We start from the raw sequence: 48,876 nt of genomic DNA on the forward strand, positions 1-48,876 counted from the left end.
ACCTTTCCTGCCAGCGGCAAGCGGTACTTCGCGAGTTGGCCGAGTCCGATGTTCCGGTATTCGGGCCTTGGTTTTTTCAATGCTTCAGCCACGTTAGACCCCTTCCCAATCTGATTGACGATTCGCGCGTCGTCGATACACGACACGGGCGGCACTCGTCCAGCCTGATCCGCCTCGAAAGCGCCCGGCGATGTAATTGGGGAAAAGTTTTTAGCCCGCGCACTGCGCGATAGCGGTATTTTGTCGCGCGATTGATATACTGTCCAATATCTATCTCGTCTTTCTGAAATATCTTTGACAGATATCGCATGGAACTGCGCCATATCCGTTACTTTCTGGCCGTAGCCGAGGAGCGCAACGTGACGCGCGCGGCGGAACGGCTCGGCATCGGCCAGCCACCGCTCAGCCAGCAGATTCATGCGCTGGAGGACGAACTCGGCGTGCGGCTCTTCCGGCGCACCGGCCACGGCGTCGTGCTGACCGAAGCCGGCGAGGCGTTCGCCATCGATGCCAAGCGCCTGATGAACGACGCACGCCTCGCCGTCGAAAAGGCGCAGAGTGCGGGGCGCGGCGAGATCGGCCAGCTCAATATCGGGTTCACGGGGTCGGCCGCGTTCAATCCGGTCGTGTCGAAGCTGATCCGCTCTTATCGGCAGGCTTATCCGAACGTCACACTCACGCTTACGGAAGGTAATACGGCGCAACTGCTCGCTCATCTCGACGCGGGCCGTGTCGATGTCGCCTTCGTTCGTCTCGGCAGCCAGTCGCCCGCGGGCGTGCAGATCAATCACATCGCGATCGAGCCGATGAAAATCGTGCTGCCCGCCACGCATAAGCTCGCGAAGAAACGCAAGGTGCCGCTCGCGGCGCTGGCGGATGATCCCTTCGTGATGCTGCCGCGCGAGGCGAGCCCGACCTTGCACGACGTCATCATCGGCGCTTGCCGTGAAGCGGGGTTCGAGCCGGTCCCCGGGCAGCAGGCGCCGCAGCTTTCGTCAGTCGTGAATCTGGTCGCGGCCGAATTCGGTGTCTCGCTGGTGCCGGCATCCGTCTGTCAGATTCAGGTCGACGGCGTCGCCTACACCGATGCGCTCGGCAGCGCGATCACGATCCGCCTCGCACTGGCCTCGCGCATCGACGCGACAGCCGCCAAGACCGCCAACTTTCTCGACATCGCGCGGCAGGTCGTTACGTCATCGACGTGACATTGTCATCAGAACAAGCGCGCATTGCATTCGACGCATTTTCGTCCAACACTTCAGTTCGCAAGAGAAGCGTCAAGAAGGCCCAATCCTTTGACATCGAGGAGCAAGGTCATGCGCGAAGAGGTAAAGCATCCGCTGCAATGCACGCCCGCGTGCCGCCGGGGTTTCCTCAGATCAGTTGCATCCGCAACTATCGCCGGGCTTGCCGGCCCGTCGCTTCTCATGACCTCGGCTCACGCCGATGCATTGACGCACGCGCAGCGCGACAGCATGACGCCCGAGCAGATCATCGCATTGATGAAGCAAGGCAACGAGCGGTTTCGGAGAGGCGAGCGCAAGGACCGGAATTATCTGCGCGAGCAAAAGGCCAGCGCGAAAGGACAGTATCCCGCGGCCGTGCTGCTCAGTTGCATCGACTCGCGCGCGCCCGCGGAAGTCATCATGGACCTGGGCATCGGGGATATCTTCAATTGCCGCATCGCCGGCAATATCGAAAACGACGATATCCTCGGCAGCATGGAGTTCGCGTGCAAGCTGATGGGCGCGAAAGTAGTGCTCGTCATGGGGCACACGTCGTGCGGGGCGATCAAAGGCGCGATCGCCAATGCCGAGCTGGGCCATCTCACGGGTCTGCTTGCGCGCATCAAGCCCGCTGTCGATGCAACGCAGTACGACGGCGAGCGCACGGCGACCAACTACGCGTTCGTCGATAAAGTGGCGCGCAAGAATGTCGAACTGACCATTGCACAGATTCGCCGCGATAGCGCCGTGCTCAGCGAGATGGAAAGCCAGCATGGAATCAAGATTGCCGGGGCGATGTATAACTTGAGCACGGGGGCGGTGGAGTTTTTCGGCTCTTAAACTTCGACACGCTCTCGAACGCCTTCCTTTTGCTTCACGACATCGCGCCGCGCCGTCCAATACTCCGTCCGCACGCCGATATCCTCGGAAACAAACGCCCCGCCGCGCGTCGACCGATAGTTCGCAAGCGCCTTATATACGAGGCGTTGCCCGATCAGCAAAATCGGCACATTGAGCAGCACCATCACGATGTTCATCAGATCGGACAGCGCCCAGAGGTTCGGCAACTCGAGGCCGGCAAGCACTGTGAGCGCACCGAACGGCACGAACACGAGCGAGCCCACGACGCGGATACCAGTGATGAAGCCGCGACTACGCGAGATGAAGTTCGCCGATATCTCCGCGAACGAGATCATGCCGAGCAACGTCGTAAACGCGAAAAGCCCGTAACACACGCACATCACGATCTTGACGACGTGAGCGACGGAAACCGGCACGAGCGTTTCGACCGATGCGAGATAGACCGTGATCTTCGATGCCCTCACCGATTCCCACGCTTGCCCATCGACGGTGCCGGTCCAGACGTGCGCCATCACCACGATGAACCCCGTCATCGTGCAGATGACCATCGTGTCGAAGAACACGCCGAGACTCTGCACGAAGCCCTGTTCACAGGGGTGATCGTTGTCGGCGATCGCGGCGGCCATCGTGATGGTGCCCTGGCCCGCTTCGTTCGACATCAACCCGCGCTTGACGCCCTGCGCGAGCGCGGTGCCGATCGCTCCGCCGAAGAGCGCATGCGGTGCGAATGCGCCGACGAACACCTCGTGAAAGAAGTACGGAATCAGCGGCAGATTGATCAGGATGATGACGAACGACATCAGGCAGAACAGCGTCGCCTTGATCGGGACGAGGAGATCGGTATAGGCGGTCACGCGGCGAATGCCGCCCATGATGATGAACGAGCACGCAGCGATCAGCACGACCGCGATGACGTAATACACCGTCGACTGACGTGCGAGATGCGTACCGGTGACAGTATCGGCGATGGTGCCGATCGCAGTGAACACGTTGAACGTTTGCGGCGGCACGTTGAAAAGCGCATAGACGATGAATACGAGCGAAAGAAACGTGCCGACGATGCGCCTGTCGCCGAGAATGCGCCGCCCATAGAACGGCAGGCCGCCGACGAACTCATCGTGCTTCTTCTCCTTGAAAAGCTGCGCGAGCGTCGATTCCATGAATGCAGTAGCCATGCCGAAGAATGCGGCCACCCACATCCAGAACAATGCACCCGGCCCGCCGACCGAAATCGCACCCGTGATGCCGACGATATTGCCCGGCCCCGCGCGCATCGCGAGTCCGAGCATGAACGACGCAAGCGCACTGACGCCGGTCTTCGACGACTGTCTGCGCAACATGATGCGCACGATCTTGCCGACGTTCATCGTCTGGATGAAGCGCGTGCGGATCGTGAAATGGATGCCCACGCCGACGAGCAAAAGAATCGCGAACGAGAACTGCCCGAGCACGGGAATTCGCGAATATGCCTTGAAATTGGTGGGGAAATCCCACAAGAAATCCGACACGGGTGCAATGAAGGCAAACAATGCATTCACGGATTGGAAGAGACTTTCCACGCGAGGCGTTCCTTTCGTGCTTCGACCTGCTTCAAACAGGGGTTCGGAATGTTGATAAACCAGCGATGTTCGAAGCTGGCGGACGTGCCGGCGCGGGCACGCAATCTTTTGAGGCAGCGATTATACGGTTCGGGGACCCACCTTCCTCTTGATGGCCGATGGCGAAGCCGGGAAACGGATCGCGCCGATAGGACAGTTAGTTGCGACGTTGCGTCGTGCTTATCTCATTCTTCTGTTGCAGAGCGTCTCAGAGAACACGAGGACCGGACGACTGCGAAGCCCTGCTCGCCTCGCTTGTCAGCTTCGGCAAACTGACGGACCATGGCAGCAACCACCTGGCAGGTCTGCTCCATGACGACCGGCGGCGAATGGTTCGGGATGTGGCGGTCGTAGCAATGGAACGGCCGGGAGAGCGCGTTTCGACTGCTTTACATTCAATTCAACGTCACCGCAGCCGCCGCCCCCACCGGCGAGCCTTCGATCGCCACCGACCTCTGCCCGTCGGGCCCGACCGGCACATCGCCGACGAGCGTCGTGCGATACAACTGGCGATCGAAGTCGAGATCGAAGATATCCGTGGGCGCGAGATGCGCGGTCGTGCGGTTGTCCCAGAACGCGATGCTGCCCGGCTCCCACTTGAAGCGCACCGTGAATTCCGGCCGCGTCACATGCTCCCAGAGCAATTCGAGCAACACCTGGCTTTCACGCGGCGCCAGTCCCGCGATGTGCTTGAGAAAGCCCGGGCTCACATACAGCGCGCGCTCGCCGGTCTCCGGATGCACGCGCACGAGCGGATGCTCGCTCACGAGCGTGTGGTCCGTCACGGCCTTCGTGAAAGCATCGGTGCCGCTCGCGCCTTGCGGCGGCGCAAAGCGATGCACGCCGCGCAAGCCATCGACGAAAGTACGCAGCGGCGCCGAGAGCTTCTCATATGCGATCACGAGATTGGTCCATTGCGTGTCGCCGCCATAGGGCGGAATCGTCACGCCACGCAGAATCGATGCAAACGGCGGATTCACCGCGGCCGTGACATCGGTGTGCCAGCCGGTCCAAGGGCGCAAGAGCGAAGGCCCTTCGAAGCGCGTCGCCTTGCGGAACTTCGAGATCGAATAGATCTCGGGGTGTCCATCGACATGCCCGAACACCGGATGCCCTACCGTAAGCTCGCCAAACTGCGCCGAGAATGCGATGTGCTGCTCATGACTCAAGAATTGCTCGCGAAAGAAAATCACGCGCCATTTGAGCAGCGCGGCGCGGATTCCATCGACCTGTGCGGAAGACAGCGGACGCGTGAGATCGACGCCGCCGATCTCCGCGCCGATGTGCGCCGAGAGCGGACTGACGGTCAATTCTGCTTCTTTCTCGATGGCAGCGGCATTCATTTCGAATTCCTTTGTACGTGGGATTCATTGACGAGGCACTCAACTGCCTTGCGCGTTCGCATCGTCGGCGAAAAAGTAATCGCGCCACGACTTCGGCTCATGACGAATCACGCCGACCTTGTGCAGGAACGCGCCCAGTTGCAGCGTGTTTTGCGGTGTCGTGGCGAAGCTCGCTTCCTTGTCGCTCAAAATGCCTTCGACGAACGCGGGCGATAGCTTCGACCCGTCCTGACGAATGTAAATGGCCGCCGCCTGCGCCTTGTCCCTGTCGACGAGTTTCGCCGCATCGTCGAGCGCCGCGCGCACGGCCGCATACGTCTTCGGATTGTCCTTGCGCCACGCGCCGGAGGTGACGACGACACTGCCCGTAGAAGGACCGCCGAGAATGTCGGTGGAACTCGTCACCTTGTGAATCTTCGGATCTTCGAGCTCCTGATATTGATACGGCGCATTGGAGAAATGCAGATTGACGACCGAGTTGCCCGATAACATTGCGGTCGTCGCATCGGCGTGCGGCATGTTGACCTCGAAGCGATCCAGACGCGCATAGTCGGCATCGCCGAAAGCCTTGGCCGATGCCATCTGAAGAAGCCGCCCCTGCTGCGACACGGCGGCGGACACCACCGCGATGCGATCCTTCTCGCCGATATCCCGAATGCTGCGAATGCGCGGATCGTTCGTCACGAGATATACCGGCACCGCGCTTTGCGCAGCCATGGCGCGAAAGTCCTGCCGCCCGCGCGTGCGGTCCCAGATCGTCATCAAAGGCCCGATGCCGATGGTCGCAATATCCGCCGCGCCCGACAGCAACGCCTCGTTCACGGCCGCGCCGCCCGAGAGCGTGCTCCATTGCACGTCGATAGCGAGTCCCGCGCGCGCGCCTGCTTTCTCGATGAGCTTCTGATCCTTCGCTACTTTCAGCAGCAACGAGCCGATGCCATATTGATCGACGATCTTCACGTTCCCTTCGGCGTGCGCGCGATGAATCGGCAAGGCGAGCATTGCCATCGACGCGAACACGGCGAAGAGACGCTGCAATGAAAATGTCGTCATGCGGGATATCGTGGAAGAGCGGCGAGCGATCAATGTACTCGCCGCTTAATCGCACGCGAACGAAGAAATCCCGATACGGATAGCTTCGTTCGCGATAAGCGCCAGGGCGGCGCTTAACGACAATTCGATGCAGCGCGCCCTCCGGAAGGCGCGGTGCGGTGAAGCGTGCTTACCAGTGATAGTTCATGCCGGCGAACACCTGACGCCCGTAGCCGAACGCGCACCAGCTGCCGTAGTAGCACGATGCGACATATTCCTTGTTGAAGAGGTTCTGCGCGTTCACGTAAAGCTCCGCACCCTTCAACTGCGATGCGGCGCGTCCGAGGTCGTAGCGCAGCGTGGCATCGACGAGGAAGAAGCTCGACACCTTGAAGCTGTTGTCGCTGCTGTACGTCGTGCCGGTATAGCGTCCGCCCGCGCCCATCGAGAGACCGGCGAGCGGTCCGCGATTGATCGTGTAATAGCCCCACAAAGAGGCCTGATTCTGCGGAATAGCAGGAAGGAACTTCCCTTCGAGTCCGCTGTTGTCCTTCGTGTACTTCGTGTTGAGATATGTGTAGCTCGCGGTGACGTTCAATGAATCAGTGAGGCTCGCCTTCGCTTCGAGTTCGACGCCGAGCGATCTCGCCTCACCGACCGCCGACTGGAAGGCCGGGTTGTCCGCGTTGACGGTCAACAGGTTCTTGCGCGTCAGATCGAACAGCGCAGCCGAAAAGAACGCGTTATAGCCCTTCGGCTGGAACTTCACGCCGAGCTCGTATTGACGCCCGCGCTCGGGCGAAAACTGATTGCCGCTGATGTCCACGCCCGCTTGCGGCGTGAACGATTCGGTATAGCTGAAGTACGGCGCGATCCCGCTGTCGAACACGTACGTCAGACCGCCGCGGAACGTGAACGCGCGATCGAACTGATGCGACACGATGCCGTAAGTCGTGTTGTTCGAATCGCTGCTGGCCCAGTCCTCGCGTCCGCCGAGCGTGAGGATCACGTTGCCCCAGCGCGCCTGATCCTGCGCATAAACGCCATACTGCGTGCCGCTCAGCACCTGGTGATAGCGGTCAGGCGGCGTGATCGCCTGGTTGTAGTTCGGGGCGAACATGTCGAGCGTCGGTGCCGTGCCGAAGCCCGCGTCGAAGTTGCTCGCGTAGTGCTGATAGTCGAATCCGAACAGCACCGTATGATCGATCTGACCGGTCGAGAAATTGCCTTCGAGCTGATTGTCGAGCGAGACCGTATTCAGGTTGTCCTTCGAAGCCGCCGTGCCGCGATCGAGCGTGCGCAGGTCGTCTTCGAGCATGCTCGCATAGACGCTCTTGTAGTCCTGCGCGAGATGCAGCAAGCGGCCGTTCGAACGGAACGTCCACGCGTTGTTGAGCTTGCGGTCGAACCTGTAGCCGATCGCTTCTTCCACGCGATTGAAGCTCTCGAAATTGTGATCGCCGTCGTAGAAGTCGCTCGGCAGCTTGCCGTTCGGGTTGTAGAGGACCGTGCCTTGCGGCGGCACGCTGCCGTACGACGTGCTGCGCGGATCATGCTGGTACAGACCGTACAGCGTGAGCGAAGTCTTGTTGTCCGGGCGCCATGTGAACGACGGCGCAATCGCGATGCGCTTGTTGTAGGTCGACTGCACCTGCCCGTCTTCCGAGCGCGCGATGCCGGTGATGCGATACAGATAGCGGTCATCGCCCGCGATCGGGCCGGAGAAATCGAACTTGGCCTGCTTGTGCGCGTAGTTGCCGAATTCGATGCCCACTTCGTGCAGCGGCACGACCGTCGGCATCTTGCTTTCCTGATCGAGCAGGCCGCCCGCCGCCGCCTGGCCGTAGAGCACGGACACGGGACCCTTGAGCACTTCGATGCGTTCCATCATGTACGGGTCGATCTGCGGCACCGCGTACCACGCGTTATCGAGCAGCTTGAGGCCGTTCCAGTACTTGTCCGCATCGAAGCCGCGCACCTTCAGCATGTCATAGCGCGTCGCGATGCCGCCGCGCGTTTCAGGCGTTACGCCCGAGACATAGCGCACGGCCGCGTTGAGCGTCTGCGCGTTCTGCTGATCCATCTGCTCGCGCGTGACGACGGAGACGGACTGCGGCGTTTCGAGCAGAGACGGCGTGCCCTTCATCGCCGCCGACTCCTTCGCGACATAGCCTTTCGTCGGACCATACGGCTGGTCGACTGTTTGCGCGGTGACCTTTACCGCCGGCAGCGTGCTTTCTTCAGGCGCGGACGAAGCCGGCTCCGTCGACTGTGCATAGGCGAGCGGCGCCGCCGCGAACAGCAGCAGCGCCGCCACTTTCAGGGGCCGCATCGCGACCGGGCTCGTCTTACCAGATTTCATGCTCATTTTTCGTCGATACCGTTGCGTGTGTGAATGCGAATCGTTATTATTTGCGGCCGCATTGTCACCGAACGTTTTGTATTTGTAAAGAACTCATTCGAGCGTTTTTGTCGGGAGACAACGCGATCGGCGGAACGTATTCTGAAATTTTTGGGGTGCGAGTGGCTTTCAGCGCACAGCCGCTACCATGAATGCGCGGCCGTTGCCGCGATCACGCACATGCGAGGTCACGCCCATGAACCTTTCCCTCTCTTGCGCCGGCACCTACGTGCTCGGCCATTCGGATCCGGAAGTGCAGCGCCTCGAAAATCAGGCGCGTTTCGTCGCCGATCTGACTGAAGATGTCCTGCGCCGCGCGGGCCTCGCGTCCGGCATGCGCGTGCTCGACCTGGGCTGCGGCGCGGGCGATGTCTCGTTTCTGGCGGCATCGCTCGTGGGGCCGAACGGGTCGGTGCTCGGCATCGATCAGGCGCCCGGCGTGATCGGAAAAGCGCGCGAACGGGCGCGGCACGCGGACCTCGATAACGTGCGCTTCGACGTCGCGAGCGTGGCGGATTTCGATCTTGCGGAGCCCGTCGACGCCATCGTCGGCCGTCTCATCCTGCTGCATCTGCCCGATCCCGCCGCGACCTTGCGCCGCCTCGCCGAGCGTGCAGGCGCGGGCACGCTCTTCGTCTTCCACGAGATGGACATGAGCACCGCGCGCTCGATGCCCGAATCGCCGCTATGCGCGCAAGGCTTGCACTGGATCGTGGAGACGTTTCGACGGGCGGGCGTCGAGACCGACATGGGATCGAAGCTCTATTCGACGTTTCGTCGCGCCGGCCTCCCCGGGCCGCAGATGCTGCTTTCGGCGCGCGTCGAAGGCGGTCCCGACTCGTTCGCGTATGAGTATCTGGCCGAGGTTATGCGCACGCTGTTGCCGCTTGCCGAGCGCTTCGGCATTGCAAGCGCGGATGCGGTCGGTATCGACACGCTGGCCGCGCGTCTGCGCGATGAAATCGTCGCGCTCGATGGCGTCATGCAGCCGCCGGCTTTCATCGGCGCGTGGACGCGCGTGGCTTAGCCCGCGGCTTTCTTCGTCGATTTCGATTGATTGAATTCGATCGCCGCGCGCACGAGATTTTTCAACGCACGCGCGTTGATCTTGTCGCCCTCGAAGAAATCGATCGCACGCCGCGCATTGCCTTCGAGACCCGCGTTGAAGAGCTTGTCGGGATCGGGAAGGCTCGCGCCGTTGGCGAACGTGAGCTTCACTTTGCCTTTATGTGCGTTAGCCACCGCGATCATGCCGTCGCGATACCACACCGGGCTGCCCATGTACTTCCACTCCTCGACGATCCCGCCATCCACCGCGAGAATGATCTTGCGCACATTGGCGAATGTCTCGCCGCGCCAGTCGGTGATGCCGGCAATCAGCGCGTCGATTCGTTCCGATGGATTCATGCGTGTCTCCGTGATTCTGCGTTCAAGTTATGGTTCTATCTCGGCGCCGATCATTCCAAGGTAGCGCCGTCAGCGTATGAGGCCCGGACTGCCGATCGTAATCTGCAACCGTTGAGCCTGATCGAGATGAAAGATGAACGACGGACGCGAGCGGATCAGGAGCGTGCGCACCTCCGCGCTGCGCGCCATGCGGATATAGCCATCTACGGTATTGACGAGCTTTTGCAGAAACGCCACTTCGCGATCGAGATACGCTTCATCGAAATCGTAAGTGCTCGTCTGGTCGAGATCCGCGATGTCGTCGATGCTTTGCTTCGTCAAAGCGTCGCTCGTCGCGCTGCGTTGCGGCTGCGTGCCGTATCGTTGCATCAGCGTGGCGATCTCCTGATTGACCTGCGCATGCTCGGACACGATCCGCTTCGCGAAGACCTGCAGGCTATTGGAACGCGTCCTGCGCAAGGCCAGACTGGCCGCAGCGATCTCCGCCTGATTCGCGACGAAAATGACGCCGAGCATTTGCTCATCGGAAAGCGGCTGCTCCTGCGCTTTTACGCAGACGGTCCACGTCAGCAGCAGCATCAACAGCGCCGCGATGCGTTTGCCGTTCATCGGAGCCTCCGGGTTATATCGACACCGATGACTCTACCTTGAAAAGCGCGCGTGTCCGTCCGTCGCTTGAAAGCCTTGCCGCAGCGCGAGACGGCATGAGCCTGCTTCACACCGTCAGCATATTGCGGCCCGCGAGTTTCGCACGATACAGCGCGACGTCCGCGCGTTGCAGCGCTTCCTGAAAGCCCGCATCGTTCGCACCGATCTGCGATACGCCGATGCTCGTCGTCCATTCCGGCATGCCTTCGGTGTATTTGCGACACGCAGCGTGGATCTGGTTCGCGCAGGCCTGCGCACCCGATGCGCGCGATGCCGGCACGATCGCGACGAACTCGTCGCCGCCGAGCCGCCCGAACTCGCCGCCCAGCGACGCGACTTCCGCGCCCGCCAGCCGTGCCAGTTCGATCAGCACGTTGTCGCCCGCAAGGTGACCATGCCGGTCGTTGATCTGCTTGAAATGATCGAGGTCGATGGCGAGCACCGTCGCACCGGGCGCGGCAAGGCGCTTCGCGTGGGCATCGAATCCGGCGCGGTTCCAGACGCCCGTCAGCGGATCGCGCAACGCGGCGTCGCGCAGGCGTTGCTGCGCGCGTTCGGCGGGAATCGCCAGCAGGCCGAGATTGAGCACGCCGAGGAGCAACTGGTCCGAGAGCATCGGAATCAGCGCGAGGTAATTGATGCCCGGTCCCGACCACGCATAAGCGGCGAGCGTCACTGCATAACCTGGCAGGTAGCCAAGCATCGCGAGACCGGCAATGCGGCGCGCGCGGCTCTCCTCGCGCCGCCCGCTCGACCAGAGGATGAGGCCGGTAGTCGCCGCCGAAATCGCGACGCTGATCGTGTCGGCCGCATGCGTCAGCATCGACGCTGCCGGACCATGACCGCCGATCCATCCCGGCAGGACATGCGCCGCGAAGCAGCCGAGGATCGGTGCGAGCATCCACGCGCGAAACGGCGGCTTGCCGTCGAAAGCGCGCAAGCCTGAAATGATCAGCATGTTGGTCGCCGCGAGTGCGCCCAGCAGCAGGCCGATCACAGCCGCATTGCCGCGGGCGGGCTCGAAACCGGTCAGCACGGCCGCGTAGAGGAACGAGCTCGCCGACCAGTGCACGAACTGCGGTTCGACTTTGCGGCCGAAGCGCACCAGCGCGAAGACAAGTCCGAACGCCGTGCTCGCAAGCACGCTGCAAAGGCGCAGTGTTTCTGTATCAGGTGTGTGGAACATGGAATAGCCCGCCACGTGCGATTGGCCGGGACATCGGGCGTCATGGACGGCAGACCGCGCATCGCGACAAAACGGCCGAATCATAGCTTTCGCCTTCGACCGCTGCGAACACGGCACTGTCGAATCAACGGCACGCGCTCAGCAAACTTTAGTGCCGCGCGGCGCTTGCGGCATAAGCCTTGCTCGCCGGATAACGTTTCCGCATCGCCATCACAGCAAGGAGACGCACATATGAAACTGTATTACGCACCCGGCGCATGTAGTCTCGCCGATCACATTGCGATGCATGAAGCAGGCCTGAATTTCGACCGCGTGAAGGTCGACCTCAAGGCGAAGGTCACCGAGGACGGCACGCCGTTCGCCGAAATCAATCCGAAGGGTTACGTGCCCGTTGTCGAGTTCGACGACGGCAAGCGACTCACCGAGAACGTCGCGATTCTATGGTGGATCGCGCAGGAAGCCCCATCGCTCGCGCCTTCCGGCGACGACGGCGCACTGCGCCTCGTGGAAACGCTCGCGTTCATTTCGACGGAGATCCACAAGCAATTCGCCCGCGTGTTCCGGCCGTCGTCCGATGCGGAAGCCACTGCCGCACGCGAGAAAATCGCGCAACGCTTCGCCCTCGTCGCGAAGACGATGCGTGGCGAGTATCTCTTCGGCGACAAGGTGAGCGTCGCAGATGCCTATCTTTTCACGATGCTTACGTGGGCGCAGAAGATGAGCGTGGAACTGCCTCCCGAACTCCAGGCGTTCTACAAGCGCATGCGCGAGCGCCCGGCCGTGAAGCTCGCGTTCGAGCACGAAGGGCTCGAATGATCTATCGCGCATGATGCATTGCGAAAACGCGCGCGTCATGCGGGCGGGTCCGGCCTTTGCTAAACGAAGTGAGGGCGCGCATCGCGCGCCATCTCAATCTCGGAGGCCATCATGGAGCCAGGCAAGCCTGTGCCGCACGCCACCGCCGACGACATGGACGAACCCGTAGGCCGCGACGATTCGCCGCCGACGTCCTCGCAAGATACGAAGCAGCGTCAACTCGACGAACGCGAAAAGCGCACGCATGAAGCATCGGAAAACGAGTTGCCGTCGACGCAGGAGAAGAACCCGGTCCCGCCCGACTCCCACAAGCCGTGATTCCATGGCAAGCCGTCGTAATGGCAGCGCTGATGGGCGTGATCGTCTGCTACACGCACTATGAGATTCCAAGCTTCACACGCGCTCAGGCGAAGCGCCGTACGGCGCATCTCGTGCTGATCGTGGTGTCGCTTGCGTTTGGCGCGATGGGTGCTTACACGCTTGAGTTGCCGATGCCGTCATGGCTCGTGTTCGCGCTCGGCTTCGGCACGGTGCACGTGCCCGCGGCCGCAATCCTCGCACTCAAGCGTGCGCGCGGCGCGGGGATGTCCTGAACGCCGGTTACTCAACGAGAGGTCACATCATGTCTACCGAGACTTACGTTCGCAACGGGCATCGCGTCGAGATCACCATCGACCACGATCCGACTGGGCAGTTCACCTGGTCCTATACCATCGATGCAGACGGCTACACGGAAATGCGCGATCGTCCGCTGGAGAGTCCCGATGCGGCGATGGAAGCGGCCAAAAATCACGCAAATGCGAAGGCCGACATGCTGCCGGCCGGCGACGACGCGCAATGACGCTCATGCAATGACGCTCATGCGTCACAGTACGACCTGAACGCCGCTTTCGACGACATTCTCACTTCGAGGTCCATAGTATTGCGCGCTGGCATCCGTGGAGCCGGCGGCAATCGGCATTCCGCTCAAGAGATTCGAAGGCTATCGCGCGCTTCCTTTCAATAACATTCGCGATCCGATTTACAGTCGCGCGTAATTGACGGTAAGCGTTGCTTACACATGCTCACGTCATTTTTCCACTTCGTTGCGTACAGTCCGGGCATCGAGAAACGTCCCTTCGCAACCTTCAAGAGGAAAAACATGAAGAAGAATCGAATCGTCGCCGCGCTGCTTTGCGCGACCATCGGACTGACGACGGGTGCGGTATTCGCGCAGCCCGCGCCGGGCGGCCCGGACGGCCATCACGAAATGAATCGCGGTCCCGTTGGCCCGGGCGCGCCCGGCCACGGCCCCGACATGAACGGCCGCAATGGATACGAGCACGACGCCCCGCGTGCGCCCGAGCATGCGAACAACGAGCCGCGCCATTCGGAGTGGCGCAAGGGCGAGCGCCTCTCGTCGGATTACCGCAATCACCAGTATGTCGTAGACGACTGGCACGGCCACGGCCTGCGCCAGCCTCCGCGCGGCTATCAATGGGTCGGCGTCGGTGCGGATTATTTGCTGGTCGCGGTTGCGTCGGGCGTCATCGCGCAGATCGTGATGTCGCAATAAGCTGCGCGCTCAAACCCTCGTTTTCCGAGGCATGAAACGCAAATTGCCCGCCTGTTCAGGCGGGCAATTTGCGTTCAACGACATGCAATCGAAGCGCACGTCCAAGGACTGCGTCACGGTTGAGAATCCGGCAATCAAGCCTTGCCGCGAATAGTATCAGTCGCGTCGCGCTGCTCATTCGGCCTCTCCGGCCTGTCCGGCGCCGTGACCGCCTGATCGAAAATGAAGCCCATCGCGATATGCTCGGTGTTCGAGGAGCCGCATGCGGGGCACCTGTCGTCTTCGAGAGCATCGTCGGAGTAAATGAGCTTGTTGCATGCCACACAGCGGATCAGCATCTTTACTCCCGAGTCGAGTGAAAGGTATCTCATTTATATGCCAAAACATGCGCACCGCCAATTGCTCTTTACACGTACCTGCCGAGCGTCGTATCCACTACATTCATCGATGCCGTAGCAAGCGTCGAGCCTACACCTGACCAATTGCGCGGCATGCGCCTTGCGCGCAACCGCACGCGTATGACGCCGCATTGCGTGGCAAGTGACGCAAACGCGTTCACTCCTTTCGATTCTGCTAATCGGAGACGTTCATCATGTCTACGACCGTGGGCGATTTCCTGGTCGACCGCCTGCATGCCTGGGGCGTGCGCCGCATTTACGGCTATCCCGGCGACGGCATCAATGGTGTATTCGGCGCACTCAATCGCGCGAACGGCAAAATCGAGTTCATTCAGGCACGGCACGAAGAAATGGCGGCCTTCATGGCCTGCGCGCACGCAAAGTTCACCGGCGAGTTAGGCGTGTGTATCGCGACATCCGGGCCGGGCGCATCGCATCTCGTCACGGGTCTCTACGATGCGCGCCTCGACCACATGCCAGTCCTCGCGATCGCGGGCCAGCAAGCGCGCGCGGCGCTGGGCGGCCACTATCAGCAGGAAGTCGATCTCTCCGCCCTGTTCAAGGACGTGGCAGGCGCCTTCGTGCAGCAGGCGAGCGTGCCGTCGCAGATTCGCCACCTCGTCGATCGCGCGGTGCGTATCGCGATATCGGAGCGCAAGGTGACGGCGCTCATTTTGCCCAACGATTTGCAGGACCTCGAATACGAGTCGCCGGGCCGCAAGCACGGCACGCTGCATTCGGGCGTCGGCTATAGCGCGCCGAAGGTCGTGCCTTACAGCGACGATCTGCAACGCGCCGCCGACGTTCTCAACGCGGGCAAGAAGGTCGCGATTCTGGTCGGCGCGGGCGCATTGCAGGCGACCGACGAAGTCATCGCCATCGCGGAGAAGCTCGGCGCGGGCGTCGCCAAGGCGTTGCTCGGCAAAGCCGCATTGCCCGACGATCTGCCCTTCGTCACGGGCTCGATTGGCCTGCTCGGCACCGAGCCGAGCTACAAGATGATGACCGGATGCGACACGCTGCTCATGATCGGCTCGGGCTTTCCCTACGCCGAATTCCTGCCAAAGGAAGGCGCCGCGCGCGGCGTGCAGATCGACATCAAGGCGGACATGCTTTCCATCCGCTATCCGATGGAAGTGAATCTCGTTGGCGACAGCGCCGAGACCTTGCGCGCGCTCTTGCCCTTGCTGCAAGAAAAAACGGACCTCGCCTGGCGCAAGGATATCGAAGGCTGGATTAAAGACTGGTGGAAAACGCTCGAGAAACGCGCCATAGCACCCGCGAAAGGCGGCGTGAATCCCCAGCGCACCGTATGGGAGTTGTCGCCGCGCGTGCCTGCGAACGCGATCGTCACGAGCGATTCGGGCTCGGTCGCGAACTGGTATGCGCGCGATCTGAAGGTGAAGCGCGGCATGATGTGCTCGCTTTCGGGCGGCCTTGCTTCGATGGGCGCAGCCGTGCCCTACGCGATCGCAGCGAAGTTTGCATATCCCGAGCGGCCCGTAATTGCACTAGTGGGCGATGGCGCGATGCAGATGAGCAACATGGCCGAACTCATTACGGTCGCGAAATACTGGAAGCAGTGGGCGAACCCGCGCTGGATCTGCATGGTCCTCAATAACGAGGACCTGAATCAGGTGACGTGGGAGCAGCGCGTGATGGAAGGCGATCCGAAGTTCGAGGCGTCGCAGAGCATTCCGTCGGTGCCTTATCACAAGTTCGCGGAAATGATCGGCCTGAAGGGCTTTTATGTCGACGATGCCGAGCGCATGGCCGCCGTATGGGACGAAGCGCTGGCAGCGGATCGTCCTGTCGTGATCGAGGTCAAGGCCGATCCGAACGTGCCGCCGTTGCCGCCGCATATCACGTTGCAGCAGGCGAAGGCTTTCGCGACCACGCTCATGAAGGGCGATCCGAGCCAGAGTCACGTGATCGTCGATACGGCGAAGCAGGTGCTCGGCGCGGTTCTGCCGGGTCACAAGGACAAGTAACACGCAAACGGCATGGCCCGCAGCGATGCGGCTGCGGGCCTCTCCTATCTTATCGACGAATAGCGTTATCGCGGATTCGTCGCGATGAAGTTTTTCACTGCCGCATAAGTGGGTTTTTTCGTCACGCCGTCGTTCAGCATGATGCCGTACGGTCCTTGTCCTGTAGGCGGATCGTCGTAAAGTTCATAAACCTGAAGCGACTGAATGTTGTATTGCGGCGCAATGGCGAGCAGCGCGCCCATCATGCTGTTCGCCATGAATGTCCCCGCCTGATCGGGCGTGCCGGGGAAGTCGGGCCGCATGCCCACTTCATTGATCCAGATCGGCTTGCCGAACGATTGCAGCGTCCCGATCACGTTGTAGCACAGCGTTCCGCACGCGTGGGTTATATCGCCCTGCTCCGAATACCAGTGCCACGCGGTGATGTCCCACGTGACGACCGGATGCCCGCTCGTGCCATCTGGCTGCGTGCCGTTCGCGAGCATCACGTCCAGGCCCGGATGCATCCACGTATTGCCCCCGATGATGATCTTGCCAACAGGATCGACCGACTTGATGCCCGCGATCAAGCCGCGTATGACACCGCGCGCGATCTGAAAGCAGTCGTTCTTGTAGTCGGTGCTCGTGGCGCCGTCGACCCAGCCGACGAGACACGTCGGCGCGAGTTCGTTGGTGACTTCGTAATAGGCGTAGTGCTGCACATTGACGATCTGCTGAGCGAGCGTGTAGCTCGCCTGATAAGCCGCATTCTCGTCGGGAAAATTGAGCTGCTGCAAGATCACCGGATAAACCGTCACGCCGGACTTCGCCATCATCTGGGCGATGCTCGAAAGTTTTTGCGCGCCTTCCACATTGGACACGTCGTTGCGATACAACGTGACATTGAGATCCTTGAGTTGCGCGAGCTGCTGCTCGGGCGTGGACTTCGTGTACGGACCGGCTAAATTGACATGACCGTTCATGCCATAAAACACTCTGCCCGAAGGCGCGATTGCAGGCAGCGCGGTGCTGCTTGCGCCGCTCTCCGAGGCAGTCGAAGGACTCGATGCGCCTGAAACGCCCGCCTGCGATCCGCCCGCCGTGGCCGCGCTGCCGCCGCTATCGCCGCCGCCGCCCCCGCATGCCGCCAGCGTGAAGACGACTGCGAAACTCAGCAACATTGAAAGTCGTCCTGGAGAAGCGGATCGGTGCGATCTGAAGATGCGCGCAATGGAGAGCGTGGAAAAGTTTCCTGTCATGGCAGCCTCGGAATTTTGGAAAAGATATCGAGCGCCCGGTTCATTGCCGGCTCTGAAACACCCACGTCGCGCGCATCGCGAACAGGTGCAAGCCGCGTTCGAATAATCACGAACGCGGCTTCGCTTCGATACAAGAGATAAGGGAGCACCCCGTTGGCCGATGCGCAAACAACGCGATGGCCCGGCATGGCGCTCACCGGATGCCACAAGAGATCCTCGCGCTGCTTGAACGTGAGCGCGAAGGATGATCGGAGTTTCGTCGACGACGTGAGCATGCAATCGGCATGCATGTCACGAACACGCTAGCACATCGTATCGACAGGGCCGGCATATTCAAGCGCCGTTCCGTCTTCCCCTATTCGACTGATGAAAATGGAAAGGCTCGAAGTAAGGCGATCGTTAGGCTCGCGGATTGCTTGAGCCGCGTGACATGGCGCATAAGACGCGCCGCATTTGATCGAGTTCAGTCCAATCCTTCCCGGAGATGCATGCGCTTTCGATTTCGGCACCTTCTGGATGAAGGGCCAGCACATGGCGAAGGGTCAGGCGAACGTGGAGGCCTACAACCGCAAACTGCGCGACCTGATCGCCGCCGGCAAGGCGAAACCTTCGCAGATCATCTCGCACGAACTGTCGCTTGCGCAGGCGCCCGAAGGCTACAAGAACTTCGACGAACGCAAGGAAGGCTGGACCAAGGTCGCCCTCAAGGCCGCGGCCTAACAAGGAGAACACCATGACCGATACTGCTCAACCCGACTATCCCCGCGCGCCGATGCCGTCGCAGCAACAGGACAGGCGTCCCGGCCTCACCGCGCCGATGAACCCGCAGCCCGATCACGGCGAATCGACATATAAGGGCAGCGGCAAGCTCAAGGACAAGATCGCGCTCATTACAGGCGCGGACAGCGGCATCGGCCGCGCGGTCGCGATCGCCTATGCGCGCGAAGGCGCGGATGTCGCCATCGCCTATCTCGACGAGCATGACGACGCAAAGGAAACCGCGCGCTGGGTCGAGCAGGCGGGACGGCGCGCGCTACTGCTGCCCGGCGACATCACCGACCGCGCGCATTGCAGGCAGATCGTCGAGAATACCGCGCAGACGTTCGGGCGCATCGACGTGCTCGTGAACAACGCCGCCTATCAGGCGACTTACGACAAGCTCGAGGACATCAGCGACGACGAATGGGACAAGACCTATTCGACCAACATCGGCGCGATGTTCCGCATCACGAAGGCGGCGCTCGCGCACATGAAGCCCGGCAGCGCGATCATCAATACGACTTCCGTCAATGCCGACGCGCCGAATCCCGGCCTGATCGCGTATGCAAGCACCAAGGGCGCGATTCAGAACTTCACGGGCGGGCTCGCGCAGCTTCTGGCGGAGCGCGGCATACGCGCGAACTGCGTCGCGCCGGGGCCGATCTGGACGCCGCTCATTCCATCGACGATGCCGCCGTCGAGCGTCGAGAACTTCGGGAACCAGACGCCGATGAAGCGCCCCGGCCAGCCTGCGGAACTCGCCGCCGCCTATGTGATGCTCGCATCGGACGAGGCGAGCTATACGTCGGGCGCGACCATCGCCGTGACAGGTGGCAAGCCGATTATCTAATTGGCGGATGTTCAGGCGGCCGCCGACGCTTGAAACAGGCGTCGGTCGATGTCGTCCTTTCCGGCATTCAGCGCGTACGCGCGAGCGTCGTCGGCAGAAGCAAAATGTCCGAGCACGCCGCTCGCACGCTGAATGCCGTCGCCATCGCAGACGATCGTCATCGCCGCGTAGAGACCACCGTCGAACGCGGCCATCGGCGTAATGACGAAGCCGCGATAGGTGACCGTAGGTTGAAGCATGGCACCCTCTCTCTCATCTGATAGCTTTCTTCGCCCTTTTCGGCAGCATTCGCTGCCGCAGGGCTGCATGTCAGATTTTCCATTCGCGCAATGAGCCGACGATTGGGGAAAACCAGAAAAAAGGAGGGCGTGCCGTTTTTGAAAACGAATACATGAGGTCGGAAGACATTGCGCCAGGGTTGCGGCCTATTGCCCGAGCTTGCGCCCGCTCACGACTCTACGCTGAGTTCCCGTGCGTCGCGCCGATGAACCGCTCACCGCCGCGCTTCCGTCGCCATCCGCACCGCGAGACCGGCGAGCACCGTGCCCATCAGCCAGCGCTGAATCAGAAGCCATGCGGGCCTGCGCGCCAGAAAGACCGCGATCGATCCGGCGGTCATCGCGACGATCGAATTCACCGTGATGCTCAGCATGATCTGCACGACGCCGAGCGCGAGCGACTGGCCGAGCACGCCGCCGTGCGCGGGGTCGATGAACTGCGGCAGCAGCGACAGATAAAGCACGGCGATCTTCGGATTCAGCAGGTTCGTGACGAAGCCCATCGTGAAGAGCTTGCGCGGGCTATCGACAGGCAAATCGCGCACCTGAAACGGCGAGCGCCCGCCCGGCTTGACCGCTTGCCACGCGAGATACAGCAGATAGAGCGCGCCGCCGAAGCGCAGCGCGTCATAGGCGAACGGGATCGCGATCAGAAGTGCGGTGATGCCGAACGCCGCGCACAGCATGTAGAACACGAAACCGAGCGCCACGCCGCCGAGCGAGATCAGCCCCGCCGTGCGACCCTGGCAGATCGAGCGGGAGATCAGATAGACCATGTTCGGCCCTGGCGTGAGCGCCATCCCGAGCGCGACGAGAGCGAATGCGAGCAGTTGCGGCGTGTGAGGCATCGGACGGCTCCGGCTGAAGAGATCGATGCATCTTCTCGTGCGATACGCCGGGTCGCCAGATACAAATTTCAAGGCGCCCGTCGATACACTTGAGCGAAGCCGAAATACATCTGCAAGGCACCGTCCTGCATGAACCTCAACGCGTCACGATCTGCCTCAACGCATGCCGCCGCTCGCGATAAGGCTTTCGCCGGTCATCCAGCGCGCATCGTCGGATGCGAGGAATACCGCGATCGATGCGATGTCGTCCGGCTGGCCGAGGCGTCCGAGCGGCGTTTGCGCGAGCGCTGCCGCATCCAAATCGGAGCCGATGATGCCCGCGCTATGCGTGCCTTCGGTCACCACGACGCCCGGATTGATCGAGTTCACACGGATCTTTCTCGCGCCGAGTTCGCGCGCGAGGACGCCGGTGATCGCATCGACGGCGCCTTTCGTGCCGCTGTACACCGCGCTCGTCGGCGGCGTGATGCGGGTCACGACCGAACTGACGTTGATGATGCTCGAGCCTTCGCCGAGATGCTTCGCTGCGGCCTGGGTCGTCAGAAGCGTGCCGAGAACGTTGATATTGAACTGCTTATGGAAGTGCTCTTCGGTGATCTCTTCGAGCGCTGCGAACTCGTAGACGCCCGAGTTGTTCACGAGGATATCGAGGCGTCCATAGGTTTCGATCGCTGCATTCACGATGCCCTGCGCATCGGCCGCCTTCGACACATCGCCGCCGACGGCGATCGCCTTTCCGTTCGATGCAGTAATGTCCGCGACGACCGCATCCGCGCCCGCCTTGCTGCTCGCATAGTTGACGACGACCGATGCGCCTTCCGCCGCGAGCGCCTTTGCAATCGCCGCACCGATACCTTTGGACGCGCCCGTGACGACCGCCACCTTGCCTGCGAGTTTGCTCATGATCGAATTCCTTGAAAAGATTATTTAATGCCCGGAGTGGCTGGTTGTGCCGGTGGCAAAACCGCCGTGACAGCTCTCAATGTAGACATCTCTTCGAACACGATAAAGCAGCGTAGAGTGAAAAGACTTGCGGGCTCATGCGAATAATCGAACATGGGCGCGTCATAGTCATGAACACGTCACGACACGACACGCATTTCGCCGGCCATATTCCCGAGCTTTACGATCGCTATCTCGTGCCGATGCTCTTTGCGCCCTGCGCAGGCGATATCGCGCGCCGCGCCGCGGCGCTCGAACCATCGCGCGTACTGGAAACGGCCGCAGGCACCGGCGCGGTCACGCGCGCGCTGGCGCACGCGCTGCCCGCGCATGTCGATATCGTCGCGACCGATCTGAATCAGGCAATGCTCGATCGCGCCGCGATGACGCATATCGGCAGAACGGTGACGTGGCAGCAGGCCAATGCGTTGCAATTGCCTTTCGACGATGCGAGCTTCGATATCGTCGTCTGCCAGTTCGGCGCAATGTTCTTTCCCGACAAGACGGCCGCGTTCGCGCAGGCACATCGTGTGCTGCGGCCCGGCGGCGCACTTCTCTTCAACGTGTGGGACCGCATCGAAGAGAACGAGTTTGCCGACACGATTACCGCCGCGCTAGGCCGCCTCTTTCCCGCCGATCCGCCGCTTTTCATGAAGCGCACGCCACACGGCTATTTCGATCGGGACGCGATTTCGCACGACCTCGCAGCCGCGGGGTTCGATGCGAAGCCGCGCTTCGATACGATCACGCAACGCAGCCGCGCATCATCGGCGGACGTGGTCGCCATCGCTTATTGCCAGGGCACGCCCTTGCGCAACGAGATCGAAGCGCGCACCGGCGCGAGTCTGGAAGAGGCGACATCGGCATGTGCCGAAGCCATCGCGGCGCGCTTCGGATCGGGTCCCGTCGCTGGAAAGATTCAGGCGCATGTGATCGTCGTGCAGCGCTAAGGCGTGACGCCGCGGCCCAGCACGCGATCGAGCCATGCGATCAGCGCATCCGGTGCGCATCGCGCGCTTCGAAAGCCGATATGCCCATCCGGCCTCACGGCCCACACCATGCCGTGCTTCGCACCGAATGCATCGGCGAACTCGCCTGCGTTATCGCTCAGCGTTCGATAGTCTTCCCGCGCAGGCTCGAACGACGCCGCGTTCGCCACCTTCGGCGACACGATCGACACCGCGCTCGCCGCCGGGCCGAGCGCTGCGCGCCACGCATCGACGGCCGCATCGAACGCGGCGATGCGGGCTGCATCGGCATCGTCGTCCAAATAGCCGATGAGCGTGTGACGTCCGCGCCCGAGATGATCGTGCAAGCGCTGCGCATGTCCGATGAACGCCTCCACGAGACCGCCGGCCTGCGGCGCGCGATCGCCGGGCGCGGGCAATGCCGCGTCCATGTCGGGACATTCATCCATGACGATCGGACTGCTGCCGCGATAACCCACGAGCAGTTGCGTCTCGCGCATCGCGGGCTTGATTTCGCCGTGCGCGAGGACCGTGTTCAACGCGCGGCTCGTCGATTCGACGACATCGAGCCCGACCGGCCGCCGCTCCGCTTCGTAGCTGTCGAGCAGCGCTTCATGCGCGACGCCGCGCGCCGCCAGCGTGAGCTTCCATGCGAGATTGTGCGCGTCCTGCAAGCCGGTGTTCATGCCCTGCCCGCCGACGGGCGGATGGATATGCGCGGCATCGCCGGCAAGAAACACCCGCCCGCGCGCATAGTGCTGCGCGATCCGATGACTCACGCGATACACCGACGACCAGCGCATCGACGAAAGCCGCGTGCCCTTCGGCAGGATCGGCAGCATGATGCGTTCGATCTCGTTGAAATCGGGCGTGGAATTCAGGCCGTGCCGGGCGGCATCGTCGGGGAGCAGAACCATCGAGAGGCGATAGCGGCGCGCGGAGCCGCGCACCGGCAGCGCGGCGAGCGTGGTCGCCGCCGCGCCGCCCTCGCCCGACACGTTGAAGCGGTACATGCGGCCGCGCGGCAAATCCCAGTCGACATCGACATCGGCGAGCATGAAGGTCTGCGGATACTGATCGCCTTCATAGGCGACGTTCAACTGCCGGCGCACCGTGCTGCGCGCGCCGTCGCAACCGACGAGCCAGCGGCATCGAACGGTACGGCTCTCGCCGCATGCGTCCTGTATGCGCGCGTCGATCACGTCGCCGGATTCGGTGAAATCGACGAGCGTCGCGCCGTATTCGACGTGCCCGCCATTGCGCGCAAGCGCCGCTTCCAGAATGCGCTCGGTCTCGAACTGTGCGAGCGACAGCGCGCCATACGGCAGTCCGGCGCGCAGCACCTCCGCGCTGAACGCGAGCGCGCCGTCCTGAAACGTATCAGCACCCGTGATCCACACACCCGCATCGATCGCGTCGCGCGCGATACCCAGATCCTCGAAAATCTCCAGCGTGCGCGCCGTCACGCCGAGCGCCTTGACGAAGAAGACGCGCTCGTCATGCGCGTCGATCACACGCGCCTTCACGCCATCGCGGCGCAGTTCGGCGGCGAGCATCAAGCCGACGGGGCCCGCGCCGGCAATCAGCACATCGGTCTTATCGAACATGGTGCGATTTCTCCTGAGGAAACCGGCGAATGCCAATGCGCGCAACGTATCTTTTGTCGGCTGTCGTCAGGGAGAATAACCGTTAAGCGCTTGGCTGTGGCACGCGCGTCAGCCGCCAAGCGGCCCCAGGCGCAGGCCGATCGCGCAGCCCGCCGCGATGACGGCGAGCACCGTCGCCGCGATCGTCACGTAGACATAGTTTCGTTGCCGCGCGAACACGGCGAGCATCACGACGACGCGCAGCACCGGCAGCAGAATGAACAGCGCGACGCCCGCCGTCAGCGCCTTGGTGCCGATGACCAATCCCGCGCCGGTCAAGACGCACGCGGCCCATGTGCCGCACTGAAAAAAGCGCGCGAGCACCCGATCCATCGAAGCGGGCGTGAAGTCTTTCATCGACCCGCACGCTCCAGAAGATCGATGCCGAATCCTTGCAGGAACATCTGGCACGCGACGAGCAGCAGCATCGACAGAAACAGCAGACGCAGGCGTTCGCTGCGGACTTTCATCAGCACGCGCGCGCCCGCGATTGCACCGACCACCGAGCCGAGCGCAACCGGCCCCGCGATGGCGCTCACGATCTCGCCGCGCAGAAAATAGGCGCTGGCGCTCGCGGCTGCGGTCACACCGATCATGAAGTTCGACGTCGCGGTCGATACCTTGATCGGCAGGCGCAATGCGTTGTCCATCGCCGGAATCTTGAGGATGCCGCTGCCGATGCCGAGCAGCGCGGAAACGACGCCGGCCGCGTACATCAGCGTGAGGCCGGCGGGCACGCGCCGCACTTCATAAGCGACATCCCGACGCAGCGTGCCGTCCGGATAGCTCGAGTGAAGATCGAGCGCGGCGGCGAGTCCTCGCGATGGAATCGGCCTCGACATGTCGGCGTGCTCTTCGCGGCGACTGAACATCTGCCACGCCGATACGACCAGCACGCCCGCGAAAAGAAAGTTCAGCGCGGCCACAGGGACGATGCCCGCGAGCAGCACGCCCGTCAGCGCGCCGAGCGTCGTGCCGGTTTCGAGCACGAGGGCGAGCCGCACGTTGGTCAGGCCGGCGCGCAGGAAGGCCGCAGCGCCGCCGCACGAACATGCGATCACGGACACGATGCTCGTGCCGATGGCCGCATGCATGTCGATATGAAAGAACATCGTGAGGATGGGCACGATGAACAGCCCGCTCGCCATGCCAAGCATGCCGCCCGCCGCGCTCGCACCCATGCCCGCGCAGAAGAGCCAGAGGGTTGCTTCGAAGCTCATCGAATCGGCCTCGGTGAAGTATCGCACGTCATCAATATAACATGTCATAACAAGTAGAGAAAGCAGCGGACGGATGAAGGCCGATCGTCTCGCGCTATGATTCGCCCATCGCACGACAAAAACGACAGCCGAACATGGCCCGACGAAGCAAACAGGAAGACATCCAGGCGGAGACCCCTGATACCACGGAAGATGACACGTCGCCCGGCGGCGGCTCCAGCTATCTCGTGCCGGGCCTCGAACGCGGCTTGCGGATCCTTGCCGAGTTCTCCGCGCGTGAGCCGGTGCTGGGAGCGCCCGAGTTGTCGCGACGCATAGGCATTCCGCGCACGACCACGTTCCGTTTGCTGCAAACGCTCGAAGCGCTCGGCTTTCTCGAACGAGTGAACGGCGACCGCAACTTCCGGCTGGGCGTCGCCGTGCTGCGGCTTGGTTTCGAATACGTGAACTCGCTCGAACTGACCGATCTGGGCACGCCGATTCTGGAGCGTTTGCGCGATGCCACCGGTCTATCGACGCATCTCCTGATCCGCGATCAGCGCGATGTCGTGTTCGTCGCGAAAGCGCAAAGTCATGAGCCGCTGTTCAGCTCGGTGAAGGTGCATGTCGGCACGCGGCTGCCCGCTCATGCGACCGTGCATGGACATGTGCTGATGGGCGATCTTTCGCTCGCCGCCCTAAAGGCGCTCTATCCCGAAGCGCAACTGGAAAAGTACACGGAGCGCACGCCCGCGACCGTCGACGAACTTTTCGAACGCGTGCAGGAGTGCGCGGCGCTCGGCTATGGATTGAGCGAGGCATCGTTCGAGCGCGGGATATCGGTCGTCACCGCACCCGTGCGCGATCATTCCGGCGCGATCGTCGCGGCCGTGACCGCGACCGTGCCGCGCTCGGACATCGGTGCGGAGGATGAGAAGTCGCGACTCGTCGAAATGATCTGCGCTGCTGCGATGGAGCTTTCCACGCGGCTCAACTATCGACCGGCGCCGGATGATCCCACCGCTGCGCTTGCTTGAATTTGGCTTTTTCTTGCCGGATCCCGGTTTCTTTTCGGTTTATTAGCGATTAGCGCCGCCCTCCCCAGGGCAACGCTGATTCCACGAAAAAAGTGCTGTCAGAACGAGTGATGAATACCCGCTAGCACGATGACCTGATTCGCCGTGCTCGACACGCCCGCCGTGAAGAACGCGGCCTTCGCACCGCCGGTCGCGTGCTCGTACAGCGCGTTCACATAGAGTTGCGTCGATTTCGACAACATGTAGATATCGCCGATTTCAAACTGCGTCCAGCGGCCACCCGCGAAGGTCGTCGTGGCCGCGCCGCCGGCAATCCAGTTCCACGCGACCGGCTTGAAAGTCAGCCCCGCATCGTATGACTGGAACGTGTCCGACTGACCGTTCGATTGCAACTTCACGCGCGTATAAAGACCGTGCACCACGAACTTGCCGATCTCATACGACGCGCCCGCGCCCATCACTTCCTGCTTGTCCGCCATGTATGTCGCGGCGGGCTGGCCCTGGAAAGTCGTAAGACCGGTCGTCGCGATTGCCGGCGTGCGATTGTGCTCGTTCGAATACGTGGCCGCCGCCTTGAACGGACCGTTCGCATACGTGATGCCGAAGCCGTAGTTGCGGCCCGTCGAGAAGTTCGTCGTGTTGCCGAGGCCCATCATTGCGCCGGCGGAAAAGCCGTAGAAATTCGCCGAGCGGAATTTCACCGAGTTGTCGTAGGGCACGACGCCGGTGTCCGCGAGCTGGTCGATGTTGCCCGGATGGAACGCATACCAGCTCGCCGCGAGATACGCGGTGGAGAGCGGCCCGAGCATGTCGAAGCTGAACGGCGTCTGATGACCGAGCGTCAGCGTGCCGACGTTCTCCTGATCCAGCCCGAGATACGCCTGACGATTCCATAGCGTGCCGGCCTTCGCGAAATTGCCGCTGTTGGTATAGAAGCCGTTCTCCAGCTGCGCCACCGTCTTCAGGCCACCACCCAGATCTTCGACGATACGAAAGCCCCAGCGGTCTGGCTGCATGTTGCCCTGCTCCTCCATCCATTTCGGATGGCCGCCGACATTGTTGATATATGCGATGCCGGCATCGAGGCTGCCGTAAAGCGTGACCGTGCTCTGCGCGGCCGCCCCGGTCGCAACCCCGGCTCCGATGAGCCCCGCTGCAATGATGTGCTTCACCCTTCGCTCTCCTAACCGTGTGGTTCAAGGGCGGGCTGTGCCCGCTGTCCCGTTGCGGCTTGTCGCCGTTACTGCGCTTTATCCCGGTTCCCGATGGCCCTGCTTCGCACCGTCCGGGAGGCGTCTTGTTGATCGCCCGTTATGTTCCATATATGGATCAACGTACTGCCTATGGAAAGTATAGTGAGATTTGCAGCGCCAAAACAATAAATTTTCAGACGACCTCGGGTAGACCCTTAAGGCACGTCGGATGCGTCTCGTTCGTAGCAAAAAGAGCTTACGAATCAATGTCGAACGGACGTTTATACGTCAGATCAGACGTGAGACGAACGCCTGAACGACCAGCAATCTAGTGTTTTCACCTAGATATCCACTTTTTTATTTTCCCGGGCTCAGACCACTCCTATAATGCCCATACACGAACTGCTGTTCCTTTAGTGGAACACAGACGAACCAGAGGAAGGGTGAAAGATGTCTGAACAATGGCGCTGCGCCGGGCATGCCGGCGATCTGTCGGAAGACGCACCGATCGAATTCAAGCTCGACGACGGCGCGGAGATCGGTATCTACAAAGTGGGCGACGAGCTGTATGCGCTCGAGAACGTCTGCCCGCACGCATACGCGCTGCTGACGCAGGGTTTCGTCGATGGCGACACCGTCGAATGTCCGCTGCACGAAGCGGTGTTTCACATCCCCACGGGCAAATGCCTGAAAGAGCCCGGCGGCCGCGACCTGAAGACGTATTCGGTGCGCCTCGCCGGCGAGGAAATCCAGATCAAGGTGGCGTGACATGGAAAAAGTCGTGAACTTCAACCCGCATCTCAAGCCGTGGCTCGCGCCGCAGCCGAACAACGTCGCCGGCAAGGGCGTGATCGAGAAGCCGGGTCAGACCGAGAACTTCATCTGGCAAACGCGCAAGGCCGAGCCGACGCAATACGAAAACGACTTCGGCGACGCGCTCGAACGCGTCTTCGAAGCGGGCGCGCTGGAACTGGAGCAAGTGGTCGCGGGCTTGAACAAGGACGGCTTTCGCACGCCGGAAGGCACGACGTGGACCGCCGAGCGCCTCGCCACCGAGCTGCGCACGCTCGCCGATTAAAGAAGGAGCATTTCCATGACGTCCTCTCAGCAGACAACCGTCGCCGTCGATCCCGTTCAGGCTTATCTCGATCGCGGCTTGCGCAATTACTGGTATCCCGTCGCGCCTGGCTGGCAAGTGGCGAACGCGCCCATCGGCCTGACGCGCCTCGGCGATCAGATCGTCCTCTGGCGCGACAACGAAGGCAAAGTGCACGCGCTCGAAGACCGCTGCCCGCATCGCGGCGCGCGCCTGTCGCTCGGCTGGAATCTCGGCGGCAGCGTCGCGTGCTGGTATCACGGCATCGAAGTCGATGGCAGCGGCACCGTGCAGAAAGTGCCCGCCGTGTCGGCATGCCCGCTCGAAGGCCAGAAGTGCGTGAAGTCGTATCCGGTCGAAGAACGCGCGGGCGCGATCTTCCTCTGGTTCGGCGACGACGCCAACAAGGAACCCGCGCCGCTCGTGCTTCCCGAAGAACTCGTCGGCGATGAATACGCGAGCTTCCTTTGCATGTCCCACTGGAAGTGCAATTACCAGTACGCGATCGACAACGTGATGGACCCGATGCACGGCGCTTATCTGCACGCGACATCGCACTCGATGGCCGAAGGCGACAAGCAGGCCGACATGCGCGTGCGCAAGACCGAAACCGGCCTCATGTTCGAGAAGGTGAATCAGCGCGACGTGAACTTCGACTGGGTCGAACTGGGCGAAACCGGCTGCCTGTGGATGCGCCTCGCGATTCCGTACAAGAAGAAGTTCGGTCCGGGCGGCAACTTCGGGATCATCGGCTTCGCCACGCCCGTCGATGAAGACAACTGCCAGGTCTATTTCTGGCGCACGCGCAAGGTCTCGGGATGGCAACGCGATGCGTGGCGTTTCCTGTATCGCAATCGTCTCGAAGGCCTGCACTGGGCCGTGCTGGAACAAGACCGCTACGTGCTCGAAAGCCTCGCGCCGAACGCGCGCGATCACGAGTTCCTCTATCAGCACGATGTCGGCATGACGCGTGTGCGCCGCATGCTGAAGCAACGTGCGCAGCAGCATCTCGCCGCCCTCGACGCGCTTGCGAAGAACACGGAGCACGTTCATGCGTGATGCGCTCGACGGCCGCCGCGTGCTGGTCACAGGCGGCGCTCGCGGACTCGGCGCGGCGTTCGTCCGGGCGCTCGTTGAGCGCGGCGCGCACGTCGCATTCGGGGATGTGCTGCATGCGGAAGGCGAGGCGCTCGCGCGTGAACTGCCCGAAGCGCACTTCTTCCCGCTCGATCTGAATGAGCCGCAGAGCATCTCCGCATTCGTCGATGCAAGCGTGAAAGCGCTGGGCGGCCTCGACGGCCTCATCAACAACGCCGCGATCACGAATTCGGGCGGCAAGTCCGCCGATGAACTCACGCCGCAAACGTGGGACGCCGTGATGAACGTCAACGTGCGCGGGTCGTGGCTCATGAGCGTCGCGTGCCTGCCGCATCTGAAGGCATCGGGGCGCGGCGCGATCGTGAACATCGCATCGGATACGGCGTTGTGGGGCGCGCCGAAGCTGCTCGCCTACGTCGCGAGCAAGGGCGCCGTGATCGCGATGACGCGTTCGCTCGCCCGCGAGTTCGGCACGAGCAACGTGACCGTCAACGCGATCGCGCCCGGCCTCACCGAAGTGGAAGCCACCGCCTACGTGCCCGCCGAGCGCCACGAGTACTACCTCAAAGGCCGCGCACTGACGCGCGCGCAAACGTCCGACGACGTGAACGGCCCCGTGCTGTTCCTGCTCTCGGATGCGGCGCGCTTCGTGACGGGCCAGTTGCTGCCGGTCAACGGCGGCTTCGTGATGAATTGATTCGCTCTATACAGAACCTGGAGAAAGCAATGGCAGATGCCGACATCGAACGTAAATCGTGGGATCAGCCCGCCGACGCGAGCTTCGAGCAATGGATGAACTCGCGCGTCGCGCGGCTCGAGACGCGCCGCTACGACTGGGACGCGCTCAAGTTCCAGGCCGATTACGACCCGAAGTATCGCCGCGCGCAGATGCGCTATGTGGGCACGGGCGGCACGGGCGTCGCGAAGGACATGAACACCGTCCCCGCAGGCAGCTTCACGTTTTCGACGATGGTCATTCCCGCCGGCAACATCGGGCCGAGCCATATTCATATCGACGTCGAAGAGATTTTCTTCGTGCTGCGCGGAAAGATGAAGGTGATCTGCGAGAAGGACGGACAGACGTGGGAAGCCGTGCTCGGCGAGCGCGATCTCATCTCCGTGCCGCCTGGCGTGTATCGCACGGAAATCAACATCGGCGACGAAGACGCGCTGATGTGCGTGATGCTCGGCGCGTCGAAGCCCATCACGCCGACGTATCCGCCCGATTCGCCCTTGGCCAAGCTGAAGCGCTGAGACTGCGATGAACATCGAGACGCTCGCGCGCTTTCCGGACATGCACATCGATACCGCTCAGGGCATCACGGGTTATCGCGAGGCAGGTGCGTCGCATCTGCGCACCCTGCCCGTCGTGCTGCTGCACGGGATCGGCTCCGGTGCGGCGTCGTGGGTTCGGCAACTCGACGCGCTCGGCGCGACGCGTCGCGTGCTCGCGTGGGATGCGCCGGGTTATGGCGTGTCCACTCGCGTCGCGAATGAATCGCCGGTTGCGGCCGATTATGCGCACGCGTTGTCCGCGTGGCTCGATGCGCTCGGCGTGAATCGCTGCGTGCTCGTCGGCCATTCGCTCGGCGCGATCATCGCGGGTTCGTTCGCTGCACATGCGCCGGAGCGTGTGGCGGGCTTGCTGCTGATTTCGCCCGCTGCAGGTTACGGCGCGGCCTCGAAGCAAGTGCGTGAATCGAAGCGCGATGCACGATTGAAGATGCTCGACGAACTCGGCGCGCAAGGACTCGCACGCGAGCGCAGCGCGAACATGGTTTCGCAATATGCCGATGACACCGCGCGCGAATGGGTCCGCTGGAACATGGCGCGCATCGTCCCCGAAGGCTACGCGCAAGCGACGCATCTGCTCGCGAACGCGGACCTCGCAGCGGATATCGCGCGCTTTCATGGACGCATCGCGGTGGCGGTGGGCGCGGACGACGCGATCACGCCGCCCGCTGCGTGCGCGCCGATCGCGCAGGCCGCGCACGTCGGCCTGCAGGTCATTCCGCGTGCCGGCCACGCGGGTTATGTCGAATCTCCCGCCGTCCATACCGCGCTGATCGACTCGTTTTGCCAGGGCATCGAATGTCACATGAAAGACGGAGTACCGCAATGACATCCATTGCCACGGAAGAAGCCGATAAAGGCGAACCGACTTACATCGTGCCGGGGCTCGAACGCGGACTGAAGATCCTCACCGAGTTCTCGCCGCGCGAGCCCGTGCTCGGCGCGCCGGAACTGTCGCGGCGCCTCGGCATTCCGCGCACGACGGTGTTCCGGCTGCTTCAGACGCTCGAATCGCTCGGCTTTCTGGAGCGCGCGGACAAGGACCGCAACTACCGCCTGGGCGTGGCCGTATTGCGCCTCGGCTTCGAATACCTGAGCTCGCTCGAACTGACCGATCTCGGCCTGCCGATCATCGAGGCGCTGCGCGATGCGACCGGTCTCACGAGTCACATCCTGATTCGCGATGGCCGCGATGTCGTCTTCGTCGCCAAGGCGCAGAGTCACGCGCCGATCTTCAGTTCGGTGAAGGTGAACGTCGGCACGCGCCTGCCGGCGCATGCGACGACGCACGGTCACGTTCTGATGGGCGATCTGTCGCTCGATGAATTGCGCGCGCTGTATCCCGAACAGCATCTCGAGCGCTTCACGAAGTCGACGCCCGAAACCGTGGAAGAACTGTTCGAGCGCGTGAAGGAAGACGCCGAACGCGGCTACGCGACGAGCCAATCGTCGTTCGAGCGCGGCATTTCGGTCGTCACCGCGCCGGTTCGCAACGACACGGGACGCATCGTCGCCGTCATCACGACGACGATCCCGCGTCCGGAAATCGATGCCGCATTGCTCGAAAGCGGCCTCATCGACAAGGTACGCGAGGCCGCCGATGCGCTCTCGCTGCGTCTCAACTATCGCCCGGCCGCGCGCGCAAGTGCATCGAGCCGATACATGAAGTCTCTGGGGTTGCAATGATTCAGATCGATCTTTCAGGGCAGGTCGCCGTTGTCACCGGCGGTTCGTCGGGCATCGGCTTCGCGACGGCGCGCCTGTTTTTGCAGGCGGGCGCATCGGTCGCCATTTGCGGACGCGACGCCGAACGCCTCGAAGCCGCGCAAGCCGCGCTCGCGACAGAATTCCCGCAAGCGCAATTGCTCGCTGCACGTTGCAATGTGCTCGATGAGAACCACGTGAACGCCTTCGCCTCACGCATCGAGGCGCGTTTCGGCCGCGTCGACATGCTCGTGAACAACGCGGGACAAGGCCGCGTGTCCACCTTCGCCGATACGGCCGACGACGCCTGGCGCGACGAACTGGAGCTGAAGTACTTCAGCATCATCCGCCCGACGCGCGCCTTTCTGCCGATGCTCGAAGACGCGCCCGCGCCCGCGATCGTCTGCGTGAATTCGCTGCTCGCGTTGCAGCCGGAACCGCACATGGTCGCGACCTCGTCGGCGCGCGCAGGCGTGCTGAGCCTCGTGAAATCGCTCGCGACGGAACTCGCGCCGCAACGCATCCGCGTGAATTCGATTCTGATCGGCATCGTCGAATCGGGGCAGTGGAAGCGGCGTTACCAGGATTATCTCCAGCAAGCACAAGACCCGCGCCAGAGCTGGCAGGAATGGACCGGCGAGCTCGCGCGCAAGAAAAACATTCCGCTCGGCCGCTTCGGCCTGCCCGAAGAAGCGGCTCAGGCGCTCTTCTATCTCGCAACAACGCTGTCGTCCTACACGACCGGCAGCCATATCGATGTTTCCGGAGGCTTTGCTCGTCATGTCTGAAAAAACCACGGTCGGCGAACTGATCGCCGCGTTTCTCGAACAATGCGGCGTGCGCACGGCGTTCGGCGTGATCTCGATTCACAACATGCCGATTCTCGATGCGATCGGCCGCCGCGGCAATATCCGCTATGTGGGCGCACGCGGCGAAGCGGGCGCGTTGAACATGGCCGACGGCCTCGCGCGTGTCTCGGGCGAACTGGGCGTCGCATTCACGTCGACGGGCACCGCCGCCGGCAACGCGGCCGGCGCAATGGTCGAAGCCCTGACCGCGGGCACGGCGCTGCTGCACATCACGGGGCAGATCGAAACCGAATATCTCGATCGGGATCTCGCGTATATCCACGAAGCGCCCGATCAACTGACGATGCTGCAATCCATCTCGAAGGCCGCGTTCCGCGTGCGCACGGTCGAAACCGCACTGCCGACGATCCGCGAAGCCGTGCGCGTCGCGCTGACTGCGCCGGCCGGTCCGGTGAGCGTCGAGATTCCGATCGACATCCAGGCCGCCGCAATCGAATGGCCCGCCGATCTGGCCGCGCCGCACGTCGGCACGCTCACGCACGACAGCCTGCGCGTGAAGCAGCTCGCCGATGCGTTGACGAACGCCAGGCGCCCGCTGCTGTGGCTCGGCGGCGGCACGCGTCATGCGCGCAGCGCGGTCGAGCGGCTGGTCAAGCTCGGCTTCGGCGTGGTGACGAGCGTGCAGGGGCGCGGCGTGCTGCCCGAAGATCATCCGGCGACGCTCGGCGCGTTCAACGTGCATCCGTCGGTCGAAGCGTTCTACAAGACGTGCGATGCGCTCGTCGTCGTCGGCTCCCGTCTGCGGGGCAACGAAACGCTGAAGTACAAGCTCGCGCTGCCGCAACCGCTCTATCGCATCGACGCCGATGCGCTCGCCGACAGCCGCGGCTATCGCAACGAACTGTTCGTGCATGGCGATGCATCGCGCGTGCTGGACGAACTCGCGACGCTGCTCGAAGGCCGCATCCGTGTCGATCCGGCGTTCGCGGGCGATCTCGCCGCCGCGCGCGAAACGGCGGTCGCGGAAGTATCGAAGGGGCTGGGACCGTACAAGCGCCTCGTCGATTCCCTGCAACGCGCGGTCGGCCGCGATTACAACTGGGTGCGCGACGTCACGATCTCGAACAGCACGTGGGGCAATCGCCTGCTCAAGATCTTCAATCCGCGCGCGGGCGTGCATGCGCTCGGCGGCGGCATCGGCCAGGGCATGCAGATGGCGATCGGCGCGGCGCTTTCGGGCGCGGCGAAAAAGACCGTCGCGCTCGTCGGCGATGGCGGACTCATGGTCAATGTCGGCGAACTCGCCACGGCCGTGCAGGAAAAAGCCAACGTGATGATCGTGCTGATGAACGATCAATGCTATGGCGTCATCCGCAACATTCAGGACGCGCAGTACGGCGGACGCCGCATGTTCGTCGATCTGCATCAGCCGGATTTCGCGCAGTTCTGCGCGAGCCTCGGACTCACGCATCGCCGCATCACGTCGCTCAATCAGGCCGATGACATCGTGCGCGAAGGGCTCGCCATCGACGGTCCGGTGCTCATCGAAGTGGACATGCTGTCGGTCGGCTCGTTCGCGACCGCGTTCGCCGGCCCGCCGGTGAAGAGGGAAGAACCGAAGGAGCCGGAATATGCGTGATCCACGTCACGCGCCGCATGCGCTCGATATCGCGATGATCGGCTTCGGCGCGATCGGCTCGGCGGTGTTTCAGGCGCTCGAAAACGATCCGCTCGTGCGCATCTCGCATGTGATCGTGCCGCAGCGCGATCGCGCGCACGTGCGCTCGGTGCTCGGCGACCGGGTCGATGTCGTCTCGCACGTCGAGTCGCTCGCGAGCCATCCCGAGTTCGCGCTCGAATGCGCGGGACACGCGGCGCTCGTCGATCACGTCGTGCCGCTTTTGAAGTCGGGCACGGATTGCGCGGTCGCGTCGATCGGCGCGCTGTCCGAAGCCGGCCTGCTCGATGCGCTCTCCCGCGCCGCCGATGAAGGCGCGGCCACGATCACGCTGTTGTCGGGCGCGATCGGCGGCGTCGATGCGCTCGCCGCGGCGAAGGAAGGCGGCCTCGACGACGTGCAGTACACCGGCCGCAAACCGCCGCTCGGCTGGCTCGGCACGCCCGCCGAAAGCGTGTGCGATCTGAAGTCGCTGACCGCGGAACAGGTCATTTTCGAAGGGACCGCGCGCGACGCCGCACGGCTCTATCCGAAGAATGCGAACGTCGCGGCGACCATCGCGCTAGCCGGCCTCGGCCTCGACGGCACGCGCGTGAGACTGATCGCCGATCCGGCTGTCGAGCGCAACGTGCATCGCATCGTCGCGCGCGGCGCGTTCGGCGAGATGTCGCTCGAAATGTGCGGCAAGCCGCTGCCGTCGAATCCCAAGACATCCGCGCTCACCGCGTTCAGCGCGATCCGTGCGTTGCGCAATCGCGCCGCGCGCTGCGTCATCTGAAGGAGTTTTGAACGATGAATCATCCCGACACTTCGCTCGTGAGCTCCGGCGATATCTTTCTCGGCGGCGAATGGCGCAAAGGACGCGGCAATCCGTACGCGAGCATCTATCCCGCCGATCAGACCGTCAACACGGAAATCAGCACGGCGAATGCCGACGATGCGCGCGAAGCCGTCGAGATCGCGGATCGCGCCTGGAGGAAGGCGGACTGGGCCGGCCTGAAGCCGCATCAGCGGGCGGCCGTTCTGCATCGCATCGCCGGCCTGATCGAAGCGCGTCACGAAGCGCTCGCGCACTTGCAGCGGCGCGACAACGGCAAGCCGGTCAGCGAAACGCGCGCCCTCGTCACGAGCGCGGCGAACACGTTCCGCTACTTCGCGTCGTGCCTCGAAACGCTCGAAGAAGAACTCACGCCCTCGCGCGGCGACTATCTGACGATGAGCGTGCACGAGCCGCTCGGCGTCGTCGCGGCGATCACGCCGTGGAATTCGCCGATCGCTTCCGACGCGCAGAAGCTCGCGCCCGCGCTCGCCGCCGGCAACGCCGTCGTGCTGAAGCCCGCCGAAGTGACGCCGCTCGCGTCGCTGGCGCTTGCGCGCATCTGCGAGGAAGCGGGGGTGCCCAAGGGCGTCGTCAGTGTGTTGCCGGGCAAGGGCTCCGTGATCGGCGATGCACTCGTGCGCCATCCGCTCGTGAAGAAAGTCGCGTTCACGGGCGGCACGGAAGTCGGTCGCGGCATCGCGCGGCTCGCCGCGGAAAAGCTGATGCCCGTATCGCTCGAACTCGGCGGCAAGTCGCCGACCATCGTCTGCGCCGATGCCGATCTCGATCACGCGGTCAATGGCGTGCTGTACGGCATCTTCAGTTCGTCGGGTGAATCGTGCATCGCGGGTTCGCGGCTTTTCGTCGAACGCAAGGTGTATGGCGAATTCATGGCGCGGCTCGTCGATGGCGCGCGCAAGCTGCGCGTCGGCGACCCGGCGCGCGAGAACACGCAGATGGGCCCGCTCATCACGGGGCAGCATCGCGACAGCATCGAGCGCTTCGTCGCGCTCGGTCTCGAAGAAGGCGGCACGCTCCTGTGCGGCGGCGAACGCCCGACGGGCGATGGCCGCGAAAAAGGCTTCTTCTACCTGCCGACGATCATCGAAGGTCTCACGAACGACGCGCGCATGTGTCAGGAGGAGATCTTCGGACCAGTGCTCGCCGCCCTGCCCTTCGACGACGAAGCCGCGCTTCTCGAACAGGCGAACGACAGCGTGTTCGGCCTCGCGGCAGGCATCTGGACGCGCGACTACAAGCGTGCATGGAACATGGCGCGTGCATTGAACGCCGGCACGGTCTGGATCAACACCTACAAGCAGTTTTCCATTTCGACGCCCTTCGGCGGCTGGAAAGACAGCGGCATGGGACGCGAGAAAGGCCGCCTGGGCCTGCGCGAATACATGCAGCAGAAGAGTCTCTACTGGGGCTTGAACGACGCCCCGCTGCCGTGGGCGAACTGAAGGAGTTGCCATGACGATTCTTGGCATTGAACGCATCACTTACGGCGTGACGGACCTCGACACCTGCCGGCGCTTCTTCGCCGACTGGGGCCTGAAGGAAGTCGCGCATGATGAAACCCGCGCGCGTTTCGAAACCCTGAACGGCTGCGAAGTGCTGCTCGCCCTTGCCGATGACCCCGCGCTTGCGCCCGCCTTCGAAGCGGGTCCGACGCTGCGCGAAGTCACGTGGGCCGTCGCGACGCGCGAAGAACTCGACGCACTGCGCCAACGCTTCGCGGGCCAGCCCGGCCACTTCGAAGCGGATGACGCAATTGGCTGCATCGACCCGAACGGCATGGCGATACGCGTCGAAGTCACGAAGAAACGCGACATCGACGTGAAGGGCTCGCCCTCGAACGTGTGGGGACAAACCTTGCGCGTCGATACGCCGAGTCCTGTCTACGAGCGCGCGGAGCCGGTGGAAGTGGGGCATGTCGTGTTCTTCACGAACTGCGTCGCGGAGCAGGAGAAGTTCTATCACGAACTGCTCGGCTTCGAGACCTCGGATCGTTATCCGGGCCGCGGCGCGTTCATGCGCTGCGCGCCGCACGGCGGTCATCACGATCTGTTTCTTCTGCAATTGCCCGATGGCAAGCGCGGCCTGAATCACGTCGCGTTCACCGTGCGCGATATCCACGAGGTCTTCGGCGGCGGCCTGCACATCAGCCGCTGCGGCTGGACGACGCAGCTCGGGCCGGGACGTCATCCGGTTTCGTCGGCGTATTTCTGGTACTTCAAGAATCCGGCGGGCGGTCTCATCGAGTATTACGCCGATGAAGACGTACTCACGCCCGAATGGCAACCGCGCGATTTCGAGCCTGGCCCGACCGTGTTCGCGGAGTGGGCCGTCGATGGCGGTCTCGACGGCAACACGCGCCGCCAGAAAGACGCGAAGGCGCCGGAAGGCAAGTTCATGACGGAGCGCAAAAATGGCTGATCTCCAAACGGTCGTGGTGATCGGCGGCGGCCAGGCGGCGGGATGGATTGTGAAGACGCTGCGCAAGGAAGGCTTCGATGGCCGCCTCGTGATGGTCGCCGACGAGATTCATCTTCCCTATGAGCGGCCGCCGCTGTCGAAGGCCGTGCTCGCAGGCGATGCCGATATCGACACCGTGCGGCTCGTCGATCACGACGCGTTCGCCGCACTGAACGTCGAAGCGTGGCAGCCGGAATGCGCGGAATCGATCGATCGCGACGCGCGCATCGTGCGCACCGCGAGCGGACGCGAAGTGCACTACGACCGCCTCGTCATCGCGACCGGCGGGGCGGCGCGGCGGCTGCCGGCCTCGCTCGTGCAGACCTCGCATCTCGCCTATCTGCGCACGCTCGACGATGCAATGCTCATCGGCAAGCGCCTGCGCGAAAGCCATAGCAAGCGCTTGCTCGTGATCGGCGGCGGATGGATCGGCCTGGAAGTCGCGGCGACTGCGAAGAAGCTCGGCGTCGATGTCACGGTCGTCGAAGGCGCGCCGCGTCTGTGCGGACGTTCCGTGCCTGAAAGCGTGTCTGATTTCCTGTTGAAGCTGCATCGCGATAACGGCGTCGATGTGCGGCTGAATGCATCGCTCGTGTCGCTCGACGACTATGGCGACGGCGTGCGCGCGCAACTCGCCGACGGCACGACCGTAGAGGCCGATTTCGCGGTCGCGGGCATCGGACTGACGCCGCATACGGGAATCGCGGAGCGCGCGGGCATCGACGTGAACGACGGCATCGTCGTCGATGAATTCGGTGCGACGAACGATGCGCACGTGTTCGCGTGCGGCGATGTCGCCAATCATCCGAACGCGTGGCTCAAGCGCCGCGTGCGCCTCGAATCATGGGCGAACGCGCAGAACCAGGCAATCGCGACGGCGCGCGCGGTGCTCGGCGTGCGCACGCCGTATGCCGAGATTCCGTGGTTCTGGTCGGATCAGTACGACGTGAACCTGCAGATTCTCGGCGACGTTCCGCCGGGCGCCGTGCCCATCGTGCGCGGCGATCTGGACGCGCGTCGCGCATCGCTGTTCTTCTTGGATGGCGATGCATTGCGCGGCGTGATCGCGATCAACGCGACGCGCGATCTGAAGGTCGCGAAGAAATGGATGAGCCAGGGGCGCGCGGTCGATATCGCGGCGCTCGCGGACACGGCGAAGGCACTCGCATAACACACGGACGGGAGCAGGCATGAGGAGCATGGGCAATACGGCGGTTCAACACGGCGGCACCGCCACGACAGTCGCCGACGCGGCCACTGCCGCTCACGCGGTCACGAAGGGATCGATCATCGCGCGCATCGAGCGGCTGCCCGCCAACGCGATGCAGGTGCGCGCACGTATTCTGATCGGCGCGGCAACTTTCTTCGATGGCTTCGATGTCATCGTCATCGCGGCGACGCTGCCGCTGCTCATCCAGAAGTGGGGGCTGACGCCGGGGCAGGTCGGCTTTCTGATCGCGTCGGGATCGATCGGGCAACTGATCGGCGCGTTCCTCTTCCCGTCGCTCGCGGAACGTTATGGACGCGTGCGTTCCATCGCGTGGAGCTCGGGCATCATCGGCCTGACGAGCATCGCGTGCGGCTTCGCGCCTTCGTTCGCGGTATTCGTCGCGTTACGGATCGTGCAGGGACTCGGGCTTGGCGGCGAATTGCCCGTCGCGGCGACTTACATCAACGAGATCACGCGTGCCCATGGGCGCGGCCGTTTCGTGCTGCTCTACGAGATCGTGTTCCCGATCGGCCTGCTCGCATCGAACGCGCTCGGCGCATGGGTCGTGCCGCGCTTCGGCTGGGAAGCGATGTACTTCATCGGAGGCGGGCCGCTCGTGCTCTTCTTCCTGCTGCGCGCGCTGGTGCCGGAATCGCCGCGCTGGCTCGGCGAACGCGGCCGCATGAGCGAAGCCGGCGACGCGCTCTGCGCATTCGAAGCCACCGTGAAGCAGCCGCTGCCGCCGCTCGGCAATCTCGCCGATTTCGAAGCGATGGCGAACCGTCATCCGAAGCGCCGCCGCCTGGATCTGATCGGACCGGCGTATCTCAAGCGCACGATCGCGGTCGCGCTCTTGTGGATGACGTGCGGCGTGCTCCAGTACGGCCTCTCGACGTGGCTGCCGACGATCTACAAGACCGTCTATCACGCGCCGTTGCAACTCGCGCTGAATCTGGCGGTGGCGGCTTCCGTGCTCGGCGTGATCGGCTCGCTGACGTGCGCGCTGATCGTAGACAAGGTCGGGCGCAAGCCGGTCATCAACTGGTCATTCGTGTTGTGCGCGGTGTCGCTCGTGTTCGCGGGCGTGTTCGTCACGCAGTCGGTGTATGTGGTCGCAACCTTCTGCGCCCTCGCGCTCGGCTTCATGGCATGCGGCTTCATCACCGCTTATGTGTATACGCCCGAGCTTTATCCGACGAGCATCCGCGCGTTCGGATGCGGCCTCGGCGGTGCATGGCTCAAGATCGCGGCGATCTTCGCGCCGGCGCTCGTCGGCAAGACGCTGATGGGCGGGAACATGAATGTCGCGTTCTATGCGCTCGCTGTCGTGCCGCTCGTCGCGGCGGTCGCGGTGCATTACATGGGCATCGAAACGAAGGGCAAGGTGCTGGAGCAGCTTGAAGTGTGATGCTTTGCTGTTCAGGGCCGGCGCTTTGTATCGCCGGTCCTGAACTCCTGGCGCTACTGGAATTTGACGGGGACGGGCCGCGTCAGCAGATCGACATAGAACTTGAAGAATCGATCGTTGTCGTAGCGCGTCACGTAGGTGATCTTCTGCGGCGACGCACCGGCCTGCGGCGCGTCCGGATACACCTTCACATGTCCCTGATCCTCGCCGGGCGTCGTGTCGATGTCGAGATACGCGCTCTGCGTCTGCGTCGCGTAAGTCGGATCGAGGAAATAACCGATCGTCAGCGTGTCGTAGATATCGGTGTTCGTCGAGAATGCGCCCGCGTTCGCGATCGCGTAGACCTTCGTCACCGCTGTCTGTCCCGTCGGCGGATTGACGATCTGGTTGTAGACCGATTCGGTGAGCGGCACGGTGTTGGTCACGTCGAGAGGAATCACTCTCTGCGGGATCGTCGTCTGCAAAAGCGTTCGTACCGCGACGGGATCGAACCACCAGTTCAGTTCGCCCACCGCGTTCGCGTTGCCCGGCACGTTCATCGCGCCGCCCATGTAGACGATTCCCTTGATGAGCGGAACGATCTCCGGTGCTTTGCGCACGGCGGTCGCGAGATTGGTCGGCGGCCCGACTTCGATGATCGTCACCTGGTTCGGATAGCGCTTGACCGTATCGACGATGAAGTCGGCGGCGCTCTGGCTTTGCAGCTTGGCCGATGTTGCGAAGCCGTCCGGCGGCGCGGTCAGTTGCGACTGGCTGGTCGGCTCGGGACGCATCCATGCGCCGAAGTAGCCGTTCGGATTCGCGGCCTGCTGCGCGCGAATGCTCGCGACATCGTATTGCAGCGGATAATTCGCGCCGGCATAGACGCCGACCTTGTCCTGCACGCCCATGCGCTCGACCGCCTTCAGTGCGTCGGCTTCTTCCTGCAGCAGCCAGTCGTTGCCGGTCACGACGCACAGGCCGAGCAGATTGACCTTGCCCTCGCCCATCAGTTGCGTCGACATGGCGAAGAGCTGGCCGTCGTCGCCCATCGTATTGAAGTCCGAATCGATGATGATCTTCGGCGCGCTGGAAAAGGCGGGTTGATTGTCGTCGTCGGAGCCGCCGCAACTGGCGAGCATGGAGGTGATGACAACAGGAAAGATCAGGAATGCCGCGCTGCAACGTCGCATGATGTCGTCTCCCGAATCGAATTGTGTAGTCGGTGCGCCGTTGCATGGCGCAAGTCATTCTACGATCGATCGGAAGCGCGCGTCGGACGGCCCTGAAACGACGACGCCGGGACGGCCCGTGAGCCGTCCCGGCGTTTCACACGATGCGCTATCGCGAGAATCAGCTCTTCGCCTTGGGCATCTGCGAAACCAGCGACAAGCCGATGTCCATGCCTTCCACCTGGAAGTGCGGCACGATGAAGAGCTTGATGCGGAAGAAGCCGGGGTTGTCCTCGATGTCCTCGACCATCACCTTCGCCTCACGCAGCGGATGCGACGCCTGCAACTCGTCGCCCGGATCCTTCATCTCGGTGACGAGGCTCTTGATCCAGTTGTTCAGTTCGAGTTCGAGCAGACGCCGGTCCTTCGTCGTACCGATGTTCTCGCGCTGAATCAGCTTCAGATAATGCGCGATGCGCGAGAGCAGGAAAATGTACGGCAGGCGCGCATTGATCCGGCTGTTCGCGGTCGCTTCCTTGGTCTCATACAGCGCGGGCTTTTGCGTCGAGTTGGCCGAGAAGAAGCACGCGAAATCGTGGTTCTTGTAGAACGAGAGCGGAATGAAGCCGAGATTCGCAAATTCGAATTCACGCGTTTCGGGAATCAGCACTTCGGTCGGGATCTTCGGCTGCACGCCGGTGCCGAGATCGTACAGGTGCACCGGCAGATCCTCGACCTTGCCGCCTGCCTGCGGACCGCGAATCTGCACGCACCAGCCGTTGTTCACGAAGCTGCGCGTCATGTTCGCCGCGAACGCGAAAGACGCGTTCACCCACAGATAACGATCGTGGTCCGGACCCTTCACCTGCTCTTCGTAGTTGAAGGCGCGCACAGGCGTGGTGTCCTTGCCGTACGGCAGGCGGCCGAGCACGCGCGGCATCACGAGGCCGACGTAGCGTGCGTCGTCCGTGTCGCGGAAGCTCTTCCACTTGATGTACTCGGCACGGTCGAAGTAGTTGCCGATGTCCTGAATCGCCGCGACTTCTTCCATCGATTTCTTGCCGAAGAAGGCCGCACCCACCGCACCGATGAACGGCATGTGCGCCGCCGCCGCCACCTTCGAGATATTGCGCAGCAAGGCCACGTCCTGCGGCGAGTTGGCGAATTCGAAGTCGCTGACGAGCGCGCTGATCGGCTGGCCGCCCGGCGTATCGTATTCCTCGATGTAGGTCAGGCGATACAGGCCGCTCTGAATCAGTTCCGGCGCGTCGTCGAAGTCGCGGATCAGCGCGTCCTTCGACACGTCCAGCACTTCGATGCGCGCGTTCTTGCGGAAATCCGTGCGCGAGACGAGCATCTTCAGGCCACGCCAGCGGCCTTCCAGCGCCTGAAACTCAGGGTTGTGCATCACCGAATCGAGCTGTTTGCTGATCTGGCGGTCCAACTGCCCGATGAAGAAATCGAGCAGCGACTTGTCGAGACGGTCCACGGGCTTGCTCGTCTGCGCGACGAGGTCGAGGAACGCGCCCATGCCGCGCGCGAGGCGCTCGTCGGCCGACGCTTCGGAAAGCATGTCGTTGTCGCGAAATGCCTCGAGCGGACGCGCCTGTTGCACCGGGCTCAGGTTGATCTTGTTGCACAGCGATGCATAGACGCTGTCGCCATACGACTCTTGCGGAGCGTCGAGCACGACGGATTCGCCTGCGGCGCTTGCGCGGACTTCTTTCTTACTCATCGATTGTCCTGTCTGGGAAGCTTGTCGGTTGAAGGCTGAAGGAGCTCAGGCGTGGCCTTCGGGCTGCGTCGCCGCCGTCGCGATCTGCGAGAGCTCGCCGCGCAGCTTGTCGGAGAGTTCCTTGTTCTTCAGGATCTTTTCGAACTCGCGACGGAACGTACCGTTGTCCAGCAAATTCGACTTCAGATCGCGCAGCAGATTACGCACGGCGAGCAGCGCCTGCAGTTCCGGGATCTGCCGGGCCACCTGCTCCGGCTCGAAGTCCTTCATCGAGCGGAAGGAGAGGTTCACCGGCATGTCGGAGCCGTCGTTCGCGAGCGTGTTTTCGGTGGCGAATTTCAGGTCCGGCGCGTAGTCCGCCAGAACCGCGTCGAAGTTGTTCTTGTCGATATTGACCTTCTTGCGCTCGGAAAGCGGCGCCTGCTCGCGTCCCGCGCTGAAGTCGCCCGCGACGAGCAGCTTGAGCGGCAATTCGACCTTTTTTTGAGCGCCGCCGGTATGCAGATCCAGCGTGATCGAAACACGGCTCTTGGGAATCTCCCTCTGAAAGCTATCCATCAATAATCCTTATCAAATAGATGACATGCATCTCAATATAGAGAAAGCGGGACCGCAGTTTTTGGGGCTGCCCGACCGAGCGAAGCAAACCCAGTCTACGAATTTGACTGTTCGAACGTCATTAGGGTCCTATTAGAACAGGTTTCACATCATTAAAAAAGTATCGTCATCTTGACTGTATGTTCTGCAAAGCAGATGCGCAGAACCCGCTCATGACGTTGATCGAGAAAGGATTTCCAGGCGCTTCTTCTGGCGCTCCCTCGAATTCGCAAGTCGCGGCGTACCTCCGGTGCCGACACTAATTGACATTTCACACTCGACCGCAACCCATCTTGAAAATAAGCCGTATGCAGGATGACAGGTGGCAAGTTGTTGTTATCAAGCGATTTCATATTCCCTGATCGGCAATCAAGGTTTTTTAACGAGTAGGTATACGAATTAAATGGTGGAATATAGAATCCCCTCCCCGATATAGACGAATAGCCTCACCCAAATACACATATGCGGATCGATAAACCGCTCTGGCACGAAGGCCTGATTCTCACGCAGCAGCATTTTCAGCAGCAGGAGCGGTGGACGGAATTCGCCTTGCGCCAGTTCACGACGGCCGCGCTCGCGCAACCTTGGGGAACGCTCGACGTCGAGGTAGACGAAGACGCACTCGCCGCCGGCCGCTTCAAGCTGTCGCGGCTCAGGCTGCGTTTTCCCGACGGCACGCCCATCGACACGTCGCTCGCGCAGGCGCTGCCGCCCGCGCGCGATCTCACGCAAGGCGTGAGCGCCGAACGGCAAAGTGTGACCGTGCTGGCCGCGCTCGCTTTGCCCGACGCCAATGGCAATAACTGCCGCATGGACGAAACGGCGCTCACGCGGCCGCGCCGCGCCTATCGCGAATTCGTCAAGGTGGTCGACCTGAACGGCACGGACGAAACCGAGATCGCCGCGGAGCGGCACGCCGTGCGCCTGCTTCTCGACTTCGAGCCACATGCCGATGACACCGTTTGCGCCATCGCGCGCCTGACGCGTTCGACGAGCGGACAGTTCCAGCTCGACCGGCGCTACGTGCCCCCTTGCCTGTCGTTGAGCGCGCATACGCTGCATGTCGAGCGCATCGGCCGGATAGCCGACATCCTGCTGGCGAAGAGCCTTGCGCTCGGCGCACGACGCAGCGAACGCATCGAACAGGTCGCCGAATACGGCGTGGCCGACGTGCAACTGTTCTGGCTCCTGCACTGCATTCATGCGGCGTGGCCGAAGCTGCGGTTCCTCGCGTCGAATCCGAACCTGCCGCCCGAGCGGCTGTATTCGGTTCTGGCCGAGCTCGCCAGCGCGTTGATGACGTTCTCCACGAGCGCACAGCTCACGGATATCCCCGCCTACGATCACGTGCGCGCGGACGAAGTGTTCGCGGAGCTCGAATCGATGATCCGCAATCTGCTGGACGCGATCATTCCGTCGCGCGTCGTGCCGATCGATCTCGCGCACGACAACGCGACGACGTGGAGCGGCAAGATTCTCGACACGCGCATCGCCGACGGCGCCGCCGACTGGTATCTGTCGGTCAACTCGACGCTGCCCGCCTTCGAACTCATCGAGCGAATCCCGCGCCTGTGCAAGATCGGCGCGCCCGACGAGGTCGATCACATCGTCAATTCCGCGCTCGCGGGCATCCCGCTGAAGGCCGTTCAGCGCGTGCCGGCGGCGATTCCCGTGCGGCTCGACAACCAGTACTTCGCGCTCGATGCCGCGAGTCCGGCGCACGCGCGCATGCTGGCCGCGCGCGCATGTCAGGTTTATCTGCCGACCTCGGTGCCGGACGTCTCGCTCGAACTCTACGCGGTGCTGCGCTCATGAACATGCTGTCCACATCTCCCGCTCATCCCGGCCTCGTCGAACCGGCGCCGGGTATCGCACCGGCCCATGTGAGCGGCATGCGCGATCTGCTCCGCGACACGGCGCTCTTCGTCGCGAATCTGTCCACCGGCGGCAGGGCGGGGGATTTCACTGCGTTGCGCGCGCGTTGCGCGTCGATGGTTGCGGAACTGAGCGCTGCGCTCGAACGCCGCGGTTATCCGGAAGACGTGTGCGACGATGCCGTGAAGGCGCAATGCGCGCTGCTCGACGAAACCGCTCTGCTGCACCTCTCCGACCACGACAAGCCGCTATGGTCCGCACAGCCTTTGCAGGTCGAGAAATTCAAGCAGCACGATGGCGGCGAGCGCGTGTTCGAGCGGCTCGAGTTCCGCATGCGCGAGCGTGCGCCCGAGGTCGATCTGCTCGAATCCTATGCAGCCATTCTCGGCCTGGGATTTCTCGGCCGATACGCGGTTCACGGTGAAAACGAGCGGCAGGCGCTCATCGCCGAGCTGAATACGCTGATCGGGCGCCTTCGCCCCGAAGGCGAGCGCTCGCTCGTCATCGATCAGCTGGGCCGGCGCTTCGGCGACTGGTTGCGGCGCGTCTCGCCGTGGGCTATCGCCGGACTCGGCTGCGCCGTCGCGCTCGTGACGTGGACGATCTGGCACATCGCGCTCGATGTGCAACTCGCCGCGTTGATTCCCCACGCCGTCAAGCCGTGAGCAACATGCCAAGGTTGGGTTATCCGGCGCGCACGATCGTCGTGCTCGCAGCGCTTCTCGCGCTCGCCGTGCTTTGGTTCGTGCAGCCGTTCGGCAAGGAATGGAACTGGCCTTGCGCGGCCGGCATCGTGATCGCCGCGGCCGCCTTCATCGCCTGGCGCACGCGGCAACTCGCACGTGCGCGCAAGCGAAGCGCGCCTATCCTGCGCACGCTGGGCGCCGCGACCGTCGACATTCCGTTGAATCTGCGTGCCCGCATGCCGCTCGTGCTCGTCACGGGCGATGCGCTCGCCCCGCTTTTCGATCACGGTGCGCGTGAGCCGCGCCTGGTGTACATCGGCGATGGCGCGATCTGGCTGCGCGTGGATCGTCCGCAGGATCTTCCCGAGGTCGCGCTCGCGATGCGGCAATGGCGCGACGGCCATCCGCCCGACGGCGTCGTGCTGAGCATCGCGCCGTCGCTCCACGCCGACGCGGACGCGCTCTCACAACGCCTGCGCGTGGCGCGTCAGGCGCTCGCCGATGCCTCGCGCATCGTCAGCACGCGCCTGCCGGGTTACATCGCCGTCTATCAGCGCCTGACGAACCTGTCGCCACGCGATGCGAACCTCACGCGCCAATGGCACAGCGCGTCGGCCGGCGCGCCGATCATCGACGCGGGGCGCTTCGAAGCCGTCATCCGGAATGCGGAAAGCGAGGCCTCGCGCCACGCCGGAGATCGCTACACGGCCGTCCATGCCGCCGCGCTGGCGTCGATCGTCGGCTGGACGCAGCGTGTGGTCTTCGGCACGCTCACCGATCCGCGTCAGCCGGCCGCGCCCTGGGCGCTTCACGGCGCGGGCTGGATCGATTGCGGACCCGCGAGCGATGCGTCCAGGCCGTGGGAGCAAGACGTTCAATTGCAGACGCGCATTGCGCCCGCGAACCTCGATGCAACGCCCGCGCCGTGGCCGCTGCCGCAATCGCTGCTCGAAGCGATGCCGCGCCGCGCCGCCATGTCGCCGCGCGTCGCCGCCTTCGCGCACGCGATCGGCATCGCCGCGCTCGCCGCCAGCGCCGCGTTTCTCGGCGCGGGTCGCCACAACACGGAATTGCTCGATCGCGTCCATGCGGACCTGGATCGCTACGCGTCCATCACGCCGGATCGCGACGCCGCCCGGCGCGATGCGCTGCGCTCGCTCGCCGCCGATCGCGACGAACTGGATCGCAACGCCCGCACCGGTGAGCCGCTCAACTTATCGTTCGGCCTGTATCACGGCGCGCAACTGCTGCCGGCCTTGAATGCGGCAATCGCAAGCTATCAGCCGCCGCCTCCGCCGCCCGCCGTGGTGACGCTCGACAGCATGTCGCTCTTCGACAGCGGCAAGGCGCAGTTGAAGCCCGGCTCGACGCGTGCGCTCGTCGCGGCCCTCGAAATGATCAAGGCTCATCCCGGCAAGCGGATACTCGTCGCGGGGCACACTGACAACGCGGGCGATGCCGCCAGCAATCTGAGACTATCGAACGCGCGCGCGGCGGCATTGCGCGACTGGCTGATCGACGCCTCGGGCATTCCGGCGACGCAGTTCGCGGTGCAGGGCTACGGCGACACGCGCCCGATCGTCGCCAATGACACGCCCGAAGGCCGCGCAAAGAATCGCCGCGTCGAGATCACGCTGGTGCCGGACGAAGCCAATACCGCGAAGTAACATCGCGAATCGAATCCCCGGGGTTCTCTCTCCGGGATCTTGTCGCTCAGGATTCTTCCTGGGCATCGCTTGGCAGTACCAAAGAGGAGTAGTAAATGGCAATTCCCGCATACATGTGGCTCAAGGATGACGGCGGCGCCGACATCAAGGG

The 48,876-nt window shown here is 63.0% G+C and carries 50 protein-coding genes and 2 pseudogenes; 31 read left to right on the top strand and 21 right to left on the bottom strand.

Going from position 1 to position 48,876, the window contains the following annotated elements:
- Positions 1-92, bottom strand: a pseudogene (locus NCR38_RS29275) (succinate dehydrogenase, cytochrome b556 subunit); the annotation flags it as partial.
- 216 nt (positions 93-308) lie between these two features.
- Here NCR38_RS29275 and NCR38_RS29280 point away from each other — a divergent pair.
- Both NCR38_RS29280 and NCR38_RS29285 read left to right on the top strand, forming a co-directional pair.
- The gene (locus tag NCR38_RS29280) at positions 309-1,205 is read left to right on the top strand and encodes a LysR family transcriptional regulator (RefSeq protein WP_061119439.1); all 897 of its coding nucleotides are present in this window, start codon (positions 309-311) and stop codon (positions 1,203-1,205) included.
- 111 nt (positions 1,206-1,316) lie between these two features.
- On the top strand, positions 1,317-2,066 hold the full coding sequence (locus NCR38_RS29285) for a carbonic anhydrase family protein (RefSeq protein WP_061119440.1): 750 nt from the start codon (positions 1,317-1,319) through the stop codon (positions 2,064-2,066).
- On the opposite strand, the gene NCR38_RS29290 is transcribed toward NCR38_RS29285, so the two are convergent.
- The gene (locus tag NCR38_RS29290; protein ID WP_061119441.1) at positions 2,063-3,646 is read right to left on the bottom strand and encodes a sodium:alanine symporter family protein; all 1,584 of its coding nucleotides are present in this window, start codon (positions 3,644-3,646) and stop codon (positions 2,063-2,065) included. The genes NCR38_RS29285 and NCR38_RS29290 overlap by 4 nt on opposite strands.
- Before the next feature lie 321 nt (positions 3,647-3,967).
- Here NCR38_RS29290 and NCR38_RS29295 point away from each other — a divergent pair, with 321 nt between their 5' ends.
- Positions 3,968-4,039 carry a DUF2165 family protein gene (locus tag NCR38_RS29295; RefSeq protein WP_143756368.1) on the top strand — a complete coding sequence of 24 codons (72 nt, stop codon included), beginning with the start codon at positions 3,968-3,970 and terminating at the stop codon, positions 4,037-4,039.
- Between the two features lie 41 nt (positions 4,040-4,080).
- On the opposite strand, the gene NCR38_RS29300 is transcribed toward NCR38_RS29295, so the two are convergent.
- The 3 genes from NCR38_RS29300 to NCR38_RS29310 all read right to left on the bottom strand — a co-directional run bounded on the left by NCR38_RS29300 (position 4,081) and on the right by NCR38_RS29310 (position 8,422).
- Entirely contained in the window at positions 4,081-5,028 is a 948-nt protein-coding gene (locus tag NCR38_RS29300; protein WP_061119442.1) for a TauD/TfdA family dioxygenase, read from the bottom strand.
- 39 nt (positions 5,029-5,067) lie between these two features.
- Positions 5,068-6,081 (bottom strand): ABC transporter substrate-binding protein, encoded by a 1,014-nt coding sequence (locus NCR38_RS29305; protein WP_061119443.1) that lies wholly within the window; start codon positions 6,079-6,081, stop codon positions 5,068-5,070.
- 169 nt (positions 6,082-6,250) lie between these two features.
- Entirely contained in the window at positions 6,251-8,422 is a 2,172-nt protein-coding gene (locus NCR38_RS29310; protein WP_250478045.1) for a TonB-dependent siderophore receptor, read from the bottom strand.
- Between the two features lie 235 nt (positions 8,423-8,657).
- On the opposite strand from NCR38_RS29310, the gene NCR38_RS29315 reads away from it, so the two are divergent.
- Entirely contained in the window at positions 8,658-9,488 is an 831-nt protein-coding gene (locus NCR38_RS29315) for a class I SAM-dependent methyltransferase (protein ID WP_250478046.1), read from the top strand.
- Here NCR38_RS29315 and NCR38_RS29320 read toward each other — a convergent pair.
- The 3 genes from NCR38_RS29320 to NCR38_RS29330 all read right to left on the bottom strand — a co-directional run bounded on the left by NCR38_RS29320 (position 9,485) and on the right by NCR38_RS29330 (position 11,702).
- Complete coding sequence (locus tag NCR38_RS29320) at positions 9,485-9,868, bottom strand: DUF1801 domain-containing protein (protein ID WP_061119446.1); 384 nt, start codon at positions 9,866-9,868, stop codon at positions 9,485-9,487. The genes NCR38_RS29315 and NCR38_RS29320 overlap by 4 nt on opposite strands.
- Positions 9,869-9,937: 69 nt before the next feature.
- Positions 9,938-10,477, bottom strand: coding sequence for a DUF4142 domain-containing protein (locus NCR38_RS29325; RefSeq protein WP_061119447.1), 540 nt, complete (start codon positions 10,475-10,477; stop codon positions 9,938-9,940).
- A gap of 106 nt (positions 10,478-10,583) precedes the next feature.
- Positions 10,584-11,702 (bottom strand): diguanylate cyclase, encoded by a 1,119-nt coding sequence (locus tag NCR38_RS29330; protein WP_250478047.1) that lies wholly within the window; start codon positions 11,700-11,702, stop codon positions 10,584-10,586.
- Positions 11,703-11,933: 231 nt separating this feature from the next.
- Here NCR38_RS29330 and NCR38_RS29335 point away from each other — a divergent pair, with 231 nt between their 5' ends.
- The 5 genes from NCR38_RS29335 to NCR38_RS29355 all read left to right on the top strand — a co-directional run bounded on the left by NCR38_RS29335 (position 11,934) and on the right by NCR38_RS29355 (position 14,073).
- A complete protein-coding gene (locus tag NCR38_RS29335) occupies positions 11,934-12,518 on the top strand; it encodes a glutathione binding-like protein (RefSeq protein ID WP_061119449.1) in 585 nt (194 codons plus the stop codon).
- A 111-nt stretch (positions 12,519-12,629) separates the two neighbouring features.
- Positions 12,630-12,836, top strand: a complete 207-nt coding sequence (locus tag NCR38_RS29340) for a hypothetical protein (RefSeq protein WP_061119450.1) — start codon at positions 12,630-12,632, stop codon at positions 12,834-12,836.
- Between the two features lie 20 nt (positions 12,837-12,856).
- Complete coding sequence (locus NCR38_RS29345) at positions 12,857-13,111, top strand: hypothetical protein (RefSeq protein WP_061119451.1); 255 nt, start codon at positions 12,857-12,859, stop codon at positions 13,109-13,111.
- A gap of 29 nt (positions 13,112-13,140) precedes the next feature.
- Positions 13,141-13,359, top strand: coding sequence for a hypothetical protein (locus tag NCR38_RS29350; RefSeq protein ID WP_061119452.1), 219 nt, complete (start codon positions 13,141-13,143; stop codon positions 13,357-13,359).
- A gap of 300 nt (positions 13,360-13,659) precedes the next feature.
- Complete coding sequence (locus NCR38_RS29355) at positions 13,660-14,073, top strand: RcnB family protein (RefSeq protein ID WP_250478048.1); 414 nt, start codon at positions 13,660-13,662, stop codon at positions 14,071-14,073.
- A 134-nt stretch (positions 14,074-14,207) separates the two neighbouring features.
- Here the strand turns inward: NCR38_RS29355 and NCR38_RS29360 are convergent, their stop codons facing one another.
- Positions 14,208-14,411 carry a hypothetical protein gene (locus NCR38_RS29360; RefSeq protein ID WP_061119453.1) on the bottom strand — a complete coding sequence of 68 codons (204 nt, stop codon included), beginning with the start codon at positions 14,409-14,411 and terminating at the stop codon, positions 14,208-14,210.
- 254 nt (positions 14,412-14,665) lie between these two features.
- Here NCR38_RS29360 and NCR38_RS29365 point away from each other — a divergent pair, with 254 nt between their 5' ends.
- A complete protein-coding gene (locus tag NCR38_RS29365) occupies positions 14,666-16,462 on the top strand; it encodes a thiamine pyrophosphate-requiring protein (RefSeq protein WP_061119454.1) in 1,797 nt (598 codons plus the stop codon).
- A 65-nt stretch (positions 16,463-16,527) separates the two neighbouring features.
- Here the strand turns inward: NCR38_RS29365 and NCR38_RS29370 are convergent, their stop codons facing one another.
- The gene (locus NCR38_RS29370) at positions 16,528-17,622 is read right to left on the bottom strand and encodes a hypothetical protein (protein WP_250478049.1); all 1,095 of its coding nucleotides are present in this window, start codon (positions 17,620-17,622) and stop codon (positions 16,528-16,530) included.
- Between the two features lie 74 nt (positions 17,623-17,696).
- Entirely contained in the window at positions 17,697-17,975 is a 279-nt protein-coding gene (locus NCR38_RS29375; protein WP_143756364.1) for a hypothetical protein, read from the bottom strand.
- Positions 17,976-18,192: 217 nt separating this feature from the next.
- On the opposite strand from NCR38_RS29375, the pseudogene NCR38_RS29380 reads away from it, so the two are divergent.
- Both NCR38_RS29380 and NCR38_RS29385 read left to right on the top strand, forming a co-directional pair.
- Positions 18,193-18,420: pseudogene (locus NCR38_RS29380) on the top strand (aldehyde dehydrogenase); the annotation flags it as partial.
- A gap of 13 nt (positions 18,421-18,433) precedes the next feature.
- On the top strand, positions 18,434-19,309 hold the full coding sequence (locus NCR38_RS29385) for a glucose 1-dehydrogenase (RefSeq protein WP_061119457.1): 876 nt from the start codon (positions 18,434-18,436) through the stop codon (positions 19,307-19,309).
- An 11-nt stretch (positions 19,310-19,320) separates the two neighbouring features.
- Here NCR38_RS29385 and NCR38_RS29390 read toward each other — a convergent pair whose 3' ends face one another.
- From NCR38_RS29390 to NCR38_RS29400, 3 genes are all read right to left on the bottom strand, one after another.
- Positions 19,321-19,548, bottom strand: coding sequence for a hypothetical protein (locus NCR38_RS29390; RefSeq protein ID WP_061119458.1), 228 nt, complete (start codon positions 19,546-19,548; stop codon positions 19,321-19,323).
- Between the two features lie 254 nt (positions 19,549-19,802).
- On the bottom strand, positions 19,803-20,435 hold the full coding sequence (locus NCR38_RS29395) for a LysE family translocator (RefSeq protein ID WP_061119459.1): 633 nt from the start codon (positions 20,433-20,435) through the stop codon (positions 19,803-19,805).
- Between the two features lie 156 nt (positions 20,436-20,591).
- On the bottom strand, positions 20,592-21,338 hold the full coding sequence (locus tag NCR38_RS29400; protein WP_061119460.1) for a glucose 1-dehydrogenase: 747 nt from the start codon (positions 21,336-21,338) through the stop codon (positions 20,592-20,594).
- Between the two features lie 170 nt (positions 21,339-21,508).
- On the opposite strand from NCR38_RS29400, the gene NCR38_RS29405 reads away from it, so the two are divergent.
- A complete protein-coding gene (locus NCR38_RS29405; protein ID WP_061119461.1) occupies positions 21,509-22,327 on the top strand; it encodes a class I SAM-dependent methyltransferase in 819 nt (272 codons plus the stop codon).
- Here the strand turns inward: NCR38_RS29405 and NCR38_RS29410 are convergent.
- The 3 genes from NCR38_RS29410 to NCR38_RS29420 form a co-directional block, all read right to left on the bottom strand.
- Positions 22,324-23,952 (bottom strand): FAD-dependent monooxygenase, encoded by a 1,629-nt coding sequence (locus NCR38_RS29410; RefSeq protein WP_250478050.1) that lies wholly within the window; start codon positions 23,950-23,952, stop codon positions 22,324-22,326. The genes NCR38_RS29405 and NCR38_RS29410 overlap by 4 nt on opposite strands.
- A gap of 108 nt (positions 23,953-24,060) precedes the next feature.
- Positions 24,061-24,348: a DUF1634 domain-containing protein gene (locus tag NCR38_RS29415; protein ID WP_061119462.1), complete on the bottom strand. Its 288-nt coding sequence runs from the start codon at positions 24,346-24,348 to the stop codon at positions 24,061-24,063.
- Complete coding sequence (locus tag NCR38_RS29420) at positions 24,345-25,211, bottom strand: sulfite exporter TauE/SafE family protein (protein WP_061119572.1); 867 nt, start codon at positions 25,209-25,211, stop codon at positions 24,345-24,347. Before NCR38_RS29420 ends, NCR38_RS29415 begins: the two co-directional genes overlap by 4 nt.
- Before the next feature lie 134 nt (positions 25,212-25,345).
- Between NCR38_RS29420 and NCR38_RS29425 the strand changes: the two genes are divergently transcribed.
- Positions 25,346-26,227, top strand: coding sequence for an IclR family transcriptional regulator (locus NCR38_RS29425; RefSeq protein WP_061119463.1), 882 nt, complete (start codon positions 25,346-25,348; stop codon positions 26,225-26,227).
- Between the two features lie 98 nt (positions 26,228-26,325).
- Here the strand turns inward: NCR38_RS29425 and NCR38_RS29430 are convergent, their stop codons facing one another.
- Positions 26,326-27,399 carry a porin gene (locus tag NCR38_RS29430; protein ID WP_061119464.1) on the bottom strand — a complete coding sequence of 358 codons (1,074 nt, stop codon included), beginning with the start codon at positions 27,397-27,399 and terminating at the stop codon, positions 26,326-26,328.
- A 471-nt stretch (positions 27,400-27,870) separates the two neighbouring features.
- Here NCR38_RS29430 and NCR38_RS29435 point away from each other — a divergent pair, with 471 nt between their 5' ends.
- From NCR38_RS29435 to NCR38_RS29500, 14 genes are read left to right on the top strand one after another with little or no spacing between them, the layout of a single operon-like run.
- Positions 27,871-28,188 (top strand): non-heme iron oxygenase ferredoxin subunit, encoded by a 318-nt coding sequence (locus NCR38_RS29435; RefSeq protein WP_035500201.1) that lies wholly within the window; start codon positions 27,871-27,873, stop codon positions 28,186-28,188.
- Position 28,189: 1 nt separating this feature from the next.
- On the top strand, positions 28,190-28,498 hold the full coding sequence (locus NCR38_RS29440; protein WP_061119465.1) for a recombinase-like helix-turn-helix domain-containing protein: 309 nt from the start codon (positions 28,190-28,192) through the stop codon (positions 28,496-28,498).
- A 15-nt stretch (positions 28,499-28,513) separates the two neighbouring features.
- Positions 28,514-29,575, top strand: coding sequence for an aromatic ring-hydroxylating dioxygenase subunit alpha (locus tag NCR38_RS29445; RefSeq protein ID WP_061119466.1), 1,062 nt, complete (start codon positions 28,514-28,516; stop codon positions 29,573-29,575).
- Positions 29,568-30,311, top strand: a complete 744-nt coding sequence (locus NCR38_RS29450; RefSeq protein ID WP_061119467.1) for an SDR family oxidoreductase — start codon at positions 29,568-29,570, stop codon at positions 30,309-30,311. The genes NCR38_RS29445 and NCR38_RS29450 overlap by 8 nt, the downstream gene beginning before the upstream one ends.
- Before the next feature lie 29 nt (positions 30,312-30,340).
- Positions 30,341-30,868 (top strand): cupin domain-containing protein, encoded by a 528-nt coding sequence (locus NCR38_RS29455; protein WP_061119468.1) that lies wholly within the window; start codon positions 30,341-30,343, stop codon positions 30,866-30,868.
- 7 nt (positions 30,869-30,875) lie between these two features.
- Positions 30,876-31,736 (top strand): alpha/beta fold hydrolase, encoded by an 861-nt coding sequence (locus tag NCR38_RS29460; protein ID WP_061119469.1) that lies wholly within the window; start codon positions 30,876-30,878, stop codon positions 31,734-31,736.
- The gene (locus tag NCR38_RS29465) at positions 31,733-32,593 is read left to right on the top strand and encodes an IclR family transcriptional regulator (RefSeq protein ID WP_061119470.1); all 861 of its coding nucleotides are present in this window, start codon (positions 31,733-31,735) and stop codon (positions 32,591-32,593) included. The genes NCR38_RS29460 and NCR38_RS29465 overlap by 4 nt, the downstream gene beginning before the upstream one ends.
- A complete protein-coding gene (locus NCR38_RS29470) occupies positions 32,590-33,399 on the top strand; it encodes an SDR family oxidoreductase (RefSeq protein ID WP_061119471.1) in 810 nt (269 codons plus the stop codon). Before NCR38_RS29465 ends, NCR38_RS29470 begins: the two co-directional genes overlap by 4 nt.
- Entirely contained in the window at positions 33,392-35,059 is a 1,668-nt protein-coding gene (locus tag NCR38_RS29475) for a thiamine pyrophosphate-binding protein (RefSeq protein ID WP_061119472.1), read from the top strand. The genes NCR38_RS29470 and NCR38_RS29475 overlap by 8 nt, the downstream gene beginning before the upstream one ends.
- Positions 35,052-35,876, top strand: coding sequence for an aspartate dehydrogenase (locus NCR38_RS29480; RefSeq protein WP_061119473.1), 825 nt, complete (start codon positions 35,052-35,054; stop codon positions 35,874-35,876). Before NCR38_RS29475 ends, NCR38_RS29480 begins: the two co-directional genes overlap by 8 nt.
- Positions 35,877-35,890: 14 nt before the next feature.
- Entirely contained in the window at positions 35,891-37,381 is a 1,491-nt protein-coding gene (locus tag NCR38_RS29485; protein ID WP_250478051.1) for an aldehyde dehydrogenase, read from the top strand.
- 10 nt (positions 37,382-37,391) lie between these two features.
- Positions 37,392-38,357 (top strand): VOC family protein, encoded by a 966-nt coding sequence (locus NCR38_RS29490; RefSeq protein WP_250478052.1) that lies wholly within the window; start codon positions 37,392-37,394, stop codon positions 38,355-38,357.
- Positions 38,350-39,567, top strand: a complete 1,218-nt coding sequence (locus NCR38_RS29495; RefSeq protein WP_061119476.1) for an NAD(P)/FAD-dependent oxidoreductase — start codon at positions 38,350-38,352, stop codon at positions 39,565-39,567. Before NCR38_RS29490 ends, NCR38_RS29495 begins: the two co-directional genes overlap by 8 nt.
- Before the next feature lie 28 nt (positions 39,568-39,595).
- Complete coding sequence (locus NCR38_RS29500; protein WP_061119477.1) at positions 39,596-41,014, top strand: MFS transporter; 1,419 nt, start codon at positions 39,596-39,598, stop codon at positions 41,012-41,014.
- Between the two features lie 53 nt (positions 41,015-41,067).
- Here the strand turns inward: NCR38_RS29500 and NCR38_RS29505 are convergent, their stop codons facing one another.
- The 3 genes from NCR38_RS29505 to tssB all read right to left on the bottom strand — a co-directional run bounded on the left by NCR38_RS29505 (position 41,068) and on the right by tssB (position 44,458).
- Positions 41,068-42,186, bottom strand: coding sequence for a nucleoside hydrolase (locus tag NCR38_RS29505; protein WP_061119478.1), 1,119 nt, complete (start codon positions 42,184-42,186; stop codon positions 41,068-41,070).
- Positions 42,187-42,346: 160 nt separating this feature from the next.
- Positions 42,347-43,900, bottom strand: a complete 1,554-nt coding sequence (gene tssC, locus NCR38_RS29510) for a type VI secretion system contractile sheath large subunit (RefSeq protein WP_061119479.1) — start codon at positions 43,898-43,900, stop codon at positions 42,347-42,349.
- A gap of 45 nt (positions 43,901-43,945) precedes the next feature.
- Positions 43,946-44,458 carry a type VI secretion system contractile sheath small subunit gene (gene tssB / locus NCR38_RS29515; RefSeq protein WP_061119480.1) on the bottom strand — a complete coding sequence of 171 codons (513 nt, stop codon included), beginning with the start codon at positions 44,456-44,458 and terminating at the stop codon, positions 43,946-43,948.
- A gap of 501 nt (positions 44,459-44,959) precedes the next feature.
- On the opposite strand from tssB, the gene tssK reads away from it, so the two are divergent.
- The 3 genes from tssK to NCR38_RS29530 are packed head-to-tail and all read left to right on the top strand — an operon-like array spanning position 44,960 to position 48,725.
- On the top strand, positions 44,960-46,312 hold the full coding sequence (gene tssK / locus NCR38_RS29520; protein WP_061119481.1) for a type VI secretion system baseplate subunit TssK: 1,353 nt from the start codon (positions 44,960-44,962) through the stop codon (positions 46,310-46,312).
- Positions 46,309-47,037 (top strand): DotU family type IV/VI secretion system protein, encoded by a 729-nt coding sequence (locus tag NCR38_RS29525; RefSeq protein WP_061119482.1) that lies wholly within the window; start codon positions 46,309-46,311, stop codon positions 47,035-47,037. Before tssK ends, NCR38_RS29525 begins: the two co-directional genes overlap by 4 nt.
- A gap of 5 nt (positions 47,038-47,042) precedes the next feature.
- Positions 47,043-48,725 (top strand): OmpA family protein, encoded by a 1,683-nt coding sequence (locus NCR38_RS29530; RefSeq protein WP_250478054.1) that lies wholly within the window; start codon positions 47,043-47,045, stop codon positions 48,723-48,725.
- The last annotated feature ends 151 nt before the right edge of the window (positions 48,726-48,876 follow it).

Origin of the sequence: Caballeronia sp. INML1, assembly GCF_023631085.1 — a bacterium.
Lineage (GTDB): Bacteria > Pseudomonadota > Gammaproteobacteria > Burkholderiales > Burkholderiaceae > Caballeronia > Caballeronia turbans.

Excerpts from the sequence above, each read along its gene's own strand:
- NCR38_RS29350 (WP_061119452.1), top strand. The coding sequence starts at position 13,141 with ATGTCTACCGAGACTTACGTTCGCAACGGGCATCGCGTCGAGATCACC.
- NCR38_RS29385 (WP_061119457.1), top strand. The coding sequence starts at position 18,434 with ATGACCGATACTGCTCAACCCGACTATCCCCGCGCGCCGATGCCGTCG.
- NCR38_RS29455 (WP_061119468.1), top strand. The coding sequence starts at position 30,341 with ATGGCAGATGCCGACATCGAACGTAAATCGTGGGATCAGCCCGCCGAC.
- NCR38_RS29330 (WP_250478047.1), bottom strand. The coding sequence starts at position 11,702 with ATGTTCCACACACCTGATACAGAAACACTGCGCCTTTGCAGCGTGCTT.
- NCR38_RS29375 (WP_143756364.1), bottom strand. The coding sequence starts at position 17,975 with ATGCTCACGTCGTCGACGAAACTCCGATCATCCTTCGCGCTCACGTTC.
- NCR38_RS29475 (WP_061119472.1), top strand. The coding sequence starts at position 33,392 with ATGTCTGAAAAAACCACGGTCGGCGAACTGATCGCCGCGTTTCTCGAA.
- NCR38_RS29395 (WP_061119459.1), bottom strand. The coding sequence starts at position 20,435 with ATGCCTCACACGCCGCAACTGCTCGCATTCGCTCTCGTCGCGCTCGGG.
- tssC (WP_061119479.1), bottom strand. The coding sequence starts at position 43,900 with ATGAGTAAGAAAGAAGTCCGCGCAAGCGCCGCAGGCGAATCCGTCGTG.
- NCR38_RS29360 (WP_061119453.1), bottom strand. The coding sequence starts at position 14,411 with ATGCTGATCCGCTGTGTGGCATGCAACAAGCTCATTTACTCCGACGAT.
- NCR38_RS29320 (WP_061119446.1), bottom strand. The coding sequence starts at position 9,868 with ATGAATCCATCGGAACGAATCGACGCGCTGATTGCCGGCATCACCGAC.
- NCR38_RS29435 (WP_035500201.1), top strand. The coding sequence starts at position 27,871 with ATGTCTGAACAATGGCGCTGCGCCGGGCATGCCGGCGATCTGTCGGAA.
- NCR38_RS29505 (WP_061119478.1), bottom strand. The coding sequence starts at position 42,186 with ATGCGACGTTGCAGCGCGGCATTCCTGATCTTTCCTGTTGTCATCACC.
- NCR38_RS29390 (WP_061119458.1), bottom strand. The coding sequence starts at position 19,548 with ATGCTTCAACCTACGGTCACCTATCGCGGCTTCGTCATTACGCCGATG.
- NCR38_RS29325 (WP_061119447.1), bottom strand. The coding sequence starts at position 10,477 with ATGAACGGCAAACGCATCGCGGCGCTGTTGATGCTGCTGCTGACGTGG.
- NCR38_RS29425 (WP_061119463.1), top strand. The coding sequence starts at position 25,346 with ATGGCCCGACGAAGCAAACAGGAAGACATCCAGGCGGAGACCCCTGAT.
- NCR38_RS29400 (WP_061119460.1), bottom strand. The coding sequence starts at position 21,338 with ATGAGCAAACTCGCAGGCAAGGTGGCGGTCGTCACGGGCGCGTCCAAA.
- NCR38_RS29415 (WP_061119462.1), bottom strand. The coding sequence starts at position 24,348 with ATGAAAGACTTCACGCCCGCTTCGATGGATCGGGTGCTCGCGCGCTTT.
- NCR38_RS29530 (WP_250478054.1), top strand. The coding sequence starts at position 47,043 with ATGCCAAGGTTGGGTTATCCGGCGCGCACGATCGTCGTGCTCGCAGCG.
- NCR38_RS29500 (WP_061119477.1), top strand. The coding sequence starts at position 39,596 with ATGGGCAATACGGCGGTTCAACACGGCGGCACCGCCACGACAGTCGCC.
- NCR38_RS29490 (WP_250478052.1), top strand. The coding sequence starts at position 37,392 with ATGACGATTCTTGGCATTGAACGCATCACTTACGGCGTGACGGACCTC.
- NCR38_RS29315 (WP_250478046.1), top strand. The coding sequence starts at position 8,658 with ATGAACCTTTCCCTCTCTTGCGCCGGCACCTACGTGCTCGGCCATTCG.
- NCR38_RS29480 (WP_061119473.1), top strand. The coding sequence starts at position 35,052 with ATGCGTGATCCACGTCACGCGCCGCATGCGCTCGATATCGCGATGATC.
- NCR38_RS29525 (WP_061119482.1), top strand. The coding sequence starts at position 46,309 with ATGAACATGCTGTCCACATCTCCCGCTCATCCCGGCCTCGTCGAACCG.
- NCR38_RS29285 (WP_061119440.1), top strand. The coding sequence starts at position 1,317 with ATGCGCGAAGAGGTAAAGCATCCGCTGCAATGCACGCCCGCGTGCCGC.
- NCR38_RS29470 (WP_061119471.1), top strand. The coding sequence starts at position 32,590 with ATGATTCAGATCGATCTTTCAGGGCAGGTCGCCGTTGTCACCGGCGGT.
- NCR38_RS29300 (WP_061119442.1), bottom strand. The coding sequence starts at position 5,028 with ATGAATGCCGCTGCCATCGAGAAAGAAGCAGAATTGACCGTCAGTCCG.
- NCR38_RS29370 (WP_250478049.1), bottom strand. The coding sequence starts at position 17,622 with ATGTTGCTGAGTTTCGCAGTCGTCTTCACGCTGGCGGCATGCGGGGGC.
- NCR38_RS29485 (WP_250478051.1), top strand. The coding sequence starts at position 35,891 with ATGAATCATCCCGACACTTCGCTCGTGAGCTCCGGCGATATCTTTCTC.
- NCR38_RS29420 (WP_061119572.1), bottom strand. The coding sequence starts at position 25,211 with ATGAGCTTCGAAGCAACCCTCTGGCTCTTCTGCGCGGGCATGGGTGCG.
- tssK (WP_061119481.1), top strand. The coding sequence starts at position 44,960 with ATGCGGATCGATAAACCGCTCTGGCACGAAGGCCTGATTCTCACGCAG.
- NCR38_RS29450 (WP_061119467.1), top strand. The coding sequence starts at position 29,568 with ATGCGTGATGCGCTCGACGGCCGCCGCGTGCTGGTCACAGGCGGCGCT.
- NCR38_RS29345 (WP_061119451.1), top strand. The coding sequence starts at position 12,857 with ATGGCAGCGCTGATGGGCGTGATCGTCTGCTACACGCACTATGAGATT.
- NCR38_RS29310 (WP_250478045.1), bottom strand. The coding sequence starts at position 8,422 with ATGAAATCTGGTAAGACGAGCCCGGTCGCGATGCGGCCCCTGAAAGTG.
- NCR38_RS29460 (WP_061119469.1), top strand. The coding sequence starts at position 30,876 with ATGAACATCGAGACGCTCGCGCGCTTTCCGGACATGCACATCGATACC.
- NCR38_RS29410 (WP_250478050.1), bottom strand. The coding sequence starts at position 23,952 with ATGTTCGATAAGACCGATGTGCTGATTGCCGGCGCGGGCCCCGTCGGC.
- NCR38_RS29440 (WP_061119465.1), top strand. The coding sequence starts at position 28,190 with ATGGAAAAAGTCGTGAACTTCAACCCGCATCTCAAGCCGTGGCTCGCG.
- NCR38_RS29280 (WP_061119439.1), top strand. The coding sequence starts at position 309 with ATGGAACTGCGCCATATCCGTTACTTTCTGGCCGTAGCCGAGGAGCGC.
- NCR38_RS29465 (WP_061119470.1), top strand. The coding sequence starts at position 31,733 with ATGACATCCATTGCCACGGAAGAAGCCGATAAAGGCGAACCGACTTAC.
- NCR38_RS29305 (WP_061119443.1), bottom strand. The coding sequence starts at position 6,081 with ATGACGACATTTTCATTGCAGCGTCTCTTCGCCGTGTTCGCGTCGATG.
- NCR38_RS29405 (WP_061119461.1), top strand. The coding sequence starts at position 21,509 with ATGAACACGTCACGACACGACACGCATTTCGCCGGCCATATTCCCGAG.
- tssB (WP_061119480.1), bottom strand. The coding sequence starts at position 44,458 with ATGGATAGCTTTCAGAGGGAGATTCCCAAGAGCCGTGTTTCGATCACG.
- NCR38_RS29445 (WP_061119466.1), top strand. The coding sequence starts at position 28,514 with ATGACGTCCTCTCAGCAGACAACCGTCGCCGTCGATCCCGTTCAGGCT.
- NCR38_RS29340 (WP_061119450.1), top strand. The coding sequence starts at position 12,630 with ATGGAGCCAGGCAAGCCTGTGCCGCACGCCACCGCCGACGACATGGAC.
- NCR38_RS29495 (WP_061119476.1), top strand. The coding sequence starts at position 38,350 with ATGGCTGATCTCCAAACGGTCGTGGTGATCGGCGGCGGCCAGGCGGCG.
- NCR38_RS29365 (WP_061119454.1), top strand. The coding sequence starts at position 14,666 with ATGTCTACGACCGTGGGCGATTTCCTGGTCGACCGCCTGCATGCCTGG.
- NCR38_RS29335 (WP_061119449.1), top strand. The coding sequence starts at position 11,934 with ATGAAACTGTATTACGCACCCGGCGCATGTAGTCTCGCCGATCACATT.
- NCR38_RS29355 (WP_250478048.1), top strand. The coding sequence starts at position 13,660 with ATGAAGAAGAATCGAATCGTCGCCGCGCTGCTTTGCGCGACCATCGGA.